General features: G+C 70.7%; 47 protein-coding genes and 4 pseudogenes (2 of these 51 only partly in view). 21 read left to right on the top strand and 30 right to left on the bottom strand.

Translation table 11 applies throughout. The features are described from left to right. The 3 genes from AB0C75_RS07245 to AB0C75_RS07235 form a co-directional block, all read left to right on the top strand. Nucleotides 1-1316, top strand: the 3' portion of a protein-coding gene (locus tag AB0C75_RS07245; RefSeq protein ID WP_362888112.1) for an acyl-CoA synthetase. The gene continues 181 nt to the left of window position 1, outside the view; the window shows 1316 of its 1497 coding nt (coding positions 182-1497); the start codon falls outside the window, past its left edge; its stop codon occupies nucleotides 1314-1316. A 16-nt stretch (nucleotides 1317-1332) separates the two neighbouring features. After that, entirely contained in the window at nucleotides 1333-2661 is a 1329-nt protein-coding gene (locus tag AB0C75_RS07240; protein WP_362887925.1) for a carboxyl transferase domain-containing protein, read from the top strand. Nucleotides 2662-2751: 90 nt separating this feature from the next. Continuing rightward, nucleotides 2752-3549: a VOC family protein gene (locus AB0C75_RS07235; RefSeq protein WP_362887923.1), complete on the top strand. Its 798-nt coding sequence runs from the start codon at nucleotides 2752-2754 to the stop codon at nucleotides 3547-3549. A 58-nt stretch (nucleotides 3550-3607) separates the two neighbouring features. Here the strand turns inward: AB0C75_RS07235 and AB0C75_RS07230 are convergent. Next, a pseudogene (locus tag AB0C75_RS07230) lies at nucleotides 3608-4102 on the bottom strand (MFS transporter); the annotation flags it as partial. A gap of 208 nt (nucleotides 4103-4310) precedes the next feature. Between AB0C75_RS07230 and AB0C75_RS07225 the strand changes: the two are divergent. Next, a complete protein-coding gene (locus tag AB0C75_RS07225; protein WP_362887921.1) occupies nucleotides 4311-6668 on the top strand; it encodes a GH92 family glycosyl hydrolase in 2358 nt (785 codons plus the stop codon). A 217-nt stretch (nucleotides 6669-6885) separates the two neighbouring features. Beyond that, nucleotides 6886-8415, top strand: a complete 1530-nt coding sequence (locus AB0C75_RS07220) for a PQQ-dependent sugar dehydrogenase (RefSeq protein WP_362887919.1) — start codon at nucleotides 6886-6888, stop codon at nucleotides 8413-8415. Nucleotides 8416-8705: 290 nt separating this feature from the next. Here the strand turns inward: AB0C75_RS07220 and AB0C75_RS07215 are convergent, their stop codons facing one another. Continuing rightward, complete coding sequence (locus tag AB0C75_RS07215) at nucleotides 8706-9482, bottom strand: IclR family transcriptional regulator (RefSeq protein WP_362887918.1); 777 nt, start codon at nucleotides 9480-9482, stop codon at nucleotides 8706-8708. A gap of 107 nt (nucleotides 9483-9589) precedes the next feature. Here AB0C75_RS07215 and AB0C75_RS07210 point away from each other — a divergent pair, with 107 nt between their 5' ends. Genes AB0C75_RS07210 through AB0C75_RS07195 form a run of 4 tightly spaced genes read left to right on the top strand, consistent with a single transcriptional unit; the run spans nucleotide 9590 to nucleotide 13506 of the window. Next, on the top strand, nucleotides 9590-10750 hold the full coding sequence (locus AB0C75_RS07210; RefSeq protein WP_362887916.1) for a cupin domain-containing protein: 1161 nt from the start codon (nucleotides 9590-9592) through the stop codon (nucleotides 10748-10750). A 2-nt stretch (nucleotides 10751-10752) separates the two neighbouring features. Next, entirely contained in the window at nucleotides 10753-11580 is an 828-nt protein-coding gene (locus AB0C75_RS07205; protein WP_362887914.1) for a fumarylacetoacetate hydrolase family protein, read from the top strand. After that, the gene (locus AB0C75_RS07200; RefSeq protein ID WP_362887912.1) at nucleotides 11577-12209 is read left to right on the top strand and encodes a maleylpyruvate isomerase N-terminal domain-containing protein; all 633 of its coding nucleotides are present in this window, start codon (nucleotides 11577-11579) and stop codon (nucleotides 12207-12209) included. The genes AB0C75_RS07205 and AB0C75_RS07200 overlap by 4 nt, the downstream gene beginning before the upstream one ends. A gap of 13 nt (nucleotides 12210-12222) precedes the next feature. Next, complete coding sequence (locus AB0C75_RS07195) at nucleotides 12223-13506, top strand: FAD-dependent oxidoreductase (RefSeq protein WP_362887910.1); 1284 nt, start codon at nucleotides 12223-12225, stop codon at nucleotides 13504-13506. Nucleotides 13507-13561: 55 nt separating this feature from the next. Here the strand turns inward: AB0C75_RS07195 and AB0C75_RS07190 are convergent, their stop codons facing one another. From AB0C75_RS07190 to AB0C75_RS07125, 14 genes are all read right to left on the bottom strand, one after another. Beyond that, nucleotides 13562-14464 (bottom strand): NADP-dependent oxidoreductase, encoded by a 903-nt coding sequence (locus AB0C75_RS07190; RefSeq protein ID WP_362887908.1) that lies wholly within the window; start codon nucleotides 14462-14464, stop codon nucleotides 13562-13564. After that, nucleotides 14461-15630 carry an acyltransferase gene (locus tag AB0C75_RS07185; protein WP_362887906.1) on the bottom strand — a complete coding sequence of 390 codons (1170 nt, stop codon included), beginning with the start codon at nucleotides 15628-15630 and terminating at the stop codon, nucleotides 14461-14463. The genes AB0C75_RS07190 and AB0C75_RS07185 overlap by 4 nt, the downstream gene beginning before the upstream one ends. A gap of 100 nt (nucleotides 15631-15730) precedes the next feature. Continuing rightward, nucleotides 15731-16513, bottom strand: coding sequence for an alpha/beta hydrolase (locus AB0C75_RS07180; RefSeq protein WP_362887904.1), 783 nt, complete (start codon nucleotides 16511-16513; stop codon nucleotides 15731-15733). Nucleotides 16514-16614: 101 nt separating this feature from the next. Continuing rightward, complete coding sequence (locus AB0C75_RS07175) at nucleotides 16615-17850, bottom strand: acyltransferase (protein WP_362887902.1); 1236 nt, start codon at nucleotides 17848-17850, stop codon at nucleotides 16615-16617. A gap of 16 nt (nucleotides 17851-17866) precedes the next feature. Then, on the bottom strand, nucleotides 17867-19072 hold the full coding sequence (locus AB0C75_RS07170) for an acyltransferase (RefSeq protein WP_362887900.1): 1206 nt from the start codon (nucleotides 19070-19072) through the stop codon (nucleotides 17867-17869). 32 nt (nucleotides 19073-19104) lie between these two features. After that, nucleotides 19105-20358: an MFS transporter gene (locus AB0C75_RS07165; RefSeq protein ID WP_362887898.1), complete on the bottom strand. Its 1254-nt coding sequence runs from the start codon at nucleotides 20356-20358 to the stop codon at nucleotides 19105-19107. A 229-nt stretch (nucleotides 20359-20587) separates the two neighbouring features. Beyond that, complete coding sequence (locus AB0C75_RS07160) at nucleotides 20588-21871, bottom strand: MFS transporter (protein WP_362887896.1); 1284 nt, start codon at nucleotides 21869-21871, stop codon at nucleotides 20588-20590. Next, nucleotides 21868-22941, bottom strand: a complete 1074-nt coding sequence (locus AB0C75_RS07155) for an alcohol dehydrogenase catalytic domain-containing protein (protein WP_362887894.1) — start codon at nucleotides 22939-22941, stop codon at nucleotides 21868-21870. The genes AB0C75_RS07160 and AB0C75_RS07155 overlap by 4 nt, the downstream gene beginning before the upstream one ends. Further along, the gene (locus AB0C75_RS07150) at nucleotides 22938-23753 is read right to left on the bottom strand and encodes a TIM barrel protein (protein ID WP_362887892.1); all 816 of its coding nucleotides are present in this window, start codon (nucleotides 23751-23753) and stop codon (nucleotides 22938-22940) included. The genes AB0C75_RS07155 and AB0C75_RS07150 overlap by 4 nt, the downstream gene beginning before the upstream one ends. Next, complete coding sequence (locus tag AB0C75_RS07145) at nucleotides 23750-24853, bottom strand: alcohol dehydrogenase catalytic domain-containing protein (RefSeq protein ID WP_362887891.1); 1104 nt, start codon at nucleotides 24851-24853, stop codon at nucleotides 23750-23752. Before AB0C75_RS07145 ends, AB0C75_RS07150 begins: the two co-directional genes overlap by 4 nt. Next, nucleotides 24850-25854 (bottom strand): ROK family protein, encoded by a 1005-nt coding sequence (locus AB0C75_RS07140; protein ID WP_362887889.1) that lies wholly within the window; start codon nucleotides 25852-25854, stop codon nucleotides 24850-24852. Before AB0C75_RS07140 ends, AB0C75_RS07145 begins: the two co-directional genes overlap by 4 nt. Beyond that, nucleotides 25851-26522 carry an HAD-IA family hydrolase gene (locus AB0C75_RS07135; protein ID WP_362888110.1) on the bottom strand — a complete coding sequence of 224 codons (672 nt, stop codon included), beginning with the start codon at nucleotides 26520-26522 and terminating at the stop codon, nucleotides 25851-25853. The genes AB0C75_RS07140 and AB0C75_RS07135 overlap by 4 nt, the downstream gene beginning before the upstream one ends. 127 nt (nucleotides 26523-26649) lie before the next feature. Beyond that, complete coding sequence (locus tag AB0C75_RS07130; RefSeq protein WP_362887887.1) at nucleotides 26650-27417, bottom strand: SDR family NAD(P)-dependent oxidoreductase; 768 nt, start codon at nucleotides 27415-27417, stop codon at nucleotides 26650-26652. Then, nucleotides 27414-28586 (bottom strand): sedoheptulose 7-phosphate cyclase, encoded by a 1173-nt coding sequence (locus AB0C75_RS07125; protein ID WP_362887885.1) that lies wholly within the window; start codon nucleotides 28584-28586, stop codon nucleotides 27414-27416. Before AB0C75_RS07125 ends, AB0C75_RS07130 begins: the two co-directional genes overlap by 4 nt. Nucleotides 28587-28893: 307 nt before the next feature. Here AB0C75_RS07125 and AB0C75_RS07120 point away from each other — a divergent pair, with 307 nt between their 5' ends. After that, nucleotides 28894-29388 (top strand): hypothetical protein, encoded by a 495-nt coding sequence (locus AB0C75_RS07120; RefSeq protein ID WP_362887883.1) that lies wholly within the window; start codon nucleotides 28894-28896, stop codon nucleotides 29386-29388. Between the two features lie 50 nt (nucleotides 29389-29438). Here the strand turns inward: AB0C75_RS07120 and AB0C75_RS07115 are convergent. Both AB0C75_RS07115 and AB0C75_RS07110 read right to left on the bottom strand, forming a co-directional pair. Then, nucleotides 29439-30569: pseudogene (locus AB0C75_RS07115) on the bottom strand (MAB_1171c family putative transporter); the annotation flags it as partial. After that, a complete protein-coding gene (locus AB0C75_RS07110) occupies nucleotides 30566-31051 on the bottom strand; it encodes a hypothetical protein (RefSeq protein ID WP_362887881.1) in 486 nt (161 codons plus the stop codon). The gene AB0C75_RS07110 and the pseudogene AB0C75_RS07115, both read right to left, overlap by 4 nt. 277 nt (nucleotides 31052-31328) lie before the next feature. On the opposite strand from AB0C75_RS07110, the pseudogene AB0C75_RS07105 reads away from it, so the two are divergent. Beyond that, nucleotides 31329-31467 (top strand): annotated as a pseudogene (locus tag AB0C75_RS07105) (LuxR C-terminal-related transcriptional regulator); the annotation flags it as partial. A gap of 103 nt (nucleotides 31468-31570) precedes the next feature. Here the strand turns inward: AB0C75_RS07105 and AB0C75_RS07100 are convergent. Further along, nucleotides 31571-32461, bottom strand: a complete 891-nt coding sequence (locus tag AB0C75_RS07100) for a LysR family transcriptional regulator (protein WP_362887879.1) — start codon at nucleotides 32459-32461, stop codon at nucleotides 31571-31573. Between the two features lie 232 nt (nucleotides 32462-32693). On the opposite strand from AB0C75_RS07100, the gene AB0C75_RS07095 reads away from it, so the two are divergent. Further along, complete coding sequence (locus AB0C75_RS07095) at nucleotides 32694-33245, top strand: hypothetical protein (RefSeq protein ID WP_362887877.1); 552 nt, start codon at nucleotides 32694-32696, stop codon at nucleotides 33243-33245. A 234-nt stretch (nucleotides 33246-33479) separates the two neighbouring features. Here AB0C75_RS07095 and AB0C75_RS07090 read toward each other — a convergent pair whose 3' ends face one another. The 4 genes from AB0C75_RS07090 to AB0C75_RS07075 form a co-directional block, all read right to left on the bottom strand. After that, nucleotides 33480-33965 (bottom strand): thioesterase family protein, encoded by a 486-nt coding sequence (locus tag AB0C75_RS07090; protein WP_362887875.1) that lies wholly within the window; start codon nucleotides 33963-33965, stop codon nucleotides 33480-33482. Next, complete coding sequence (locus AB0C75_RS07085) at nucleotides 33962-34957, bottom strand: 3-hydroxyacyl-CoA dehydrogenase NAD-binding domain-containing protein (RefSeq protein WP_362887873.1); 996 nt, start codon at nucleotides 34955-34957, stop codon at nucleotides 33962-33964. Before AB0C75_RS07085 ends, AB0C75_RS07090 begins: the two co-directional genes overlap by 4 nt. Before the next feature lie 45 nt (nucleotides 34958-35002). After that, a complete protein-coding gene (locus tag AB0C75_RS07080) occupies nucleotides 35003-35896 on the bottom strand; it encodes a 3-keto-5-aminohexanoate cleavage protein (protein ID WP_362887871.1) in 894 nt (297 codons plus the stop codon). A gap of 95 nt (nucleotides 35897-35991) precedes the next feature. Beyond that, nucleotides 35992-36840, bottom strand: coding sequence for a TetR/AcrR family transcriptional regulator (locus AB0C75_RS07075; protein ID WP_362887869.1), 849 nt, complete (start codon nucleotides 36838-36840; stop codon nucleotides 35992-35994). Between the two features lie 470 nt (nucleotides 36841-37310). On the opposite strand from AB0C75_RS07075, the gene AB0C75_RS07070 reads away from it, so the two are divergent. Together AB0C75_RS07070 and AB0C75_RS07065 are read left to right on the top strand one after the other, a co-directional pair. Next, nucleotides 37311-38333 (top strand): glycoside hydrolase family 16 protein, encoded by a 1023-nt coding sequence (locus AB0C75_RS07070; protein WP_362887867.1) that lies wholly within the window; start codon nucleotides 37311-37313, stop codon nucleotides 38331-38333. A gap of 525 nt (nucleotides 38334-38858) precedes the next feature. Then, nucleotides 38859-42140, top strand: coding sequence for a GH92 family glycosyl hydrolase (locus AB0C75_RS07065; protein WP_362887865.1), 3282 nt, complete (start codon nucleotides 38859-38861; stop codon nucleotides 42138-42140). A gap of 453 nt (nucleotides 42141-42593) precedes the next feature. On the opposite strand, the gene AB0C75_RS07060 is transcribed toward AB0C75_RS07065, so the two are convergent. Beyond that, nucleotides 42594-44984, bottom strand: a complete 2391-nt coding sequence (locus AB0C75_RS07060) for a DUF3395 domain-containing protein (protein ID WP_362887863.1) — start codon at nucleotides 44982-44984, stop codon at nucleotides 42594-42596. A gap of 405 nt (nucleotides 44985-45389) precedes the next feature. On the opposite strand from AB0C75_RS07060, the gene AB0C75_RS07055 reads away from it, so the two are divergent. Continuing rightward, entirely contained in the window at nucleotides 45390-48098 is a 2709-nt protein-coding gene (locus AB0C75_RS07055; protein WP_362887861.1) for a glycoside hydrolase family 97 catalytic domain-containing protein, read from the top strand. 504 nt (nucleotides 48099-48602) lie between these two features. Here AB0C75_RS07055 and AB0C75_RS07050 read toward each other — a convergent pair. The 3 genes and pseudogenes from AB0C75_RS07050 to AB0C75_RS07040 all read right to left on the bottom strand — a co-directional run. Beyond that, nucleotides 48603-48717: pseudogene (locus AB0C75_RS07050) on the bottom strand (IS5/IS1182 family transposase); the annotation flags it as partial. 141 nt (nucleotides 48718-48858) lie between these two features. Next, nucleotides 48859-49482, bottom strand: coding sequence for an NAD(P)-binding domain-containing protein (locus tag AB0C75_RS07045; protein WP_362887859.1), 624 nt, complete (start codon nucleotides 49480-49482; stop codon nucleotides 48859-48861). 33 nt (nucleotides 49483-49515) lie between these two features. Next, nucleotides 49516-50250 (bottom strand): SDR family oxidoreductase, encoded by a 735-nt coding sequence (locus tag AB0C75_RS07040; protein ID WP_362887857.1) that lies wholly within the window; start codon nucleotides 50248-50250, stop codon nucleotides 49516-49518. Between the two features lie 143 nt (nucleotides 50251-50393). On the opposite strand from AB0C75_RS07040, the gene AB0C75_RS07035 reads away from it, so the two are divergent. Further along, nucleotides 50394-51005 (top strand): TetR family transcriptional regulator, encoded by a 612-nt coding sequence (locus tag AB0C75_RS07035; RefSeq protein WP_362887855.1) that lies wholly within the window; start codon nucleotides 50394-50396, stop codon nucleotides 51003-51005. Nucleotides 51006-51103: 98 nt separating this feature from the next. Here the strand turns inward: AB0C75_RS07035 and AB0C75_RS07030 are convergent, their stop codons facing one another. Further along, on the bottom strand, nucleotides 51104-51958 hold the full coding sequence (locus tag AB0C75_RS07030; RefSeq protein ID WP_362887853.1) for an NAD(P)H-binding protein: 855 nt from the start codon (nucleotides 51956-51958) through the stop codon (nucleotides 51104-51106). A gap of 150 nt (nucleotides 51959-52108) precedes the next feature. On the opposite strand from AB0C75_RS07030, the gene AB0C75_RS07025 reads away from it, so the two are divergent. After that, complete coding sequence (locus AB0C75_RS07025; protein WP_362887851.1) at nucleotides 52109-52744, top strand: TetR/AcrR family transcriptional regulator; 636 nt, start codon at nucleotides 52109-52111, stop codon at nucleotides 52742-52744. 81 nt (nucleotides 52745-52825) lie between these two features. On the opposite strand, the gene AB0C75_RS07020 is transcribed toward AB0C75_RS07025, so the two are convergent. Beyond that, complete coding sequence (locus tag AB0C75_RS07020) at nucleotides 52826-53728, bottom strand: MBL fold metallo-hydrolase (protein ID WP_362887849.1); 903 nt, start codon at nucleotides 53726-53728, stop codon at nucleotides 52826-52828. 55 nt (nucleotides 53729-53783) lie between these two features. Beyond that, entirely contained in the window at nucleotides 53784-55019 is a 1236-nt protein-coding gene (locus AB0C75_RS07015) for an MFS transporter (RefSeq protein WP_362887847.1), read from the bottom strand. A gap of 130 nt (nucleotides 55020-55149) precedes the next feature. Here AB0C75_RS07015 and AB0C75_RS07010 point away from each other — a divergent pair, with 130 nt between their 5' ends. The 4 genes from AB0C75_RS07010 to AB0C75_RS06995 form a co-directional block, all read left to right on the top strand. Continuing rightward, entirely contained in the window at nucleotides 55150-55359 is a 210-nt protein-coding gene (locus AB0C75_RS07010) for a hypothetical protein (RefSeq protein WP_362888108.1), read from the top strand. Then, nucleotides 55346-56749, top strand: coding sequence for an amidase (locus AB0C75_RS07005; RefSeq protein ID WP_362887845.1), 1404 nt, complete (start codon nucleotides 55346-55348; stop codon nucleotides 56747-56749). Before AB0C75_RS07010 ends, AB0C75_RS07005 begins: the two co-directional genes overlap by 14 nt. A gap of 102 nt (nucleotides 56750-56851) precedes the next feature. Then, the gene (locus AB0C75_RS07000) at nucleotides 56852-57403 is read left to right on the top strand and encodes a TetR/AcrR family transcriptional regulator (RefSeq protein WP_362888106.1); all 552 of its coding nucleotides are present in this window, start codon (nucleotides 56852-56854) and stop codon (nucleotides 57401-57403) included. Nucleotides 57404-57581: 178 nt separating this feature from the next. Then, nucleotides 57582-57671, top strand: the 5' portion of a protein-coding gene (locus AB0C75_RS06995) for a DUF6571 family protein (protein ID WP_362887844.1). The gene runs 1140 nt beyond the window's last position; the window shows 90 of its 1230 coding nt (coding positions 1-90); it begins with the start codon at nucleotides 57582-57584; its stop codon lies beyond the right edge, outside the window.

Here is a 57671-nt window from a genome sequence, read left to right as displayed (position 1 = left end):
TGGTCGCCGTCGTGGCCGCCCTTCGGGCGGGAGTGCCCGCCGTGCCGCTCAACCCGAAGACCGGGGAGCGGGAGCTCGCGCACATCGTCGCCGACAGCACGCCCTCGATGGTGCTGGCCGGGGCCGGCGACGTGCTGCCGGCCGCGCTGGGCACCCTGGAGCGGCTGGACGTCGACGCTGCCGGCCCCGGCGTGCGTACGCCAGGGGCCGACTTCCCCGAGCCGTCCGCGGATTCCCCCGCCCTGGTCGTCTACACCTCGGGCACGACGGGCCCGCCCAAGGGCGCCGTGCTGCCCCGCCGGGCCATCGCCGCTTCGCTGGACGCGCTGGAGGACGCCTGGCAGTGGACCGGCGACGACGTCCTCGTCCACGCGCTTCCGCTGTTCCATGTGCACGGGCTGATCCTGGGCGTGCTCGGCCCGCTGCGCAGGGGCGGCTCCGTGCGTCACCTCGGCCGGTTCTCGGCCGACGGAGTGGCCCGGGAGCTGCTCTCCGGGGGAACGATGCTGTTCGGGGTGCCCACGATGTACCACCGGCTGGCAGGCGCGCTGGACGGCCCGGACGCGCCCGCCGGCCTCGCGAAGGCCCTGGCGGGTGCCCGGCTGCTGGTCTCGGGGTCGGCGGCTCTGCCGGTCCACGACCACGAGCGGATCACCGCGGCGACCGGCCGCGGGGTCATCGAGCGGTACGGGATGACGGAGACCCTGATGAACACGGGCGTACGGGCCGACGGCGCACCCCGCGCAGGGACGGTCGGCCCGCCGCTGCCCGGGGTCGAGCTCAGGCTCGTCGAGGAGGACGGCACCGTGCTCCATGACGCCACGCTCCAGGACGCCTCGCCGCAGGACGGCGCGTCCATCGGCGAGGTCCAGGTGCGCGGCCCGAACCTCTTCACCGGCTATCTGAACCGGCCCGACGCCACGGCTGCCGCCTTCACCGACGACGGCTTCTTCCGCACGGGCGACATGGCCACGGTCGACCCCGACGGCTATGTACGGATCGTCGGGCGCAAGGCCACGGACCTCATCAAGAGCGGCGGCTACAAGATCGGTGCGGGCGAGATCGAGAACGCCCTGCTCGACCATCCCGGCGTGCGGGAGGCCGCCGTCACCGGTGAGCCGGACGACGACCTCGGCGAGCGGATCGTCGCCTGGGTGGTCCCCGAGGACGCCGGATCACCCCCGGGAGAGCGGGAGCTGGCGGATCACGTGGCGGAGCAGCTCGCACCGCACAAGCGCCCCCGCGTCGTGCGCTACCTCGACGTGCTGCCCCGCAACGAGCTCGGCAAGATCATGAAGAGGTCGCTCGGTGTCTGACCCCAGGAGCAGCCGCATGTCGGCGCGGGCGGCGATCGACGCCGTCACCGGGAGCTTCACCGAACACCGGCCGCCCGCCGGCCCCACTCCCCCGGACGGCCCGCTCGGCTGGACCGGGTACGCGGAGTCCAGGGCGCGCGCATCGGCGCGGACCGGTGAGGAGGAGTCCGTCCTGTACGGGACCGCAGTCGTCGGCGGCCGGGACTGCGTCCTGGTCTCCTTCGAATTCGGCTTCCTCGGCGGCTCGTTGGGCGGCAGCACCGGGGACCGCCTGGAGGCCGCGTACGCGCTTGCGGGTGAGCGCCGGCTGCCGCTCGTCTCGCTCGTCGCCACCGGGGGCAGCCGGATGCAGGAGGGAATGATCGCGCTGATACAGCTGCAGCGGGTGGCCCGCGCCTCCGCACGGCTGAGGGCCCAGGGGCAGGCCCAGATCGCGGTGCTGCGGGATCCGACGACCGGGGGCGGCTGGGCCACCGTGGGGGCCGGCTCCGATGTGGTGCTGGCGCTGCCGGGGGCGCAGATCGGCTTCGGGGGGTCCAGGGTGCGGCCGGCCGACGCGGATCCGTACGCGTACACCGCCGAGGGGCAGTTGGCGGCGGGCCAGGTCGACGCGGTCGTCACCCCGGACGAGCTGCCCGGGACGCTGGGCCGCTGGCTGGCCGTGCTGACGGGCGACGGCCCGGCGCGGGCCGCCCCGGTGCCGGGGGCCCTGTCGGACACGAGGCTGCCCGCGACCGGCTGGGCGGCGGTGGAGCAGGCGAGGGCGGCGGCGCGGCCACGGGCCGAGGCCTATCTGGACGCCTACTTCGATGACCGGCTGCCCCTGAGCGGCGACCGGTGCGGAGGCCGGGACCCCGGGCTGCTCTGCGGAGTGGGCCTGCACGCCGGGCGGCCCGTGGCGTACGCCGCCCAGTGCGGCACCGCGACCCGCCCCGCGGGCTACCGCACCGCGGCCCGGGTGATCCGGCTCGCCGACCGGCTCGGACTCCCGGTGCTCACCCTGATCGACACTCCGGGCGCGGCCAACGACGCGGAGGCGGAACGGGCCGGTGCGGGCGCCGCCATCGCCGACGTCTTCGCGGCGGTCGCGGGCGCCGGGGTCCCCCTGACGACTCTGGTGATCGGCGAGGGCGGCTCCGGCGGCGCGCTGGCCCTGGCCGCGCCGGACAACACCCACGTCACGGCGGACAGCTACTTCTCGGTGATCGCGCCTGAACTGGCGGCGGCCATCCTGAAGCGCGGCCCCGACGAGGTACGGTCCACCGCCGACCAGCTCAGGCTGCGTCCCCAGGACCTGGTGGAGCTGGGGGTCGCCCGCTCGGTCGTCGGCCCCACGGGTCCGTAGGGCGCCGGGACGCGCGCCCGGCCGGGACTGCGCCTAGCGTGGCAAGGGAGACCACTCACCGCGTCCACCGCGACAAGAAAGGTCCGCGCCATGTCAGCGGAATCCAAGGGTGCCCCCTGCTGGGCCGACGGTACGTTCGGCGACCTGGAGGGTGCGAAGCGCTTCTACGGTGAACTCCTGGGCTGGACCTACGGCGACTCCCTGCCGGAGTACGGCAACTACACCCAGGCGTATGCGGACGGCAAGGCGGTGGCCGCGCTGTCGCCGCCACCGCCCGGCCAGGAGGCACCGTCCGCCTGGTGTCTGTACCTGGCGACACCGGACGCCGCCGCCACCGCCGCGCAGGTACGCGAGCACGGGGGCAAGGTGCTGGTGGAACCGATGCGGATCGGCGACTTCGGCACGATGGTGCTGGCCGCCGACCCCGGCGGGGTGGTGTTCGGGGTGTGGCAGGCGGACGCCCACAAGGGGTTCGAGGCGCAGGCGGTACCCGGCGCCTACACCTGGGCCGAGGTCTTCACCCGGGACCCGGCGAAGGCGGACGCCTTCTTCCCGGCGGTCTTCGGCTACGGCGTGAAGCACGTCGACGACGACGCGATCGACTTCTCGCTCTACGACCTGGGCGCTGACCCGCTGCTCGGCCGGATGAAGATGGGGGACGAGTTCCCGTCCGAGGTGCCCGCCCACCTCAATGTGTACTTCTGCGTCGAGGACTGCGACGCGGTCGTGGAGAAGGCCACGTCGCTCGGGGGGCAGCTGCGGTACGGCCCGATGACCATGCCGTTCGGCAGGTTCGCGTCCCTGACGGATCCGCAGGGCGCGGCGTTCTCGGTCATCGACCCCACGACGACCGGGGGCGAGATGCCGAAGGTCATCGACGTCAGTTGACCTCCCCGGGCGTCCTTCCCGTACCGGCGAGTGGGACAGAACGGGCAGGGACCGGCTGTTACGGCTGCGGGTCCCGCGCGTCGTAGCGGGCGAAGCCGCGCCAGCGCAGCCCCAGCAGGCAGACCACCAGCACGCATGCGATGCCGCCGCCGGTCACCGCCACGGCCGGTGAGGTCAGGTCGGCCACGGAGCCGGCCACGAGATCGCCTAGCCGTGGCCCGCCCGCCACGACGACGATGAACACGCCCTGCAACCGGCCGCGCATCTCGTCCGGCACCGCCGCCTGGAGCATGGTGTTGCGGAAGACCATCGAGATGGAGTCGGCGCATCCGGCGAGCGCGAGCAGGACAAGGCCGGGCCAGAGCTGCCGGGTGAGCCCGAACACGGCGATGGCTCCGCCCCAGCAGGCCACCGCGATCAGCACCGCGAGCCCGTGCCGGCGGATGCGGCCGAGCCACCCGGAGAAGACGCTGCCCAGGAGGGCCCCGAGCGCCGGTGCGGCGACCAGGAGTCCGGTGATCTTCGCGTCGCCGCCGAACCAGACCACGGCGACCACGCGGTCTGCGCTTCCTCGGCACCAGGCCCAATCTGCGGATGACCTTCTTCAGCGACCTGAGCGCCATGGTGCTCGCGCACCCGCGCGTCCCAGGGGATGGTAACGAGCCCTCCCGGAGGCCGGTAGAGCAGGTTGACGGAAGGACGCCGCAACGGCAAAGATCATCGGGCTCGGAATTGACAACGTTGTCTACGAGAGGATCGCGATGAGAGCGTTGCAGCGCGCATTCACCACCTTGCTGATCACCACCACCCTGGCCGCGGTGTCCGTCACCTCCGGGGTCGCCGGCGCCGCGGAACAGGGACCGAAGTTCGCCGCCGACCCCACCGCGCTCGTCGACACCTCGATCGGCAACAACGGTGACGGTACGACCTTCCCTGGCGCCGCAGCCCCGTTCGGCATGGTTCAGCTGAGCCCCGACACACAGCTGAACAAGTACGCGTCCTACGACTACGCGCAGGACACCATCCTCGGCTTCAGCCACACGCACCTCTCGGGCGTCGGCTGCCAGACGATGGGCAACGTCCGGTTCATGCCGACCACCGGTGCGGTCACGTCGTCCGACCCGGAGAAGTACGCCGCGAAGTTCAGCCACGACAACGAGACCCGTACGCCCGGCTCCTACGGCGTGACGTTCGACAACGGCATCCAGGCGGAACTCTCCGCGACCGAGCGCACCGGCCAGCACCGCTACACCTTCCCCGCCGGGTCGGACGCGCAGAACGTCCTCATCGAGACCGGTGAGAGCAACGGCAGCACCTACGCCGGTGACATCGAGGTGGTCGGCAAGGACACCGTCGAAGGCTGGCTCCAGGGCGGCAACTTCTGCGGTGAGACCGGCAAGGAGCGCTACCGCGTCTACTTCAGCGCGAAGTTCGACCGGACCTTCTCGACGTTCGGCACCTGGTCCGACGACACCCTCACCCCGGACGAGCGTGAGGCATCGCGCGGCACCCGACGCGCGGGCGCCTGGCTGTCGTTCGACCCGGCCGGGGGCGACCAGGTCGGTTCGTCGGTGGGCCTGTCCTACACCTCGGTCGACGGCGCGCGCCTCAATCGCGGGGCCGAGCAGCCCGCTTCGTTCGACAAGGCCCGCTCCGGCGCGCACGACGCCTGGCGGGACCAACTGAACCGTATGCGCGTGGCGGGCGGCAGCACCGCCGACCAGCGCACCTACTACAGCGCGCTCTACCACTCGCTGCTGCACCCGTCGATCGGCTCCGACGTCGACAACCGCTATCGCGGCTTCGACGACAAGGTGCACCGCTCGGACGCGACGTACTACCAGATGTTCTCGCTCTGGGACACCTACCGCTCGCAGAACCAGCTGGTGGCCCTGATCGATCCGGACAAGGCCACGGACATGGCCAAGTCCGTGCTGCGCATCTACCAGGACGGCGGCTGGCTGCCGCGCTGGGGCCTCGGCAACGGCGAGACCAACGTGATGAGCGGCGACCCCGTCACTCCGTGGGTCGTCGACCTGTACAACCGCGGCCTGCTCGACGACCGCACCTCGCGTCAGCTCTTCGACGCGCTCTGGAAGAACGTCAACGAGGTCCCCTCGGACCAGTCCGCCTTCCGTGGCCGTGACGGCAACCCGACGTACGTCGAGAACGGCTGGGTCGGCTACCAGGACCTGCCCGGTTACACCTACGGCGACAGCCGCCAGGCGGGCTCGGCCACCCTCGAGTACGCACTCGCCGACTGCGCGCTCTCCACGATGGCCGACGGCCTCGGCTACGAGGACAAGGCCGCGAAGCTCGCCCCGCGCTGCGACAACTTCGCCAAGCTCTGGGACACCGACGTCACTTCGGAGGGCTTCTCGGGGTTCCCGGTCACGAGGAACGCGGACGGCACCGTCGCCGGTGACCCCGACCCCACGCAGTCCGGCGCGTTCCACGAGGGCACCGCGTGGCAGTACCAGTGGCTCGCCCAGCAGGACCCGCAGGCGCTGTTCGGCCTCATGGGCGGCCGGGCGAAGGCCGAGCAGCGTCTTGACACCTTCTTCGACATGCCGACCGTGCTCACCGACCCGGCGAAGGCCGCATCGGATTCCTGGGTGACCGGCGCGTACGACTACCACAACAACTTCGCCTTCAACCCCAACAACGAGCCCGACTTCCACGCACCGTGGATGTACGCGTGGACCGGTGCGCCCTGGAAGACCTCGGCCGTGCTGCGCGCGATGCGGACGCTCTTCACCGACGACGCCTACGGCATGCCCGGCAACGACGACCTCGGCGCCACCTCGTCGCTGCTCGTCTTCGCCATGGCCGGCGTCTTCGAGGCCCAGCCGGGCTCCGCCGACTACATCGTCAGCGCGCCCATGTTCGACAAGGTCGAGATCCGGCCCGAGCACGGGCGCCGGATCCGCGTCGAGGCCCCGGGCGCAAGCGCGTCGAAGCTCCAGTACGTGTCCTCCGTGCGCACGGACCGGGGCAGGCTGCACCGTAGCTGGCTCTCCCACGAGGAGCTGCTCCACTCCGGCACGATCAGGATCAAGCTCTCCGGCAAGCCGACGAGCTGGGGCGTCGACGCCGCCCCGCCGGCGCTGGCGCCCTGAGGCACGGGGTGCGGCCCTCCGTGAGGGGGCCGCACCCCGCCTGCTCGGGATCATTTTGCGCCATGCGGCCTGAAGGTGGCTCAATCGCGCGTTGCCGTCCCGTTCCATGACCCTCAGCCTGGTGCGGGAGCGCTCCCACGGTGCTGGTGATGCGGTTCGGCCGTGCTTGCCGCTCTCCATGGAACCTTGATGCGCGTTCCCCCTCTGGAGCCGATATATGTCAAGACGCCGCTGGGCCTGGCCCCTTCTGCTCGCTCTCCTGTTGACCGCGCCCCTCTCGGCCCCCGCCACGGCGGATTCCGCGCCGGCCCGGAGCCGGGCCGCGGAGGCCGCCCCGTCCGTGCCGCTCACCTCGCTCAGCGCGACCACCACCCAGGTGGCCTCAGGGCTGAAGCGGCCCACCGCCGTCGCATCCCCCGACGACGGCACGGACCGGCTGTTCATCACCGAGAAGTCCGGCACCGTCCGCGTCTACGCCCCGGACACCGGGCTGGCGGGGACCCCCGTCATCGACATCACGTCCGCCGTCGACGAGTCGGGCAACGAGCGCGGCCTGCTCGGCATCGCCTTCCCGCCCGACTTCGCCGACAGCCAGACCCTGTATCTCGCGTACACGGCGCTGCCCGACGCAGCGGTCACTCTCGCCCGCTACCGGCTCGACGACTCCGGCCTGGAGGTCCTGCTCTCGCAGGAGCACACCGAGAACACCAACCACAACGGCGGCCAGCTCACGTTCGGTCCGGACGGCGATCTGTACTGGAGCATCGGCGACGGCGGCGGCTCCGCCGACCCCCTGCGCTCCGCGCAGCATCTGGACACCCTGCTGGGCAAGATCATGCGCATCGACGTGAGCCGGAGCTGCGACCCGCTCCCCTACTGCGTGCCCGACGACAACCCGTTCGTCGGCACCGCGGGCGCCCACGAGGAGATCTGGCTGTACGGGCTGCGCAACCCGTGGCGGTTCTCCTTCGACGACGCCGACGGCTCGATGTGGATCGGAGACGTCGGCCAGGGCCGCTGGGAGGAGGTCGACCACCTGGCCCCCGGGCAGGGCGGGCTGAACCTCGGCTGGTCCTGCTACGAGGGCCTGGAGAAGTTCGAGGGCGGCGACTGCGTGTCCGGCGAGACGTACACCGACCCGGTCTTCACGTACTCCCCGTACACCGGCGGCTGCGCGCTCATCGGCGGCCATGTCTACCGGGGCCAGGAGTACGCCGACCTGGCCGACGGCACGTACATCGCCACGGACTACTGCTCGTCCACGGTCTGGGCCCTGCGCCCCGACGGCGACGGCGGGTACGAGCAGGCCGAGATCGGGCAGACGCCGACCCAGGTGACGGCGATCGGGACGACATCCGACGGGGAGTTCTACATGGTCAACGACCTGCCCGGCGGCCTGCACCGGATGTCGTTCGCGCAGGAGGAGCCCACCTGCCGCGTCGACCGCACGGTGACGGAGTGGGGTACGGGCACGACGGTCGACCTCACCGTCACCAACACGGGCAGCGAGCCCGTGGACGGCTGGACACTCGAATTCCCGCTGCCGCTGGGACAGACCGTCGTCTCCGACTGGAGCACGGACCTGACCCAGTCGGGCGACATGATCGAGGCGGTCAACGCCTCGCAGAACGCCACGATCGCTCCGGGCGCGAGCATCACCCTCGGCTATCTCGCCGAGCACACCGGTGACGCGGCGCCGCCGCCGCGGTTCCAGCTCAACGGGGACGCCTGCGCCGTGGGCAGCTGAGAACCGCGGTCGGCAAGACCCTCGCCAAGCCGGACCGCAGGGGTTGCATCACCCGCACGCCGAGCCCCTCCGACAAGCGTGTCGCCCTGATCACGGTCACCCCGGAGGGGAAGGAGGCCATCGGCGGCCTCTTTCCCCGTCAGCTGAGAGTGGAGTCGACCCTGCTGTCCGCCCTCGGTGACGACCGGCCGGGGTCCTGGAAGCCCTGGCGCTGCTGGTGCGGTCGATGGAGTCGAAGCTCGACCTGGCCTCGGAGGAGTCGGCGGGGAGCTGAGCGGGCGTCACCGGCGTCACCGCTCCTCGGCCAGGTCCTTCTCCAGCGCGTGCGCCGCGGCGTTCAGGGTGGCGACCAGCGGCTGGAGGCGGTGCGGGTCGTAGCGCACGCTGGGCATGGACACCGAGAGGCCCGCCACTGCCTTGCCGTCCCGGTCGCGTACCGGGACGCCGACGGCGACGAGCCCACGCTCGGAGCGCCCCTGGTTGACGGCGAACCCGTTGCGGCGCAGCCGCCGCAACTCGGTCCGCAGCCTGGAGAGATCGGGGAGCTCGGCGGGGCGGTCCCGGTAGCGCTCGGGGGCGTAGAGCTCGTCCAGTTCGTCGTCGGACAGGCCGGCGAGCAGCAGCAGTCCCGCCGTCGTGCGGGAGGCCGCGAACACCATGCCCTCCCGGGATCCGACCCGCAGCGCCTGCTGGCACTCGACACTGGCGATGAACCTGGCCGTGTCCCCCGTGCGCACGATCAGATTCGTCGTCTCGTCCAGGAGACCGACGACCCGGTGCAGATGCGGCATGGCCACCGCGCGCAGCCGTGACACCAGGGACTGGGAGTGCGCGGCGAGCTCAAGTACGGGCCCCGCGCGGTAGACGCGGCTCTCGTCCTGCACGGCGAAGTCACGGTAGACCAGCATGGCCAGGATCCGGTGGGCAGTCGACCTGGCGACACCAAGCCGCTCGGCGATCCTGGCCACGGTCGCACCGCCCTCCATCTGCAGGATGGTCGCCGCCCGCAGCGCGTGGTCCACGCTGGCGATGGGGTAGGGCGGGGGCGTCTTGAGCGGTTTGTCCATGGCCCGTCCTCACTCGTCCATAGCGCCGGAGATCATCCGTAGCGCAGGAGATTCTGTTCTCCAGAATCTCCAGGTTCCCATGGGCGACGCGATGCACGCTGAGCGATGTGACTACTTCATCCGTCTCCCAGAACTCCACCACGGATTCCCCGGTCCACCTCGAGGCCGTCCAGGCCGAGGGGCAGCCCACGGTCACCCCGGCGCTCGAAGAGCTGTACCGGGGCTTCGAACAGGAGCTGCTCGTCCCGCTGTGGACCGAGATCGGCGACCTGATGCCCGCCCACCCGCGCTCACGCGCCGTACCGCACGTCTGGCGCTGGGAGCGGCTGCGGGAGCTGGCCGCCCAGGCGGGCGACCTGGTCCCGGTCGGCCGTGGCGGCGAGCGCCGCGCCATCGCGCTGGCCAACCCCTCCCTCGGCGGCCGGCCGTTCGCCACCCCCACCCTGTGGGCGGCCATCCAGTACCTGATGCCCGGCGAGGACGCCCCCGAGCACCGCCACACCCAGCACGCCTTCCGCTTCGTCGTCGAGGGCTCGGGCGTGTGGACGGTCGTCGGCGGCGACCCGGTGCCGATGAACCGCGGCGACTTCCTCCCGCAGGCCGGCTGGAACTGGCACGCCCACCACAACGCGACCTCCGAGCCGATGGCCTGGATCGACGGCCTGGACATCCCCTTCCAGTACGTCACCGAGGCGCAGTTCTTCGAGTTCGGCCGTGACGAGATCAGCGACGCCGAGCGGACCACCCCGGAGCGGTCGCGCTCCGAGCGTCTGTGGGCGCACCCCGGCCTGCGCCCGCTGTCGGCCGTCCCGACGGCTCCGGGCAGCCCGCTGCTGTCCTACAAGTGGGAGTACACCAACGCCGCCCTGGCCGACCAGCTCCTGCTGGAGAAGGAGGGCTACGGCGGCACCGTCGAGCCCGGTCACGCGGCGGTGCGCTACAGCGACCCGCACAACGGCTCCGACGTCCTGCCCACCCTCCGGGCCGAGTTCCACCGCGTCGCCCGTGGCGCCGAGACCGCGCCGGTGCGTGAGACCGGTTCGTCGGTCTACCAGGTCTTCGACGGCTCCGGCGTCGTCACGGTCGGCGACAGGTCGTGGACGGTCGCCCGCGGTGACCTGTTCGTCGTCCCGTCCTGGGAGCCGTTCTCCGCCAGGTCCGAGGCCGGCAGGACCGACTCCGACGAGGGCGCCCTCGATCTGTTCCGTTTCTCCGACGCGCCCGTCTTCGAGGCGCTCAAGCTCAACCGCACCCAGAAGGACGCCTGACCATGAAGCTCGCCACCATCCGCACCGCCGCCGGGACCCGCGCGGTCCGCCTCGACGGAGAGGTCCACGTCGACCTCGGGTACGCCGACCTGGGCGAGCTGTTCGCCGAGGCCGACTGGCAGGACAAGGCCACCACCACCTCTGGCCCCACCTACCCGGCCGAGGGCGCGGACTTCGCACCGGTCGTCCCCAGCCCCTCCAAGGTCGTCTGCGTCGGCCACAACTACACCAACCACATCAAGGAGATGGGCCGGGACCTGCCCAACTACCCGACCCTCTTCCCGAAGTTCGCCGAGACCCTGCTGGGCGCCAACGACGACATCGTCAGGCCCGCCGAGACCGAGGCGTTCGACTGGGAGGTCGAACTGGCCGTCGTCGTCGGCAGGAAGGTGCGCCGCGCCGACGAGCAGCAGGCCGCCGACGCCATCGCCGGCTTCACCGTGATGAACGACATCTCGGTGCGAGACTGGCAGTTCCGCACCATCGAGTGGACCCAGGGCAAGATCTGGGAGGCCTCCACCCCGGTCGGCCCCTACGTCGTCACCCCCGACGAGGTCGGCGGCGTCCGCCCCGCGCTTGAGGTCAGGACGCTCGTCGACGGGCAGGTCATGCAGCAGGACGACACCGGCACGCTGCTGTTCGACCCGGTCTTCCTGGTCCAGTACATCTCCACCGTCATCACCCTGAACCCGGGCGACATCATCGCCACCGGCACCCCGGCGGGTGTGGGCAACGCCCGCGACCCGAAGGTCTTCCTCGTCCCCGGGCAGAGCGTGACCACCGAGATCTCCGGCCTGGGCGCCTGTGACAACAAGGTGGTCGCGGCATGACGGACGGCACACGGACGCTCGCCGAGGCTCGCGCCTGGGCCGGTACGGGCACGCGGCTGTTCCTCGACGCCGTCGCTGACCTCGACGAGGCGGGCTTCTCGGCCGACAGCGTGCTGCCCGGATGGACCCGTAAGCACCTCGCCGCGCATGTCGCCGCCAACGCCGACGCCCTGTGCAATCTGGTGCACTGGGCGGCCACCGGCGAGGAGACACCCATGTACGCCTCGGTCGACGAGCGCGCCGAAGGCATCGCCAAGGGGCCGGGCATGAGCGCGGACGAGCTCCGCTCCTGGCTGGCAGGATCGGCGCGGAGGCTCGCCGAGGGGCTGGACGAGCTCACCGAAGGCCAGTGGCGGAGCAAGGTCGTCACCGCTCAGGGCCGTACCGTCCCCGCCACCGAGCTGCCCTGGATGAGGTCGCGCGAGGCCTGCGTCCACGCGGTCGACCTCGGCACCGGCGTTTCCTTCGCCGGCCTCCCGGCGGGCTTCCTGACCGCGCTGGCCGACGAGATCGGCGCCAAGCGCGGGCTGACCGAGCTGCCCGACGGCCCTCTCCCCGAGGTCACCGCCTGGCTGGCCGGCCGTCCGCACACCCTCACCGGCGCCCCCGCGCTCGGCCCGTGGCTCTGAGGAAGGAGAAGTCATGTCCCACCCTGATGTGATCATCGTCGGCGGCGGCATCGGTGGCCTCGGCGCGGCGTACTCGCTGACCCGCCAGGGCCTCGGCGTCCGGCTGCTGGAGAGCGCCCCCGCCTTCGGCGAGGTCGGCGCCGGCATCCAGCTCGCACCCAACTGCACCCGCATCCTCGACGACTACGGCCTGCTGGACGAGGCCAAGACCCTCGGCGTCGTACCTGACGCGATGGTGATGCGCGACGCGGTCGACGGCGACGAGCTGACCCGGCTCGACCTGCGCGACCTGGAGACCCGCTACGGCTACCCGTACATGGTGATCCACCGCAGCGACCTGCACGGACTGCTGCTGCGCGCCTGCGAGCGCGCGGGCGTCGAGCTGATCAACGACGCGCGGGTGGTGAGTTACGAGAACAGCGGCAGCGGGGCCCACGTCACGCTCGCCTCCGGCGAGGTGTACGAGGCCGGCCTGGTCATCGCGGCCGACGGCCTGCACTCCGCCGCCCGCGAGCTGCTCGTCGACGACGCCCCCGTCTCCTCGGCGTACGTCGCCTACCGCGGGACCGTGCCGGCCGAGCAGCCGCGGGTCCGGGGCACCGACCTCAGCGAGGTCGTGGTGTACGTCGGCCCGAAGTGCCACTTCGTCCACTACGGCCTGCGCGGCGGCGAACTCCTCAACCAGGTCGCCGTCTTCGAGTCCCCCAAGGCCGTCGCGGGCCAGGAGGACTGGGGAACCCCCGACGAACTCGACGAGGCCTTCACCAAGACCTGCGGCTTCGTGCAGGAGGGCCTGCCCTTCATGTGGCGGGACAAGTGGTGGCGGATGTTCGACCGCGACCCGCTCATGAACTGGGTCCACGGCCGGATCGCCCTGCTCGGCGACTCGGCGCATCCACCGCTGCAGTACATCGCGCAGGGCGCGATCATGGCGATCGAGGACGGCTGGGTCCTGGGCGAGCACGTCGCCCGCAACCGCGCGGCCGACGGCTCGGTCGACTGGGACGCCGCCCTCTTCGCCTACGAGGCGGTCCGCCCCGAACACTGCCGCCGGGTGCTCACCACCTCCCGCGCGTGGGGCGAGCTGTGGCACCTCGACGGCCTCGCCCGCGAGCAGCGCAATGTGCTGCTGCGCGCCCGGGAGACGTACGACTACTCCTTCGTGGACTGGCTGTACGGCCCGACCGCGCTGACCGTGGACGAGGAGCCGCCCATGTTCACGCCGATCCCGCTGTCCTCGGTCCCCGCCGAGGCCCCGGACCCCGCCCTTGCGACGGTGTCAGGCACCACGGCGTAGCGGCACACCGCTCCCCCGCGCACCGGAGGTCGTAGGGCGCGGGGGCGCGGGGTTCTCAACTCCCGGGGGACAGCAGGATCTTGCCCCTGGTGCCGCCCTCTTCGAGGAGAGCGTGCGCCTTCGGCGCCTCCTCGAACGGCAGGACACAGGCGACACGCAGCGTCAGCCGGCCCTCGTCCACCCGGCGTGCCAGGGCGTCGAGCTCGGTGCCGTCGGTCCGCACGCCGTAGACGTCCACGGCGATCGACCTCTCGGGCTCCGGCACGGAGAAGGGCGTCAGGGACAGATAGCGGCCCCCGTCGCGCACCGCCGCCAGCGCCCTCGGGCTTCCCGCGGCGTCGATGACGACGTCGAACGCGCCGGCGGGCAGCGCTTCGATCGCCGAGTACATCTCGGCTGCCCCCAGTTCGGCCACGGTCCGGGCGTCACCCGGGCGGGCGAGGCCGCTCGGACGCCACCCGCGGAGGGCGGCCGACTGGACGAGGAATCCGCCCACCGCGCCCGCGGCGCCGACCACGAGGAGCCGTCCGGAGAATCCCGGAGCCAGCTGCTCCAGTGCCTGTTCGGCGGTGAGGGCGGCCAACGGCAGGGCGGCGGCGTGTTCCAGGGGAACGCCTGTGGGCGCATGGGCCACGAGCGTCTCGTCCAGGGCCACGTACTCTGCGGTCACCCCCGTCCCGGTGCCCAGCGGGGAGTAAGCGGCGACGACACGGTCGCCCTCACGGAAGCGGTCAGCGCCGGGGCCCGCCGCGACGACGGTGCCCGAGACGTCCCAGCCGACGACGGCAGGCAGGACCGGTGAGGGGATCTCGCCCCTGCGCACCGCGAGGTCCACCGGGTTGACCGCTGCCGCGGCCACACGCACCAGTACCTCGCCGGGACCCGGTTGTGGCCTGTCCCGTTCGGTCACCTTGAGCACCGAGGGCGGCCCGTAGCGGTCGATCGTCACGGCCCTCATGCGTGCACCTTCCGGGACCGGCCCCAGCGGTTCATCGCCGGGCGCTCCACCGCCACGAACATCAGCCAGGCGACGGCGAGCGTCACGAGGGCCTCCAGCAGGAGCACGCCAAGGCCCGCGGCGGTCCCGAAGAACCGGTCACCGAGCAGATCCCGTACGACGTTGAGCAGAATCAGATGGACCATGTAGAAGGCGAAGGAGACCTCGCCGAGCCAGATCATGGACCGGCCGCGCAGCACGGAGGGCCGGCCCGAGACGTCGGTGATGGCGATCGCCGGGATCAGCAGGGCCATCGGGACGACGAAGACCGCGTCCAGGGCGTACAGCCACGGGACGTACAGGGACAGGGCGTACGCCACCACGCACGCGACGGCCGCGGGCAGCGGCTTCACACCGAACCGGACGCCGGTCAGGACGATACGGGCCATCAGCATGCCGAGCACGAAGTCCAGAGCGCGCACCGGCGGGAGCATGTACACGCTCCAGTACTGCCAGACGGATGCCGGGGACCCCTCGGGCATCGCGGGGTTGCCGGGGAGCAGCAGGTAGGCGAGCGCCGGTACGGCGATCACCGCGGCGGCGGTGCCGATGGCCCAGCGCCACAGGTGCTGCGGTGAGATTCGCTTGATCCAGCGCAGGAACAGCGGGAAGCAGAGGTAGAAGAGGAGCTCGCAGGCCAGGGACCAGCTCGGCGGGTTGACGCCGAGGAAGACCGAGAACTCCGGGATCCAGGCGTGCACGAGAAGCAGGTTCGGTACGGCCTGCCACCACTGGGTCGCGGCGCCGGTGAGCAGGACCAGCGCCAGGGCCCAGGTGACCAGGTGGTTCGGGTAGACCTTGAAGAAGCGGCGCCGCCAGAAGTTCAGGGGGCGGTCACCGGGCCGCGCCGACCAGGTCAGGACGAATCCGCTGAGGATGAAGAAGAAGGTCACACCGGCCCAGCCGGCGTTGCTGAACAGCCGTCGGTAGCCGTCGGCCACGTCCTGGGACGCGAACGGGTTGAGGGCGGGGAGGGCGAGCGAGGAGTGGTAGCCGAACACGAGCAGGGCGGCGATGAAACGCAGTCCGGTCAGGGACGGAAGCCGGCCGTGCACCGCTCGTGGTGTCCGGGGCGCCGGACCGTCGCTCGCCTTGGGTATCGCGGAGGGTTCCGCAGTGGTGGACATGGTGGGCCTCCGTGAGGATGCGGGAGGGCGGGAAGGGAGGGTGTCGGGGCGGCCGGCACGGGCGGGACGGTGCCGCCCGCGCCGGCCGCGGACGTGGAGGTCAGTCGCGGTCGAGGAACTCGGCGAGCATTTCGACCAGTTCGGCCGGCTTCTCGAAGAGGACCATGTGGCCGCTCTCCAGCTCGGCGTAGTCGCTGCCCTTGACGGCCTCGTGGATCTCCCGCGAGTGCTCCACGGGGATCAGCGCGTCCCGGCTGGAGCCGATGACCAGGGTGCGGGCGGTGATCGACTCCAGCCGGTCTCGGATGTCGACGTGGTGATCGAGCTCGATCTGGCGCAGGGTGCCGACCTCGGCCGTGATCCCGGCGACCGTGGCCTTGACGCCGTCGCTGCCGAATCCGGCGAGGAACGGCGGCGAGAAGATCAGCAGGGCGCTGTACGCGGCGAACGCGTCAGCGTCGATGGCCGGCAGCCGACGCCACAGGTCGACGGCCAGCTGCTGGCGCGGGTCGTCGTTGCGGGCCCAGCCGTTGATGAGGATCAGACGGCGGACGAGCCCGGGGTGCTTGGCCGCCGCCGCTGCGGCGACGACCGCGCCGAGCGAGAAGCCGACGATGTCGAACGGCTCGTCGGTCACCGCGCGGGCCGCGCCGGTCACCTGGTCGACCAGCTCGTCCAGGCTCAGCTCGTCGGCGTGCAGGGGGGTCTGACCGCTGCCCGAGAAGTCGGGGGTGATGACGGTGTACCGGTCGGTGAAGTGCTCGCGCAGATGACCGAAGTTGGTCTCGCCGTTCCCGGCGGTGCCGTGCACGAACAGCAGGCTCGGGCCGCTGCCCTGGGTGGTGTAGTGGACGGGGGTGTTGTTGACGTCGATCGTGGGCACGAGGGCCTCCAGGGTCGTAGGGAAGCGCGGGTGGCGCGGGTGGCGAGGTGGTGCGGTGGGGGTACCCGGGGAGACCGGGAAGCCGTGCCGGACACGCTCCGTCAGTTCGGGACGGGGGCGGGCCGGCGTTCTTCGTGGCCGTCTTCCGGGGCGGCGGCCTGGTCGGCAGCCGGGCCGGGGCCAGGGGCGGTGTTCGGGGCGGTGTTCGGTCTGGCCCATCGGCTCATCACGGGACGCTCGACGCACACCAGGAGCAGCCAGCCGGCGAGCAGGGTGACACCGAAGAAGCCGAGCAGGACCAGGGTGCCGACGACCGGGTCGAAGAGCCGCTCGTGCATCAGCGTCGTCCGGCCGAAGTACATCACCACGTACTGGGCGAGGTAGAAGCCGAAGGAGACCTTGCCGAGCCACTGCATCGTGCGCCCGCGCAGCACCGTCGGCCTGCCGTCCACATCGGCCCTGGCCACCGCGCAGATCAGCAGCGCGACGGGGACGACGGTGGCCAGATTGAGGCCGTACAGGAACGGCACCACCATGGCCAGCGCGTAACCGCCCACGCAGAGCAGCGCCGCCGGAAGGATCCGGATCCTGGAGAACGCACCCGCGAGGACCAACCGGGCCAGGATCATCCCGAGCACGAACTCGAACATCCGCACCGGCGGGAAGTTGTACCCGAACCAGAACTGCCACAGGGAGATCCCGAAGCCTTCAGGCGTCGGCGGGTTCTGTGGCACCAGGAAGTCGGTGACCAGCTGTACGGCCAGCATTCCGGCGACCATGGCTCCGGCCCACGCCCACAGCGCGCCCTCCTTGATCCGCAGGATCGGACGGATCAGGAAAGGGAAGAGCAGGTAGAAGAGCAGCTCGCTGCAGAGCGACCAGCTCGGCGGGTTCACACTGATGAAGGTCTCGTGCTGCGGGAACCACGAGTGGAGCATGAAGAGGTTCGGCAGCCAGGCGGACACCGGAGTCATCGCCCCGGCGAACAGGGCCATGGCGATGGCCCACATGGCGACGTGGTTGGGGAACACCTTCAGCAGCCGGCGGCGCCAGAACGCGGTGATCGTGTCCTGGGGCTTGGCCGACCACGTCAGGACGAACCCGCTGAGCACGAAGAAGAACGAGACACCCATCCAGCCCGCCTTGCTGAACAGCCAGCGGAAGCCTTCCTGCCAGTCGGCGTCGGCGTACGGGTTCATGGGAGGGTCGCTGAAGGTGGCGTGGAAGAAGAAGACCAGTGCGGCGGCTATGAAGCGCAGTCCGGTCAGGGACGGGAGCTTGGGTCTTGAGCGCTCGGGAGTGCGGAGCTCGCGGGCCGTCGACGGCGACAAGGACATGGGGAGGCGTTGCCTTTCACGGAGCGGCGGTGAGCTGCCGGTCGGAGGGGGTCGCTTCGGAAGGGGGCACGTCGGAGGAGGCCGTGTCGGGAACGGGGGCCGTGCCGGCGGGTCGGCGTGGACGGGCCCAACGGCGCATCACGGGGCGCTCGACACAGACCAGGAGCAGCCAGCCGACAACCAGGGCCCCGAGGAACTCGGCCACCACGACGGCGATCCCGACCGGGGTCGCGAAGGTGCGGTTGTCCATCAGCGTCGTCCGGACGAAGGAGAGCACGATCTGCTGGGCGAGGTAGAAGCCGAAGGAGACCGCACCGAGCCACTGCATCGTGCGTCCGCGCAGCACCGTCGGCCTGGCGTCGATGTCGGCCCTGGCCACCGCGCAGATCAGCAGCGCGACGGGGACGACGGTGGCCAGGTTGAGGCCGTACAGGAACGGCACCACCATGGCCAGCGCGTAACCGCCCACGCAGAGCAGCGCCGCCGGGAGAATCCGGATCCTGGAGAACGCACCCGCGAGGACCAGCCTGGCCAGGATCATCCCGAGCACGAACTCGAACATCCGCACCGGCGGGAAGTTGTACCCGAACCAGAACTGCCAGACCGTCACATCGGTGCCGGGTGCGGGGACGCTGCTCGGTGCGAGGAAGTCGGTGACCAGCTGCACGGCCAGCATTCCGGCGACCATGGCCCCGGCCCACGCCCACAGCGCGCCCTCCTTGATCCGCAGGACCGGACGGATCAGGAAAGGGAAGAGCAGATAGAAGAGCAGCTCGCTGCAGAGCGACCAGGCGGGGGCGTTCAGGCTCAGATGGACGTTCGGGTCGGGGAACCACGAGTGCAGCAGGAAGAGGTTGGGCAGCCACACCTTCAGCGGGACGGCCGTGCCGGCGAGAAGGAGCATCGCCAGCGCCCAGGTGGCGATGTGGTTGGGGAAGACCTTCAGGAGCCGGCGGCGCCAGAAGCCGGTGATCGTGTCCTGGGGCTTGGCCGACCACGTCAGGACGAACCCGCTGAGCACGAAGAAGAACGAGACGCCCATCCAGCCCGCCTTGCTGAACAGCCAGCGGAAGCCGTCGGCGACGTTCTCGTCGGCGAAGGGGTTCATGGAGATGAAGATCAGGGAGGCGTGGAAGAAGAAGACCAGTGCGGCGGCTATGAACCGCAGTCCCGTCAGTGAGGGGAGCTGGGGTCTGGTGGACAGCGCGGAGTCGGCAGGCATGAGCTGGGCCCTCTCGGTCGGGAACGCGTGGTTCAGGGGGTCGGGGAGACGGTGGTCCCGGCCTCCGCGCGGGGGACGTCACCGGCCGGCCGGCTGCCCGAAGTGCTGCCGCTGGTGCCGGGCGTACCGGTGCTGCCGGGCGTGCCCCGTCGGCCGACGTACACGGTCTGGGCGATCAGCAGGGCGCCGAGTGCGGTGAACGCCGCCGCGCCGAGCGTCACCGCGCGGGTCCCGAAGCCCTGGTCGATCAGCTGGCCGCCGGCCCAGGAGCCGAGCGCCGCACCGAGGCCGAAGGCCGACATGTTGGCGGTCAGGGAGAGCGTCGGCGCGTCCGCCGCCGCGGAGAGGACCTTGGTCTGCAACCCGGGGATCAGGGCGAAGGTCGCGATGGAGAACAGGACGAGGAAGACGGCCGCACCGACGGCCGACGGGGCGGCGGCCCAGTACAGGAGGCAGACCGCGGCGAGCGTCCAGGACAGGGCGAGCACGGCCGTGTCGACGGACCTGTTGGCGATCCTGCCGCCGATGGCGTTGCCCACGATCGAGCCGAGGCCGTAGGCCACGAGGACCGCCGGGACCCAGGCGGAGGGGAAACCGCCGACGTCCGTGAGCAGCGGCACCATGTACGTGATCAGTGTGAACATGCCGCCCGAGCACAGGACGGTGGCCAGGACCGTGCCGAGCACCTGCCACTTCTTGAAGACCCGCAGTTCGTGCGCGGCGGACGAGCCCGCCGTACCGCCGTCGTCCGGGATCACCAGCAGGATGAGGACGACGGCGACCGCGGCGAGCACCGCAACGCCGCCGAAGGTGGCCCGCCAGTTGAGCTGTTGGGCCACCAGCGTCCCGAGCGGAACACCGAGCACGGTCGCCAGATTGATCCCCAGCTGGGTGCCCGCCACGGCGGAACCCTCCTTGCCCTTCGCCGCCATGCTGCCCGCGGTGACGACACAGACGGCGAGGAAGGTGCCGTGGATGACGGCCGTCAGCATGCGGCCGGCGACCAGGACGCCGAAGGTGGGCGCGAAGCTGGAGAGGACGTTGCCTGCGACGGAGACCAGAAGCAGCGCCACCAGAAGGTACTTACGGCGGACCCGGGTCGAGGCGGCGGTGACGAGCGGCCCGCCGAACACGACCGTCAGCGCGTAGACGGTGACGAGGAGGCCCGCGGTGGGAACGGTCACCGACAGGTCCCTGGACAGGTCGGTGAGCATCCCGCTCGGCGCCAGTTCTGCTGTGCCGACGCAGAAGATGGCCAGGATCAGTACGGCCATACGGAACCGCATGGAGTGCCTCTCGTAGATGGCGGGCGACGGTGCTGGACGGCCGGGAGGGCTCGATGAGCGCCTCGGGCGCGGCAGATCGGGTCGCGGTGACAAGCAGAACGGTTCTGTCCGCCGCGGGGCGACCCTCAGTAGACGTAAGGATTACTATAGAAGTCTGCTGTCTCATATACAAGCACTTAGGCCACTGACTGATCGCACTGTGCCGGCGGACGGCCCGGAACGGAGAGATTCAGCTCCTGGCGCCGACGGCGGGCACCGGCCGCCGCACGAGGACCGCCACCAGCACCGCGACCGCGAGCAGGGTCGTCAGCAGAGGCAGCCAGACGGTCGATGAGCCCAGCAGGACGGCGCCGAGCGCCGATCCTCCGGCGATCCCGACCTGGAAACCCGTCACATAGACCGCCGACGCACGGTCGGCTCCCCCGGCCGCCAGACGCATGACACCCGTCTGGAAGACCGGCCCGGCGGCGGCGAACGCGCCGCCCCAGAGAGCGACCGCGACCGCTGCCGCGGCGTAGCGCACCGCCGGAGGAGCCGGGGCGAACGCCACGGCCAGGAGCCCGGCGCCTGCCACGAACACCGCCATGGTGACGGCGGCGGCCGGCTGTGGGGCGGTGTCGTTGTACCGGCCGACGAGGTAGGTCGCCCCGGCCCCGGCGAGGCCGAAGACCGTCAGCAGCACGACCGTCGCACGCGAGGTTCCCGTGATGTCGGCGACGATGACGGCGAAGTAGGTGTAGCTCAGGAAGTGCGCGGTGACGAGGGCCGTCGCGACGCCGCACAGCGTCAGGACAGCGGGCCAGTTCACGGCCCCGTGCCCGTCCTCCCGCACCCGCTCCGCACCGTCGGCCACCGGGCGGCCGGTCAGCGGCCGGCCGGCCACCGGGCCGTCCCGCTCGGGGGCGGCGCCTGCCACCCGCGGCGCGAGGGCCCTGACGAGCGCGAGGGTCACCGCCACGGTGGCGGCCGTCAGCACCAGCAGGGTGGCCCGCCAGCCGATGAGCTCACCGATCAGTGTCGTGCCCGGGCTGCCCACGATCGCGGCGAGGGAGGCCCCGCCGAAGACCGCGGCCGTCGCGGTCCCCACCCGCTCGGGCGGCACCAGCGTGGCGGCGGCCGGGGCGACCAGCGACCACAGCACCCCGTGGGTCAGGGCGGCGGCGACCCGGCTGACCACCATCATCGTGAATCCGGACGCCGCCGCGGCCAGCAGCTCTGCCACGATCAGGACCACGAGCGAGGCCACCAGGGCCGTGCGGCGCGGAACCCGTGAGGCCAGCGCCACGGTCGGGACGGTGACGAGGGCCGCGACCACGGCGTAACCGCTGACGAGCAAGCCGACCTGACCGGTCGTCACATCGAGGCTGTGGGCGATGTCCTGGATGAGCCCGACCGGGAAGACCTCGAAGGTGACGTAGACGAACGTGGCACCGGCGAGCACCGCCAGGCGTGCGGCGGTCGGCGCGTCGATCCTGGCCGGCGCAGCCGTCCGCGGCGCAGTGGTGTTCCTCATTCCGTCTCGGCCCCCGCGTACGGGTGGACGTCGGGCGCGGGCGCATCGGCGGCGGCCGGAGAGCCGATCTGGACCAGGACCTTGGGACGCGCGCGGTTGCCGGCCGCCAGGCGGGCGAAGGCGGCGTCCAGTTCGTCGAGGGGGTAGACCCGGTCGACGAGCGCGTCCAGGTTCACCGCTCCCGAGCGTACGAGTCCGATGAGCCGGTCCCAGTATCCGATGCCGGACAGCACGCCGTGGAGCGTCACGTCCCGGATGACCAGGGCCGCCGCGTCGAAGCCGTCGGTGGCGTGGTGCGGTGTCCCCAACTGGGCTATACGGCCGCCCGAAGCGACCAGGCGGACGGCGGAGCGGACCGCCGCCGTGCTGCCCGATGCCTCGATCACCGCGTCGAAGGACTCCTCGTCCGGCGCGGCGGGGGCCTCCGCCGCGCGGAGACCGAGCCGGCCGGCCAGCTCACGGGCGGCGGGCTGAGGGTCGAAGACGACGGTGTCGGCCCCGGCGGCCACGGCAACCTGCGCCGCAGCGAGCCCCAGCGTGCCGGCGCCGAGCACCGCGACCCGGTCGTCGCGGGTCACCGCCAGCCGGTCCACGGCGTGGACCGCCGCGGCGGTCGGCTCCAGCAGGGCGCCCGCGGCGTCGGACAGCCCGTCGGGGATCCGGGTCAGGGTGTCCACCGGCACGGCGAGCAGCTGGGACCCGGCGCCCGGGCGGGTGCCGAGTACGCCGATCTCGCTGCGGTCGGGGCAGTACCTGATACGTCCCCCGCGGCAGTGCGGACACAGGCCGCACGCACGGAAGTTGTGGCCCGACACCCGCTGCCCGAGCAGAGCCCGGTCGGCGCCGGGGCCGACGGCGGCCACGGTGCCGGTCCACTCGTGGCCCACCACGAACGGATAGCTCTTCAGGCCGTCACGCAGGTAGTTGCTGCTTCCGTCGAAGAAGCCGAGGTCGGTTCCGCACAGGCCGAGCAGGCCCACCCGTACGAGCACCTCGTCCGGTCCTGGTTCCGGCGCTTCGGCCTCGGCGATCGACACCACGCCGGGCGCGGTGAGCTGAATGGTCTTCATCGTTCGTCCTCGTGATGGCTGGGCCCTGCCGTCGTGCGGCAGAGCGTGATGTCCGTACGGAGGCGGTCGGGTGCGTCCCGGTAGTCGTTCTCCACGAGCACCGAGCGGGCCCGCGAGCGCCGCAGAAGCTCCGGCAGGCCGTCGAGGGCGAGCCCCGACGCCACCCCTTCGTCCGCGGCGCGCTCGGAGTCCTTGACGTGCAGGTCGGGGAGGAGGAGTCCGGCCGCCCCGACCGCGTCGGCGAAGTCCAGGGGGGCCTCCCCTGCGTCCATGAGGTTGCCGGTGTCCAGGACGAGCCGCAGGGCCGGCCGGCCCACCGCCCGTGCGACGGCGAGGGAGTCGCGGGGGCCGAGCGGCGACTCGTAGGCGAGGGTCGTCCCCGCCGCCGAGACCTGGGCGCACATGATGCGCAGCACCTCGGCGGTACCGGCCCGCAGCGCGTCGGTGGCGGGCAGGCTCCGCCGGAAGCCGGGGACATGGAGCACCTGCGCCCCCAGCCGCCGCGCGCACTCCAGCGCCTGTTCCAGGAGGGTGAGGGCGGCCGGGTTCGGTGCGCCCGATGGGTGCGCGAGGCCGATGTCGTTGAGGTGGTTGACCGCGAGCACGGGGACCGGGATGTCCTTGGTGATCGCCTCGGCCGCGCGCAGTTCGACGGGGTCGCTCAGCGGCGGGCCGCGGTGGGCGCCGCCGAAGTCCAGGTGGAGCGCGTCCGCCCCGGCGGCCAGGGCGACACGGGCGGCTTCGGAGCGGGAGGTACTGATCCGCCACTGCGGTGCGGCGACGGCGGGCGCGGTCACGGCCGGCGCTGTCACGGCTGTCCTCCGACCCGGATCGCGGCCTTGAGCACCCGGCGTCCGTCGACGGCCCGTCCGGGCGAGGTGAGCGCCGAGTTGACGAGGTCCGCCGCTTCGTCGAGGCCGGTCTCGTGCGTCAGCACCTCGGCGCCGAAGGGCGTCGCCGGCTCCTGCCGACGCGCCAGGAGAAGGCCGAACGCCCTGAGCAGGTGCTCCCGTGCCACCCCGCGGTGGCCGCTGAGCAGCAGAGGGCCGGCGGGGCGGTCGAAGGGGTACACCCGCGGCGGCCAGGGAGCGCCCCCGCAGTTGGCCGCACGCAGCGCCGCGACGTCGACGGTGCGGCCGGCCAGCGGCATGTCCCCCGACGGAAGACCCGCGTGTACGTCGACGAGCAGCGTGCCCCGCACGTGCCGGTCCACCGTGGTCAGCGCCTCCCCGGTGCCGGTACGCGGGGTGACGATCACGACGGCGACCGGTGAGGGCAGGCCGGCGAGCAGCTCGGGCAGGCCCCCGTCGTGCGGGTCGACCGCGTCCGCTCCGTGGCCCACCAACAGGGTGTGCAGCCCGGGGAGTTCGTACTGCCAGGCCTCGCGTGCCAGGCGTCCGACGATGCCGTCCCCCCATACGACAAGGGCGGCGGGGCGTGTGGTGTGAACGGCGATGTCCAGGCCGTACAGGGCCGAGGCGAGGGGCTCGGCCAGGGCGGCCACCCGTGGCTCGTCGGCGCCGTCCGGCACCGGGACGACCAGCCCGGCGCGTACCGCCGACGCGGGGATGCGGGCGCGTTCCGCCCACAGGCCCGGCAGGTTGTGGCCGAGCAGGAACGAGGGATCGTCGGGGTGTGTGGGGTTCACGGTGACCGTGGTGCCGACCGGCAGGCCGGTGTCACCGGGCTCGACGACCCGGGCCACCCCTTCGTGGCCGAGGACGGGGCTCGGGTCGTCGCGCAGCCCTCGCAGGATCTGCCAGTCCGTTCCGCAGACCCCGGCGATCACCGGGGCGAGCAGGGCGTCCCCCGGACCGAGCGACGGTGTCGGCACCTCGGCGACGTCGACGAGGGTGCGGCCCCTTGCGTCCGGTGACCTGCGCACCAGCGCACGGTGCGTGGCGGCGGTCACGGGACGATTCCCGGCAGCCAGCGGCCGATGCGTTCCGCCCCGCGCAGGGCGTCGACCCGGCCGGGTCCGCAGAACACGAGCCGCTCGTCCAGCCAGGCCTCGCCGCGTCCCCGGTCGGCGTAGGAGGTGGCGGTGGCGAGCCTGCGGCGCAACGCGTCGGCGTAGTGGTTGCCCAGGCCCTCCACGACGCCTCCTCCGATGCCGAGCAGATCGAGGTGGGGGTCGAGGCACCACAGGGTGCGGAGCATGTTCGCGACCGGCTCCACGCAGAGTTCGAGGAGTCGGCGGGCCTCGGGGTGGCGGGCGTCGAGTGCGCCGGGAAGCCACTGGGCGACCTCGGGGACCCCGGTGATGCCCAGCCTCTCGGCGACCCGTGCGATACCGGGGCCCGACGCGATCGAGGCGAGGTGGTCCGGTTCCCCGCACGCGCAGCTCAGTCCCGCCGCCCGGGGGTCGGTCGTCATGGCGGGGAGGTGGCCTATCTCGCCCTGCAGGCCCCACGCGTCGACCGGGATGCGTGTCCGCTCCAGGTCGGCGACGCGCATGGCGATGCCGCTGCTGATCGTCAGATAGCCGATGCGCCGGGTGCCGCTCCTGGCATGGGTGTCGGCGAAGTCGGCGAGGGCGGCGGTCACATCGTTGACGAGGAGCCAGGTGACGTCGGGCCGGCGGCGCCGCAGCGCCTCTCCCAGCTCGTAGGGGGCGGCCTCGGATCCCCACAGGGGCGCGGATCCGTAGACGGTTCCGGTGAGGTGGTCGATGGCCGCGCCGAAGGAGATCGCCGCACGGGCTCCCGGCGGCGCGACCTCGCACAGCAGCTCGACCATGCCCTCCCGCAGGTCCGCGACCGGCCTGCCGGGGTGGTTGAGCCGGCTGGGAGAGCGGAGCCGTTCCACGGGCGCGTCCGCTGCTCCGGTCCGCAGCCGTACCCACGTACCACCGATGTCCGCCGCGAGTGCGGCCGTTGCCGGGGCCCCGACCGCCTGGGCCTGACGCGTCACGGCCGGACCGCCGGAGCGGCGACGGGCTCGGGGACGTCCAGCAGCACACCGGGGCGGGCGAGGTCCGTCCCGGCGAAGCGGAAGCCGCGGAAGTCGGCGTACCGTTCGGCCGTCCCGTCCCATGTGGTGAGCCCGCCGATGACCACCGTGCGCCCGCCGACGGCCAGCCCCGCACGGACACCGGCGTCGGAGTCCTCGAAGACGAGGGTGGACTCCGGCTCGCTGCCCAGCGCGGCGGCGGCCCGCAGGTATCCCTCGGGATGCGGCTTGCCCCGCGTCACGTCGTCCGCGCTCAGCAGGACGTCGGGCACGGGCAGGCCCGCTGCGGTGAGCCGGACCTCGGCGAGCTTCCGGCCGGCCGAGGTGACGACGGCCCAGGATCCCGGGGGCAGGTCCCCGAGGAACGCGCCCGCGCCGGGGATCTCGGTGATGCCGGTGGTCTCCGACTCCTCGATCGCGACGAGCCTGCGGGTCTCCGTAACGGCGAGCTCCTGGTCCGGGACGAACCGGCCCACGGTGTGCGCGGTGGGGCGGCCGTGCGCGAAGGCCAGGACCTCGTCGAGGTCGAGTCCGTGCCGGTCGCAGAAGCCTGCCCAGGTGGACTCGACGAGTGCGGTCGAATCCACCAGTGTGCCGTCCATGTCGAACAGCAGCGCTGACGCGTGCATCTGTGGCAAGGGGTCCTCCTGATAGGTGATCGGGGCGTGAGCGACGCTCGTGGCCGGAACGGGGACGGCCCTCGTGGCCGGGGCGTGGGCGACGCCCGTGGCCGGGACGTGGGCGACGCCCGGATCCCTACCCGCGGGAGTCGGACAGGGAGCGCGACTGGGACCGCGGCAGCCCGTCCTCGACCGGGGACCAGGTGGTGTCCTCGTGCACGACCAGTTCCTCACCGGCGTACGGGACTCCACGGGTGGCCGCGAGTTCGGCGGCCAGCGGGGCGAAGGCGGCCGGGGCCATGTAACCGCTGTAGTCGAAGTCCGCGGAGCGCCTGGCCCTGATGCCCGGTGAGTCGACCATGCCTGCGGGCAGCGCCTGGACGAACGTCACATCGGCGGGATCGGTCTCCTGGGCGACGGACCGGATCAGGGAGCCGGCCGCGGCCTTGGTGGCGGCGTACCCCGCCCGGTTCGGGCCGGCGTTGTACACGACCTCGGACGAGATGTGCAGGAACATCCCGGGAGCGGCCTCGCGCAGGGTCGGCAGCGCCGCCTTCAGGGTCCAGGACAGGCCGTGCACGTTGATGGCGAACTGGTCGAGCCAGTCGCTCTCGGACGTCTCGGTGAAGGGCTGACGTCCGGCGGTGAAGTAGACCGCCGAGTAGCAGACCAGGTCGGTCCCGGACGGTATCCCCGCCCGTAGCGCGGCCTTGGCCCCGTCGGCGTCCCGGAAGTCCAGCGGGTGCCACACCAGCAGGTCGCCGCCAGGCCCGGCCGGCCTGCTGCGGCTGAACACATGTGTCTCGATCCCTGCGGCGGCCCATGCGTCGGCGATGCCCCGCCCGATGCCGGTCGATCCGCCGACCACGACCGCGGTGGCGGGGCCGCGCCCCGCGCCGCTCACGCGCCCACCCCCTCGGGGACGAGCGCCTGGGCCTGGGAGGCGAACGGCGACGCCTGGGCGTAGCCGCGCAACAGGCAGGCGGCCTCGCGTAGTTCCGCCGGTGTGACGTCGTTGACGAAGTGGTGGCGCCCGATGCCCAGGGGAAGCGGCAGCCGCTGCCGGCCGTCACGGTGCCGCACCGTCTCCAGCAGGGCGTTCTCCAGCAGGGCCGGGTCGTCCAGTACGTCGTTCCACAGCGGCAGACCGAGTGCCTGGATCACGGCGTACACACGGTCCGCCTCGGCAGCGGCGATGTCGCCGCGCAGGGTCGCCAGGGCCGTCGTGAGGGCCATGTCGATCACCACGGCCTCCCCGTGCAGCAGTTCGGGCAGCGCGTGCATCTCGATGGTCGGGCTGAAGGTGTGGCCGTAGTCCACGCAGCGCTCCAGCGACGACTCCCAGAGGTTGGGCTGGAGTTCCTCGAGCATGAGGTGGATGGACTCGGCGACGATCGTGTCCGCGGCCGAGGCGAGCTCACCGGTCGTCCCCTGGAACCGGTCCGCGCGCACGGCCGCTCCCCTCGACTCCAGCAGGGCGAACAGGTCCTCGGACCTGATGAGCGCCATCTTGAGGATCTCGGCGAGGCCGTTGCTGATGTGCCGCAGGTCCAGGCTGCGCAGGAAGGACCGGTCGAGGAACGTCGCCGCGGCCGGCGCGTACGTCCCCAGCCGGTTCTTGCCGAGCTCGTAGTTGACCCCGGTCTTGACGCCCACTCCGGCGTCGACGAGGCCGATCAGTGTCGTGGGGATACGGATGTACGGCGTCCCGCGCCGGTAGAGGCTCGTGGCGAAGCCGACGATGTCGGTCAGCACCCCGCCCCCGATGGCGAGTACGGGCTCACGGCGACGGTCTATGCCGAAGCGGTTCATCGCGTCGATGACATGCGACACGGCGTCCCACTGCTTCACCGTCTCGTCCGCTCGCAGCGCCACGATCTCCGCTTCGACTCCATGGGCGGCGAAGAACTCGCGCACCGATGCGCCGTACAGCGCGTCGACGTTCCGGTCGATGACCACCAGCCGCCGCTCCCCCGGCCGCAACGGCACGTCGGGGCAGCCGGTCAGCAGTGCCGTGTTGTCGGGAGCGAACAGGTTGTCGGAGCTGACCACGTGGTAACGCACCTGCCGCACGGCCTCGACCGTCCATACCGGCCCGTTCTCGACAGCTTGGCGAAGCCCCTGGGTGAAAGCAGTACCGCTACGCATTGTCCCCTCCAATGACGAGCGCCGAAACACTAGACGCAAGACCCTTTTATCAGCGTGCTGTCGATTATAGTAGCAGCAAGACTCCGTGGATGACGTTCGTGTTACAGTTCACACGCAGCAGCTTCATAAAGAACGACTGTGCGATGCGGAGTGTGCGCGTCAGTCGCGTTCCATGCCCCCGGCGTGGACCAACCGGAACCCCGAGTCGCTGGAGCCGAGGGAGATCGGACGTATGGCAACGCTGGCGGAACGCCTGAATTCCTGGTTCGCCGATGCCGCGACCGCGGACGCCGTCGGCCGCCTCAGGGAACCGTCGACGTCCGAGGTCGCCCAGGCGATCTCCGAGGACCCTGGCCACGACGTGACGATCTCCCGGAGCTATCTCACGGCGCTGCGCAACGGGTCACAGACCAATCCGACGGTCAACGTGCTCTCGGCGATCGTGACGTACTTCCAGTCCAGGGACATGACCCTGCCGGTGTCCGTGAGCGCCCTGGTCAACGAGGATGTGCCGACCCCGCCCGCCGAGGAGAAGGACGAGTGGGCGACGGCCCTGTCCGACCGGCAGGTCAGGTCGATCGCGATGCGGGCCGGTCAACTCACCCCCGGTCTGCGCGACCAGCTGCTGTCGATCATGGACGTGCTGGACGCGTCGCGGGAGTCCGCCGACCCCGATGGCTCGGACCGTCCCGACGACTCCGGCCGCTCCGGCACGAACGGCGGCTGAGGTCCGGATCCGCCGGGCGCGGCGTCGCCGCGCAGGGCGCGCAGCTCCCCGGAGAGCCGGATCAGAGCGGCGAGGTCGCTCTCGTAGTCGTGACCGTCGACGCGGTGCTGGTGCTCGGGGGCGATGACGAAGGACGACGCCGTCGGCAGGCCACCGTCCCGGTCCTCGTCGCCGACGATCCGACGCAGCGCGTGATCGACGATCCTCGCCTGGCCGCCCTCCCGGCCGCTTTCCTGGCCCGAGGCCGCCATCCGCTCGGCGGCGAGCTGCAGATGCGGGCCGAGGCGGGTCAGCCCGTCGCGGCACTCGATGTAACGGCGGTACACGTCCGAGGCGTTCGCGGAGAAGAGGCGCCGGCGCCGGCGCCGCGGGTCCAGGACGAGCTCGGGGTGGTGCTCCATCAGCCGCATCCAGAGCTCCTCCAGGGCGCGGTACTGCTCGCGGCCGTCCCGCCTCTCCCGCACGATCCGCGGCACGCTCACCACGAAAGGCAGCGTCAGCCCGGCGCACACCACGATGGCGGCGATCTGGCCGAACACGAAGTCGTAGGCGTACGTGATCGGCTGCCCGGGCTCCCGCAGCGTGGGCAGGTTCACCCAGAGGAAGCGGAAGACGCAGGTCAGGGCGAGGCCCCCCAGGCCGGCGGTGATGACGCCCAACGACAGCCTGCGCAGCCGGGGCCCCTGGCGCGCATGGCGGGCGGCGAGCGCGGCACAGGCCGTGTAGCCGAAGAGCAGGTAGAAGTTGCCGAGGTTGTAGAACGCGCGCACCCGTCCGTCCACGAGGTAGCCGGACGTCAGGGCGTGATTACGCAGCTGCCCCGGGAGCAGCAGGGTCAGCACGAACATCCCCGTCAGGCAGGCCAGGCAGGCGCCCACCTCCCAGGGCCACGGAAACCTCCAGCGGGTCAGCGGGCATTCGCGCAGGAAGCCGACCATGAGGCAGAGCCCGATCACGATCGCCACGTTGTAGGAGAACTTGGAGAACCCGACGACGGTCCAGCGGTCCACGAGCCGCAGCACGTGCGGCTGGCTCAGCACGTTGCCCGTGCCCATCAGGAACAGCGACAGGCACAGGTGCAGACGCATCGGATCACGGAAACGTCGCTGGACCAGCGCGGGAAGCGTCCACGCCGCACCACCGAGAAGGGTGACGATGGCTACCAGGTTGAGCGCGTTCACGTCGAGGCGTCGGTGAGGACGAGGCTGTTGTACACCGAATGCCGCCACGGTGTGTCCAGGCCGTAGAGCCGCGCGCGACGGCCCATGGAGATCGCGTGATGCATGATCGTCGAGGCGATGATCTCCGCGTCCCGTTCGTCCCTGTCGGAGTAGCACGTGCGCAGCTGCGTCTGCGCCGGGCGCTCACCGGCGAGGTCGTAGGCGACGATGTGCCCGACCTCATGAAGGATGATGTGCGCCTGATGCGCCTTCGTGGTCCTCGCCTGGTAGGCGATGACGTCCTCGTGCTCGCGCGAGATCAGCACACCGAAGGGGCCGTCGGCCGGGAGTTCCCACTCCAGCAGGCTGATCGGCGTACCCCGTAGCGCACCGAGCGAGTCACACAGAGCGGTGACGCTCAACGGCAGCGTGGGCGCGAGCCGGCGCATCAGCCGATGACTGTGCGCGCGAAGCCGGGCGTCGCGCAGTCTGTTTCCGCGCACACCGAACGCCCGTTTGGAAGCGTCCCCCGTCCGATCACCAAGCATGTGGCTCTCCCCCCTAGCCGAGACACCGCACCGACTCGTGACGCGCATGGGGGCGAGTCGTCGAGCCCGCGTCGGCAGGGTTCAACCTACGACACCCCGCTACCGGTCAGGTCAATATGAGATGAACATGACGATCTTGCCGACGAGAACGCGCCACTATGGCTCGGAGTGACCCGCCCACGGCCCCACCCACCGCCCATACGTACGCGCAGGCCCGGGGCCGCCCCTTGAGTCCGGTGCCGAACTCCCCACCCGCCTCCACCTGGCCGGGACGACCGTCAAGACCCCATGTCGCCCGCATCCTCGCCGAGCTCGGACTCCGCGGCCGCGTCCAGGCCGTCATCGTCGCCTACGAGACAGGTCGCGTCAGCGCCAACGCGGGCGCGGCTGCCGACCGGACGCAGCCCGAGGCCGAACCTGGGGTCAGCGTCCAGGTCGGCTTTGGACCGTGGGGTACCGGCGTCGGCGCCTCGGTCACCTTCCGCTCAGCGTGGCGTCCTGCGCCGCTTGCGCGAGCGCCCGGACAAGGTCCGTCTCCCCGGCCGTGGGCCAGATGAGGACCCAGGTTCCCAACGGGGCGTCGTACGGATGCAGGTACCGGAGGCCGGGCCACTGGTAGCAGTCGGCGGCGTCGCCGTGGACGAGGCAGACCGCCTCACCTGCCGCGACGACGGCGGCGACTTCCTGGATCGAGGAGACCTTCGGCCCGCGCCGGATCGGCCGGCCACCGGGGGTGTGGGTGGGCACGAGCGTCTGCTGCCAGTACTCGGGGATGGGTGCTGCGGAATGCGGCAGGGGCCAGTCCGCCACGTCCTCCATGCTGACCTTGTCGCGGAGGGTAAGAGGATGGTCGGCGGCCACCATGAGGACCAGGGGCTTGGCCGCGATCACCGGACCGACGGTCAGATCCGGTTCACGGACCGGCAGCCAGGAGGTCGCCACCTGGACCGAGCCGTCCCGGAGGGGGCCGAAAGGGTCCGAGAAGTTGATCTCCTGGACATGGATCCCGACCTCCGGGTGCCGGGCCCGGAAGAGGCCGATGACCTGCGGGTAGTAGTGCGCCTGGGGCCCGTGCAGACCGATGGCCAGCGTGCTCGTGGTGCCGCGGGCAGCAGCGGTGGCCGCGCGGGTGCCGTCGAGTATCTGCTGGTAGCCGGCGCCGAGGTCCTGCCTCAGCTGAGCTCCGATGGCAGTGAGCTCGACCTTGCGGCTGCTCCGGGCGAAGAGGCGCGCGCCGATCCGCCGCTCCTGCTTGGCGATCGCCTGACTCACTCGCGCCTGTGACACGTGCAGTCGGTCTGCGGTCCGGCCGAAGTGCAGCTCCTCGGCCAGCGTCAGGAAGATCTCGATGTCTCGTAGTTCCATCACGTGCCCCCCAGCCTCCACGGATAACTCCGGGGTTATCAGACCATGTACAGCCGGGGGTTGTTCGCCCGAATCCCGCGCCGCATCCTGGGTCCCGTCCTCTCCGGGGACGCCCATCGATACTCAGCGCGGGCGCGCAGGGAGACGACGTGCTCACACCGCTCGCGTACGGAGAAGGGGCTCGTGGACGGTTGCACGTCGACCGATTTCATGTCCTGGGGTCCGTCGGCCGATGAGTATCGAGACCTGGAGGCACTGTTCGGACCGATGTCCCACCGCCGCCCTCCACACCCTCACCATCCCGCCCACCACGCACCAGCCGCCGGTGAGCGCGATCGACGTAAGGATCACCGCAATGAAGAAGCGCATGACGCTTGCCGGCGCCGCCGGTGCGGCCGTTCTGGCCGTACTCCCCCTGGCCGGCACCGCCTCCGCGGCCGAGTACACCGTGACGTACACGTCCGGGCCGCACACCGGCGACAAGTGCACCTGGAAGACCAGCTGTGCCGGCTCGGCGTCGTTCGTCCATGACGGCGACCACCTGCTGGTCTGGGACAACGCCGGCGACGGGCACTCCGTGGTGGTGGAGTACGAGCGCTCCGATGTGGGCGGCAGCGACTACGTACGCGACTGGAACCACTACGGCAAGTACGCCAGGCTCGACGTCAACATGAACATCCCCGAGGACGGATGGATCAGCTACCGGGTCTGCCTGGGCGAGTACGGCAGTCGCAGCGTTCTGAGGGACACCTGCTCCTCCTTCTTCTGGGAATCCGCCGGTTGATCACCGCGCCATGACCGCCATGCCACGCGCGAAGGGGATCATCGCGATGAACGGCCGTCACCGGGTCCCCTTCGCGAAGAAAACCGTGGCCCGCTTGAGGACGTCGACATCCTCGCGCAGCCGACGGTTCTCCCGCCGCAACTCGGCCGCTTACGGGCGCAGCGCCCCGAGCGGACAGCCGGCCGCGAGCGCGGCGGCCACGGTGACGATGCCCGTCACGACCACCGCATCGGTTCAGCCGGGAACCGGGGCGATGGAACGTCCGGCCCATGGGGGTGCGGGTTCCGTCAGCGCCGAGAGTCGCTCCCGTACGGCCTCGGGGAACGGCACGGCCCGGCCGCTGCCCTGGTCGACGTGGACGCCCAGCAGTTCACTCGTGGCGACCGGCTCGGCCCCGGGCTCCGGGTCGGCCTCGGCCCTGTCGAGTACGTACATCTCGTGCGCGAACCGCGTCTTGCGCGCACCGGTGCCCAGGAGCCGGGTCCTGATGGCGAGGGGGGCGCCCACTGGAACGTCGCGCAGGTAGCGCACGTGCGATTCGACGGTGTAGAGCGAGCAGCCGGTGTCAGCGCGGTACTCCGGGCCCATACCGGTCTCGATCATCAGGGCGTCCGTCGCGTAACCGAAGACGAGGACGTAGAACGCCTCACTCAGGTGGCCGTTGTAGTCGATCCACTCGGGCCGGACGGTCTGCCGGAACAGCGGGAGTGCCTCGCTCACTTCGCCACCCCGCCCTCGGGGAACCGGGGCAGCCGTCCGGTGGCCCGCAGAATATCGATCACACCCTGGTCGCGCTGGGCCACGAGTTCGGCGATCGTCCGGCCCTCTGCCTCCTCGTCGCAGCCGGCCACCACCGCGTCGTACAGCTTCTTGTCCAGCTCAGGGGCTTCAAGCCGGGTCCACGGCGACTTCAGGGAAGGCCCGAAGTGGTCGAGCATATGGGCCATGCCGCCCTCACCGCCCGCGAGCGCGAAGGTCAGCATGGGGCCCATGGTGGCCCAGCGCAGACCGGGCCCCTCGGTGATCGAGTCGTCGATCTCCCGGACGGTGGCCTCGCCCTCCGCGACCATGTGCAGGGCCTCACGCCACAGGGCCTCCTGGAGGCGGTTGGCGATGAATCCGGGCACCTCGCGCCGCATGGTGATGACGGATTTCCCGGCCGCCTCGTAGAACCGGCCGGTCCACTCGACCACGTCCTCGCGAGTGGCGGTGCCACCGACGACCTCGACGAGCGGGATCAGGTAGGGCGGGTTGAAGGGATGCCCGACGACGAGCCGACCGGGGTCGGCGCAGTCCGTCTGCATATCGGTCATCGGGTAGCCGGACGTGGACGAGGAAATGACGACACCGGAGGGGGCGGCCTCGTCGATCCGGGCCAGCAGTTCCCGCTTGAGTTCCAGCCTTTCCGGGGCGCTCTCCTGAATGAACTGGGCCTGCGTGACGGCCTCTTCAAGGGTCTCGGTGACGGTGAGCCGGTCCTGTGAGGCGTCCGGCGCGACACCGAGCCGGGTGAGCGCCGGCCAGGCAGCCTCGACGAGCCTGCGCAACCGGGGCCCGGCGTCCGGTGCGGGATCCCAGGCGGTCACGTCGTAGCCGCGGGCGAGGTAGTGGGCGGCCCAGCCGCCGCCGATGACACCGGCGCCGATACAGGCGACGCGGCGTACGGCCTCCGGGGCGCAGGGCAGGGTGGGAGCGGGTTCGGGGTGGGACATGGGTGGCGGTCTCCTGGGACGGAGGGGCGGGGTTGTGGAAGCGGTTCAGCCGCGCGGCTTGAGACCGAGTTGTCGGCGCGCCTGGTCGGCAGTGGCGACCCGTGAGCCCAGCGCCTCGACGATGCCGACGGCGCGCTCCACGAGCTGAGCGTTGGTGGCCTTGACGCCCTTGCCGAGGTAGAGGTTGTCCTCCAGGCCAACGCGGACGTGCCCGCCGAGCAGGAGGGACTGCGCGACCCAGGGCATCTGCATCCGACCGAGCGCGAAGCTCGCCCAACGGGCACCCTCGGGCAGCATGTTGACCATCGACTGAAGCACCCCGGGATCTGCGGGAGCACCCCAGGGCACGCCCATGCAGAGCTGGAAGACGGTGGGATCGTCGAGCAGCCCCTCCGCGAGCAGCTGTTTGGCGAACCAGAGCTGGCCGGTGTCGAAGATCTCCAGCTCGGGCCGCACGCCGAGTTCCTGGATGCGCCCGGCGCCCGCGCGGAGCATGTCGGGAGTGGAGACGTAGAGGTTGCTGCCGTCACCGAAGTTGAGCGTGCCGCAGTCGAGGGTGCAGATGTCGGGCAGCAACTCCTCTACGTGCGGGAGCCGTTCGAGCCCGCCGACCAGGTCGGTACCGGGCAACCGGGTCAGCGGATCAGCGGGGTCGATGACGAGATCGCCGCCCATCCCGGCAGTGAGGTTGATCACGACATCGGTGCCGGTCTCCTTGATCCGCTCCACGACCTCCCGGTACAGCCGCGGGTCGCGGGAGGGTGCACCGGTCTCGGGATCGCGGACGTGGATGTGCACGACGGCCGCCCCGGCCCCGGCCGCCTCCACGGCGGAGCGGGCGATCTGCTCAGGACTGACCGGCACATGAGGGCTCTTGCGCACGGTGTCGCCGGCTCCTGTGAGAGCGCAGGTGATGATCACTTCTTGGTTCACGGACATGCGATATGCCTCCTTGAGCGCGGGTGCGGGTGCGAGAGTGCCTGTGCCTGTGCGAGACGCGGGGATGGAGATGCGCGGTTGGGGAGCGGACGGGATCAGGCCGTGCGGCCGGGCAGGGTGAGGGTTTCGTCCACGTAGGCGAGGAGCGCGTTGTGCATGTCCAGGGCACTGGTGCCGGGACCGCCCGGGGCGGTCGCGAGCACCTGGGAGGCGAGCCCGTCGATCAGCGCGGTCAGCCGCAGTGCGGCAGGCTCCGGTTCGACAGGGCGGAAGACGCCCTGAGTCATCCCTCTGCGCAGTACGTCGGCGACCGTCGTGCGCCACTGCCGGTAGTACTCGACGTGCAGCCCGCCCACGGCGGTGGAGCGGGCCGCCTCCGCCCACAGGTCGAGCCAGACGCTCCACTGGACACGCTGCCGCTCGGTGTACGGCGTCTGCATCTCGATGAGCTGGCGCAGTTCCTCCACCGCGTCGGCGGCCTCCGCGATCCGGGTGTCGCGGCGTGCGGTGTCCTCGTCCATGCACCAGCGCACGGCGGCTTCGAGGAGCTCGTCGCGGCCGGGGAAGTGGTAGTGGATGGCGGCGGTGCTCGTGTGGCAGGCCTCGGCGATGTCGGCGACCCGGACGGAGTGGAATCCGCGTCGAGCGATGAGCTCCACGGTTTCCCGCACGATCTGGGCCGGCCGGCCACCCGGAGCGGGATCGGTGGTGCCCTGGCCGCGCGGCCGGCGAGTCTCGCCCGAGGTACCGAGCAGCCAGCCCGCGTCCACCCCGGCGGTGGCCGCGATCCTGGACAACTCCGCGACGGTGAAACGCCGGGCGCCACTGAGCGACCGGGACAGCTTGGAGGGGTCCATGACGATCCGCCGCGCGAACTCGCGCTGGCTCACCTCGGCTGCCGCGATCACCTGACGCACCCGTACAGGCACCGTGTCCTCGTTCATGGTGCGTCACCGTACCCCACGTGTTGAGATGAACTCAATGCAACGTCTCACGAGATTTCGCTGACACATAGGGCATCTTGAGGAAGTGCATAGAGACTGACTGTCTCATCAGTCAGTCTCCACAGACTGGACCTCCCGGAACCTCGGCCTCACTCTCGAAGTGGTCAAACGCAGCGACGACACCTCCACCCCGTCGTGACGCGCGCCATGGTGCACGCGCTGCGGCTGCACGCGGGACGGTTCCCCGAGGACCCCGGCGCGACCACCGGCTGCCGCCGTCGGACGGGACTGGAACCACGCGCCACCGCTGAAACCCTTGCACCAACTGACCACCCCTTGAGGCCAATTGCCTTCAGGAAGTGAACGCTACAAGCACCTTGACGGGTTCAGTCACCGTGCCCGACAGTCGTCCGCAGGCGGTTGAGAGCGCTCTCACCCGCCTGTCCCCCCACCCCACGAAAGCAGACCCCATGAACAGGATCCCTTCCTTCGGCAGGTCTCAAGGCATCTCTCCAGGCTCCGGACGCCACACCCGACGGCGTCTGCCGGCCGCACTCACCGCACTCGCGCTCTGCCTGCCACTGGCCGGGCTCACGGGCCTGGCGGGTCCCGCCGGGCTCTCGGGCGGCACCGCCGCAGCCGCCGAACCGGCTGCGAAAGCCCGAACAGCCGCCGCCGACTGGACCACCATGTTCAGGGACGACTTCGACGGCGCGAGTGGAACAGGCCTCAACACGACCGACTGGCTCTACGACATCGGCACCAGTTACCCGGGCGGCGCCGCGAACTGGGGCACCGGCGAGATCGAAACATCCACGGACTCGACGGAGAACGTCTACCAGGACGGCTCAAGTCACCTGGTGATCAAGCCCATACGGGACGACTCGGGTCACTGGACGTCCGGCCGGGTGGAGACCCAGCGCACCGACTTCGCCGCACCGGAGGGCGGACAGATGCGGCTCAGCGCCTCCCTGAAACAGCCCGACCCCGAGAGCGGACTCGGCTACTGGCCGGCCTTCTGGGCGATGGGCGCCGACGCCCGCCCCGCCGGGGCGACCAACTGGCCCAGCATCGGCGAGCTGGACATCATGGAGGACGTCAACGCGCTCAGCCAGCACTCCACCACCTTCCACTGCGGCGAGTGGGCCGGCGAGTGCCACGACCCCGACGGGATCAGCAGCGACCTGCAGGCCTGCGACGGCTGCCAGTCCGGCTACCACACGTACTCGGTGATCGTCGACCGCCGGGACGCCAACGCCGAGCAGCTGCGCTTCTACCTGGACGATGTACAGACCTTCGCGGTGGACCAGAGCGAGGTGTCCGACGCGACCTGGAAGGCCGCCGTCGACCACGGATTCTTCGCGATCTTCGATGTGGCGATCGGCGGTTCGTATCCGGACAAGGTCTGCGGCTGCACCTCCCCCGGGGCCGACATCACCTCCGGGGCGGAGATGAGCGTCGACTGGTTCGCGGCCGAGGTGAGCCAGTCCTGACCCACGACCGCCGGTGACCGGGCCGGGGGTGGCGTCGCAACCGCCCCCGGATACGGGTCCGGACCCGGCGGTACCGGACCCGGCGGTACCGGACCCGGCGGTCCCGGCCCCGAGAGTCCGAGGATCCTCCCGGTCGGCGGCAGGCCGGCGGGCCGGGAGAGCGCCGCAGACCGCATACGCTCCAGGCGTTTCCCGGTCCGACGATTCGGCCGATCGCCACCGTCCGACGACGGCCGGAGCTGTCCTGCCGCCGTCCGACGACGGCCGCAGGACGGCTCCGGCCCCGCGCGTGCCCACGGCCCGGCGGAGTCCTCGTGGGGCCTTGACACCCCGGTGCGGCAGGAGGAGCATCCTCCCGTCGTTGACAACGTTGTCGGCACAGGATCGCCCCGGGCAGGCAACGGAGCTTCCGCCCCGGCCCGTTGACCGTCCGTCACACACGAAGGGGCAGGATCGGTGTCAGACACGCACAGCCGTCGGACGCACGCCGGGCTCAGAGCTGTCAGCTGCGTCGCGGTGACCGCCATGGCCGCACTGGGACTGGCCTCCACGGCCGCCCCCGCGTCGGCAACATCCTCGTACACCACCGTCAAGGACCCGGTGTCGTACGTCCACCCGCTGATCGGCACCGCGAACGCGGGCAACACCTACCCGGGCGCCGTCCAGCCGTTCGGCATGCTGGCCTGGAGCCCGCAGAACTCGCGGGGCAAGCAGGTCTCGACGCCCGCTCCCGGCGGCTACCAGTACGACGCGACGAAGATCCGCGGCTTCAGCCTGACGCACCTCAACGGCGTCGGTTGCTCCGGTGCGAACGGTGACATCCCGATCATGCCGTACGTGGGTGACATCGACACCTCGCCCACCTCGGACGCGACCGACGCGAAGTACGCGAGCGACTTCTCGCACGCGGACGAGACTGCCGCCCCCGGCTACTACAAGGTCGGCCTGGCCAGCGGCGCTTCGGCGGCACTCACCACGACCGCCCGGACCGGCACAGGGCAGTTCGGCTTCCCGGCCGACAAGCCCGCCAGCATGCTCTTCCGCACCTCGAACTCGGAGAGCGGCAGCACCGACGCCACCGTGAAGATCGACAAGGCGGCGCGGACCGTGACGGGCTCGGTCTCCGCCGGCAACTTCTGCGGTCCGCAGAGCGCGAACAACCGCAAGGACCTCTACACGCTCTACTTCACCGCCCACTTCGACAAGGACTTCGCGAAGGTCGGCACCTGGACGGACGACACCGTCGCCCCCGGCTCCACCTCGGCCTCCGGCGGTACGGGGTACAGCTCGTCCGGCAACCCCGAGGCGGGCAAGGGCTCCGGGGCGTACATCACCTTCGCCGACGGCACCACCGGCGCGCAGGCCAAGGTCGCCGTCTCCTACGTCAGCGCGCGGAACGCGGAGGACAACCTCCGCGCGGAGAACGGGCGTCACGAGACCTTCGACTCCGTCAGAAAGCAGGCCGCCAAGACCTGGGACAAGGCGCTGAGGACGATCGAGGTGGGCGGCGGCACCGACGCCCAGCGGTCCACCTTCTACACCGCGCTCTACCACTCCATGCTGGAACCCACTCTGACCAACGACGTGGACGGCCGCTACCTCGGCTCCGACCGCAAACCGCACCGGCTCGCCAAGGGGCAGAAGGCGCAGTACGGCACCTTCTCCGGCTGGGACCAGTACCGCGCACAGGTTCAGCTGATGACGCTGATCAACCCGCGGGCGGGCAGCGACTACGCGCAGTCTCTCTACAACTACGCACGCCAGAACGACGGCGAGTGGGACCGCTGGCTGCTGGAGAACGGCAAGACAAGCGTGATGTCGGGTGACCCGTCGGACGCGGCGCTCGCCGGGATCTACGCCTTCGGCGGCCACGACTTCGACGTCAAGGGGGCGCTGAAGTCGCTGGTGACCGCGGCCACCGTGCCGACGGCGAACGACTCCGACAGCTCGGGCTGCAACGTCGAGTGCGTAGGCCAGCGGCCCGCGCTCGACAAGTACCTGGAGCTCGGTTACGTACCGGCGGACGGCTGCCACTGCTGGGGCGGCGCCGCCGAGACGCTGGAGGACGCGGCGGCCGACTACGGTCTGTCCGAGCTGTCCCGCCAGACCGGGAGGACCGCCGACGCGAAGAAGTTCCTGGAGCGCTCGGGCAACTGGTCGAACGTCTTCGACGCCAACGCCACCACCGACGGCGGGTACATCCGCGACCGCAAGGCCGACGGCACCTGGGCCGGCACCTTCACGCCGGGCACCGGTACCGGTTTCGTCGAGGGATCCAGCGCGCGCTACACCTGGATGGTCTACTCGGACGTCGCCGGGCTCGCCGGCGCGATGGGCGGGAAGGACTCGGCGGTGAAGCGGCTGGACGCCTTCTTCCGCACCCCGGACGGGAAGTTCGACTTCACGGCGAAGGACGCCACCCGCTACGACCCGACCAACGAACCCGACATCAACGCTCCTTACCTGTACAGCTACTTCGGCGCCCCGTACAGGACGCAGGAGACGGTCCGCGCCGAGGTGGACCAGCTGTGGACCGACACCCCGGGTGGCATTCCCGGCAACGACGACGCCGGCACCATGTCGTCCTGGTACGTCTTCTCGGCGCTGGGCATGTACCCGCAGAACCCCAGCCGCGCCGATCTGGTCCTCACCGCTCCGCTGTTCCCGCACGCGGTGGTGCACACCGGTCACGGCAAGACCATCACGGTCGAGGCGCCGGCCGCCTCGTCGGCCAACAGCTACATCCACGGCCTGAAGGTCGACGGCCGCAAGTCCGACAAGCCGTGGGTCCCGGCCTCGTTCGTCACCCGTGGCGGCACGCTGGACTACACGCTCGGCGCGACGGCCGATACCTCCTGGGGCAGCGCGGCGAGCGACGCCCCGCCGTCCTTCCCCGGCGGCGGCGTGAAGTACTTCACCGGCGCCGCCCCCGAGCAGGTGAAGACCGAGCCCGGCTCGGGCAGCGCGGAGACCACCGTCAAGGTGCAGAGCCTCCAGGCCGAGTCCACCTCGGTGCACTGGACGGCGACGGCTCCGGCCGGTGTCACCGTCACGCCCGCCGAGGGCGATTTCACCGTCCCGGCCGGTGGCTCGGCGAGTGCGAAGCTCGCCGTGTCGGCCGCGGCGGACACCGCCGAGGGCCACTACACGGTCCCGGTGGCACTGAAGTCCTCCGACGGGACCGAGCTCCCGAAGACGTCGTTCGCGGTCACCGTCGGCGAGAAGAACGGCCTGCTGTGGAACCGCAACAGCACCGGCATCTCCACCGACGACACGGAACCGCAGGCCAACTTCGACGGTGAGGGCTGGAGTTACTCGGCCGCCGCGCTCGCCGCGGTGGGCGCGACGCCGGGCGGCACGGTCTCGTCCGACGGATTCGACTTCACCTGGCCCGAGCCGGGCGCCGGCAGCCCCGACAACATCGAGGTGACCGGCACCACCCCGCAGGTTCTGAACGTCCACCCCTCCGAGGGCGACACGAAGCTGAGCCTGCTGGGCAGCGCCGCCGAGGGCGCGGCCAGCGGCAAGCTGACGCTGACGTACACCGACGGCACCACGCAACAGGCCGACATCGGCTTCAGCGACTGGACGCTGGACGGTGGCTCCCAGCAGCCGTCGTACGGCAACACGGTGGCGGTCCACACCACGTACCGCGACGTCCAGGGCGGCGGCAAGGACCCGGTGGGCACCGAGGTCTTCTCCTCGGCGCCGGTCACCCTCCAGGCGGGCAAGCAACTGGCGAGCGTGACGCTTCCCTCCACCACGAGTGGCGGAATCATCCACGTCTTCGCGGTGGCCACCGCCTGATCAGCGGCTCCGTCCGACCCAGGTCGCCGCACCGCCACCTCACCGGAGCGGCGACCTGGGTGATACGCGGCTTCCGTAAGGTTCCGGGGGCCGAACACCCCGCCGCACACACCTCGGCGGTACACGTGTGGTCCCCGGCCACGAGGGGAGGTGCGGGGAGGCGGTCCGCACGTCGACGCCCGTGTGACCGGCGATCTCGCAAGCCGGCTTCAGGGGCTGGTCTGCTCCAGGTCCGGACATCGCCGCATCGCCGCAACGCGGGAGCGAGGGCGCGAGGGCGCAGTGGCCATGTACCCGGCCGAGAAGAGCGCCGCTCCGGTCGACGCGGCCGCCGCAGAGATTTGCGGCCTGCTCCTCCACGCCCTGCGCGACCGCTCCGGTGCAGGGCCCCGGCCCCGGCCCCTTCGTAGTCCGCAGCCGGTTCACCTACGCATCGTCACTCGGCGCCTGAACTCACAGGGCCGCCTGTAGCCCTTCGAAGCGCACCGTCCAGCGCCGGTCTGCTGGAAAGCCCGGCGCGTGCCGGTCGGGTGCGCCGTCCCAGCCGGCCGCCATGAACGCGATGGCGTACAGCAGCGCGGCGTTGCTCGGGAAGTACGGGAACGGCCCGCCGGTTGCCAGGCCCGCGTCGTCGAACTGGAAACCGGCGGCCGGGTGCAGCAGGAAGTCCACGGCGTCGTCGGGCCGCCCGAGCCGCGCGGCGCACATGGCGAGCATCGGGAAGTCCCATCCCCAGGTCCGGTCGAACTGCCAGCCGGTGAAGACCTTCTCGGCGGTGCGGGCCATCGTGGGGACGTCCACGCCGTCGCCCGGCAGCCAGCCGTATGTGCCGATCAGGGCCGGGTGCTCGAAGTTCCACCGTGTCCACATGTCCTGGACTCCTTCGTGCAGGACGTACGTGCCGTCCTGCACCGGCAGCGGCGCGAGCCCGTCGTGGACCCGCTGCCACCCCGGGTCGCGATGCAGGCCGAGCCGTTCGCGCCACTGCTGTGCGACCCGCAGGCCGAAGCGCCAGTAGGCGAGCTCGAACGTCGGGTTCTTCGTGGTCTTCGGGTCGGTGTTCTCCGAGACGATGTGCATGGGTGGGCCGAGAATGTAGCGGCGCGTTTCCTTGTCCCAGAAGGCCCAGGAGGAGAGGAAGTCGGCGGTGTCGAAGACGATGTCGCGCCACTTGTGCAACGTGCTCTCGTCGGGATGCGCCCGGTAGTCCATCTCGGCGAGGAAGATCGGGTGCGGCTGCTGCCACATCAGCAGGGCGTGGATGACGTGCGGTGACTCGCGCCCGTCGGCCGTCGTGCACTTCGGCCAGCGCGCTCCGCGGAAGCCCTGGGACTCCGCGCGTTCGCGCGCCGACCGGTGGAAGCGTTCATAGACGTCCAGGCTGCGGTCGAGCATCGGCCAGCGGTTCCACAGTGCCCAGTGCGCACCGTGCCACCAGTACATCTCCATGTGGAACTTGCCGTTCCAGCCGTTGTTGACGAGCCCGGATTCCTGCGGCGGCTGGGAGCCCGCCTCGTTCGCGCGCATCAGGTACTGGGAGAGCACGACACGCCGCTCCAGTTCCGTCCAGCGCGGGTCGGTGCTCCCGGAGAGGTCGATCGCCCCGCCGGAGAGCCAGTACTGCCGCCACGCCCGCGTGCTCGCGGCGAAGGTCGCGCTCGACGTCGGCGCCGACCCGGACGGCGTGGACTCGAACGTGCAGGTGAACCGCAGCCGATCGGCGTGGTGGTCGCCGGTGAGACGGTAGCGATGCCGGTCGGCCGCCGCTCCGATCGACAGACTCTGTTCGTCGAGGACAACGATGTCATGGTCTTGGCCCGCGTACGTGTAGCCGAGCACCAGGCGCTTGGCCAGGCCTGGCGCCGGGTCACCGAGGTTCAGGTCGTTGACGAGAAGAACGAGCGAATGGTCCGCGACCAGTTCTGCGAGCTTGCCGGTGACGTCGGCCCAGTGACCGTCGGCTCCGTACCGCGCGGTGCGGATGACGAGTTCTCCGGTGGTGGAGCCCAGGCCGGTGAACACCCCGTGGCCTTCCCAGGCGAGCGCGGCGTGGTACGCCGTGGAGTCCATGCGGTGGGTGATGTCGGCGCGGTTGCGCCCGCGCGTCGTCGCCGTCGTCTCGTGGGCGTCGGGGGCACCGTAGGTGCCGACATACGCGGCGAACTCCTGCGCGTCGGCGTAGGGGAAGTCGAGAAAGACCGCCAGCCGCTCGGCGGCGATCAGCGGCGAGTCGATCTGCACGGCGACCGTGTCCCGGTCGGGGTGACAGCAGGTGCGGACGTGCACCGGTTCACCGGCGACCTCGAACCGGCTGTCCACCACGCCGGTCCACAGGTCGAGTTCCTGGTGGATCCGCTTGATGTCGTCGGCGACGGCGGCGCGGCCGTCAGGCATGGCCAGCTCAAGGCCGATACGTCCGAGGTTGATACGAGCCGGGTTGGCGTAGAGCCACGACGACAGGTCGGGCTGGTCCGGATTCGGGATGGGGTAGTCGACGGGGCGGCCGTGCGTGTCCCAGGTCTGGCCGCGGAAGTCCGACGGCTCCTGGCCGGGCGGCAGCGGGAAACTGTGCCATCCCCAGTCGGACATGGTGTTGAAGGGGACGAACGTCTGCAGTCCGGTGACATCGACACCGAATGCGAACCCGCCGTTGCCGACCTGCAGCGGGCTCTCCGTGTCGAGCTTCCCACGCACGACCCGGTGACGGGCCACCACGGACTGCCGGTCGATCGGACGCACCGACGTGGCATCGGCCGGTGTCCGAGCCGCGGCAGCGGACTCCGGAGCGACGCCGACCACAGCCGCGGCCGCCGAGCCGGACAGGAACGTTCTACGAGTGACCATACGGTGCTTCCTGACTGAGAACTGAGAGATGGAACGGCCGCTCGCACCAGCCGTACGGGCGCGGTACCGGCGGCTGTCTCTGCACGAGCCACGGAGTTGACGGTGTCGTTGATTCGATTCAAATCGAGTGCAGGCTAAGCCCGTTGTCCCGATCCAGGCAATGCACAGGAAGCAAGTCATCTGCGCACCTCTCGACAGGCAACCTCACCCGGCCGTGTCTGACGCCATTGAACGTTTCAATCCACCCCTCCACTCCGACGGAACGGACGGCACGACAAGCCCCGGCGGCGACGAATCCGGTGCAGTCTGTTTACAGGCCCAGCCCCGACCGGTAAGCAGGCACCAGCACTGTGCGAAATTGCCCGGTGCTGTTGGTAGTTGGTCGATTCCGATACGGAGGACTGGATGAGACGGCGAAACCTGCATGCCACTCCCATGGCACTGACGGCCGCAGCGGTCATCACCGCACTCGCCCTGGGTTCGGCCCACCAGGCGAGTGCAGTGGCCGACAACGTTGTCGGTCCCCATTCCGGCCCCGCGGCCACGTCATGGACCGTGCAGCGTGGCGGGCCCACCGCAGTCGTCACCCTCGACCCGGCCGACGGCTCGCTCGACTTCTCCGTCCGGCGGAACGGAAGGACCGTCCTCGAACCCGCGCCCGTCGGTGTGGTCACCGGTCAGGCGGATCTGACCTCGCGGCTTCACCTGCTGCACCGTGCCGACCGGGTGGTCAACGAGAAGTACACGACGACCGTCGGCAAGCAGCTCCGGCGGTCCGTCCACATGAACGAGTCGCGGTTCGCCTTCGAGGGGGAGAACGGCGCACGCCTCGATCTGGTGGTCCGGGCCGCCGACGACGGCGTGGCATACCGCTATGTGCTGCCCGGCAAGGCCGGCGTGACCATCGAGCACGAGGCCTCCGCCTTCCAGCCTCCGGCCTCCTCGCCGGCCTGGCTCAGCGCCTACGCCGCCCCTCACGAGCAGCCCTACGACCGGACCACCGCGGCCTCCGCGGCCGACGGCGAGTACGGCTACCCGGCGCTCTTCCAGGTGGGCGACCAGAACGTCGTACTCGCCGAGTCGGACCTGGACGGCCGGTACTCCGGCAGCCGGCTGGTACACGAGCAGGGCACAGGACGCTACGAGTTGGCGCTGGCCGACAGGGAGGTCCACTCGGACGGACCGCTCACCACCCCGTGGCGCACCGCCGTCATCGGCGACCTCGCGTCCGTCACCGAGTCCACCCTCATCGACGACCTGGCGCCGCCGTCCCGGATCCGCGACACCTCTTGGATCAAGCCCGGGAAGGTCGCCTGGTCATGGCTGGCCGGGTTCAGCGAGGCTCAGCGCAGCCTGGAGACGCAGGAGAAGTTCGTGGACTACGCCGCGGCGCACGGGTGGCAGTACGCCCTCGTCGACGACGGCTGGAAGACCACGGACTGGATGCCGCAGCTCATGGACTACGCGAAACGGCGCGGAGTGAAGATCCTGCTGTGGATGCCCTGGACAGACCTGGACACCGCCGCCGAGCGTGACGCGCAGCTGGACAAGGTCAAGAAGTGGGGCGCCGCCGGCCTCAAGATCGACTTCATGGACTCCGACACCCGTGAGCGTTTTCAGTGGTACGACGAGATACTCAAGGCCACGGCCGAGCGCGAACTCGTCGTCAACTTCCACGGCTCCACGATCCCGAACGGCATCCAGCGCACCTGGCCGCACGTGATGTCGATGGAGGCGGTGCACGGCGCCGAGCAGGGCGATGTCCGGGCCGACAACATCGCGACGCTTCCGTTCACCCGTAACGTCGTCGGGTCGATGGACTTCACCCCGATGGGTTTCCAGTTCGGCCGGCACAGCACATCCGATGCCGCGGAACTGGCCCTGTCCGTCATATTCGAGTCGGGTCTGCAGAACTTCGCGGGCAGCATCGAGGAGTACCGGGCCCGCCCCGAACTGGTCCGCTTCCTGGAGCAGGTACCGACGGTCTGGGACGAGACGAAGCTGCTGAAGGGCAGCGCGCCCGGTCTCAGCGCCGGCTTCGCACGACGCAGTGGCGCCCGATGGTTCCTGGGTGAGATGGCCACAGGCGCGGCTCGTACCCACCGGGTGCCGCTGGACTTCCTGAGCGGCGGGAGGTGGCGCGTCGATGTGGTCCGCGACGGCTCGGACGGTCTGGTCCGGGAGAGCCGACTGCTCACTCGGCACGACAACCTGGAGGTGCCAGGTGCCGAGAACGGTGGATTCGCCGCGATCGTCTGCCGCGCCGTGCCCGGCCGGGCCAGTTGCGACGAGCCCGTACGCCATGTCCCCTCGGGCACGCTGACTGTGGACCCGCGGCAGACAACGGCGGATCCGGGCACGGAGGTGAAGCTCGGCGGCAGCTTCACGATCGACGAGTACGGTCCGGTCACCGAAGTCACGCTCAGCGCGAAGGCCCCGGAGGGCTGGAGCATCGAGGGACAGGGGGCGACCGCGGCCGAGCTGGCCACCGGTCAGCCGCTGACCGCGGACTGGCGGATCACTGTGCCGGAGCAGCCCGTCCCCGGCTGGAAGGACATTCCGGTCACCGTCACCTATCGGGACCCGGCAGCGGGCGCGACAGCCCCGAAACTGAGTCTGCGGAGGCAAGCCCGTGTCTTCGTGTCACCACCCGGCATCGACTACGTCAGCGACCTCCCCTTCTCGGCGGAGAGCAACGGCTGGGGCCCGGTCGAGCGGGACACGTCCAACGGCGAGTCGGCCAAGGGTGACGGGGGCCCGCTGCGTATCGGAGACCGGACCTACGACAAGGGGCTCGGCACGCACGCGCCCTCCGAGGTGACGGTCGACCTGGGCGACACCGACACCTATGACCGTTTCAGCGCCGACGTCGGCATCGACGAGGAGACGCCGGACGGGGGTTCCGTGGTCTTCGAAGTCATCGGCGACGGGAAGGTGCTGGGCACGAGCGAGGTCATGGGCCCGAATGACGCCGCCCACGCCTTCGACATCGACGTCACCGACGTGCGGCAGCTGACCCTGCGCGTGACGGACGGCGGCGACGGCAACGACTCGGACCACGCGGACTGGGCCGACGCGCGGCTGCACATCGCCGCCGAGACCGCCCGCCGGTAACCGGAGGGCCTTCACGTGTGGACCGTGAAGTGTGAGGTCTCACGTTCGCCGCACCCCCGGAGGTGTCCGCCATACGCGAACCGCCCCCGGAAAACGCGTTTCCCCAGGTCAGAACGATTCTTCCTGGGGAAGCTCGGTGGGACGGGTGGGACTCGAACCCATAGGAGTGACGCCTCTCACCTGCAACGATGCCGAAACAACGGACATGGTCGCCCGTTTCCATCCGGCTACATCCCCCTCGATCCCGTTCGAATGGGGATCGGTTAGGCGGTCGCCACACCACTTCGTCCCCGCCGCACGGACTCTCCGAACCCTCCCGTGGGGCTGAGGAACTCCCGCCACTCAGTATCTCCAAATTACTCCAGGGCTCGACGGGCAGCTCTGCCTTTTCCGCTCACCTCCTGCGGCCAGTCACACTCTGTACCGAAACACGGTGCGGCGAAGTCCCCAGCAGATGACAGGAGCAGCCAAACGCAGGGGCTGACCACGGCGCAGGCGCGGCCGGCGAGAATGCGGCAGGAGTTTGCACCGCCGGTCATCCTCACGGGTGACGATGAGCATCGTGACCCACTCGGGCCAGGGTGTGTGGGAGGTCGAGCGCGGCAGGATAGGGAACCAACAGGGCTCCTGTGCTACCGAGTTGAGGCTTCGAACACCTCCCTCAACGGCACGGGAGCCCTGTCCGTTGCGTACCCCACCCTCACGCCGGCTCCGCACCCCGATCGGTAGCCGCTCCGAAGAGGCTCCGTCAACCGTTTGCTCAGGCGGGAAGTTCGGTGATGCTGAGGGCGAAGTCCAAGTTGCCCACACCGTGGTTGGCGAGGCCGACCGTGATCACGCCAGCTCCTTCCAGCCAGTGCGCCATTGTCAGGCCGCCGACGTCCAGCGGGCGCAGCCCGAGGCTCTCGACGAACACTTCCACACGCGCCTTGGCCTGCGCGTTGTCGCCGGCGATGAAGACGTCGGGCCGGCCCTTCTCCAGGACATGGCGGAAGACGGTGTTGAACGCCTTCACCACGCCGGCGCCGGCCGGGGCCGCCTTGGCGACTTCCTGCGCGATGGAGGTCTGCTCGCGGTGGGCCAGCCCGTCGAACGTCGAGTTGAAGGGGTTGCTGATGTCGACGATGACCTTGCCCGCGAGAGCGTCACCGTACTGGGCGACGGCCGGTACGACGCCGTCGTGCAGCAGGGCGACGATGACGATGTCCCCGGCCGGGGCGGTGCCCCATTCTCCCGTCGTGGCGGCGCCACCAAGAGCTTTGGCCAGGTCGGCGGCCTTGGACTGATCGCGGCCCATGATCTCGACGGTGTTGCCGCCCGCTATTGCCCGCGCTCCGATGGTGCGGGCCATGTTCCCGGTGCCGATGATGCTGATGTTGCTCATGAGGCGTCCTGTCCTGGTGCGTGTTTGTTGGGTTCAGATGGCGGTGGTGCCGCCGTCGGCGACGAGTTCCATGCCGTTGACGTAGCTGGAGTCGTCGGAGGCGAGGAAGAGGGCGGCGGTGGCGATTTCGTCGGGGTGGCCCATCTGGCCGCGAGGGATGAGGGACTCGAACTGGCGCTTGGTGGCCTCGCCGAAGAGCTCTGCTTGCTTGGCGGTGGCGACCTGGCCGGGGGTCAGTACGTTGACGCGGATACGGCGGTCCTTGAGCTCGTTGAGCCAGATTCGGGCCCATGCCTGCTGGACGGCCTTGCTGCCGGCGTAGACGCTCCAGCCGGGGAAGGCGCCGAGGGAGGCGTTGGAGCCGGTCATGAGGATGGAGCCGCCGTCGTTGAAGAGCGGGAGGGCCTTCTGGACGGTGAACAGGGTGCCGCGGGCGTTGAGCCCGAACCAGGTGTCGAACTGGGCCTCGGTGATCTCGCCGAGCGGTGCGGGCGCGCCGCCGCCGGCGCTGGCCCACAGCACGTCGAGGCTTCCCTTCTCCCGCTTGACGGTGTCGTACAGGCGGTCCAGGTCGTCGAGGTCAGCGGCGTCGCCCTGGACGCCGGTGACGTTGCGGCCGATCTGCTTCACAGCCTCGTCCAGGGCGTCCTGGCGGCGGCCGGTGATGAAGACGTGTGCCCCCTCATCGACGAACAGCTTCGCGCCGGCCAGCGCCATGCCGGTGGTGCCGCCGGTGATGACCGCGACCTTGCCGTCGAGCTTTCCCATGGTCATTCCCTTGGGTCGGTGGTGCCGTGTGTGCCTGGAGCGACGGATTTAAGTACACCGTCCTGTGTGCTTAACGTACGGGCCGGGCAGTCGTGGTGCAACTATGTACACCGGCCGTTACCCGACTGCGGTACGCTGGACCCATGACGGAGTTGGAGAAGGGCCCCACGGGCCGCCGCCGCGGCCGGGGCGCTCGCGAACGCATCCTCGGCGCGTCCCGGCAGCTGTTCCGCGAGCAGGGCATCAACCGCACCGGCATGGACCAGCTCTGCGCGGCGGCCGAGGTGTCCAAGCGCACGGCCTACCAGCACTTCGGCGGCAAGGACGAACTCGTCGCCGAGTACCTGCGCGGGTTCGACCCCTCTGTCCTGTCAGGTGTGTTCGACCGCGCCGACCTCACGCCTCGCGAACGGCTCCTCGCCGCCTTCGACATCCCCCCCACCACCCCCCTGTGCCCTTACATCGCCGCCGCCGTGGAGCTCCACGACCCCCAGCACCCCGCGTCCCAGTACGCACGCGACTACAAGAAGGCCGTCGCCGTACGGTTCACCGACACCGCCCGCGAAGCCGGCGCCGCCGACCCTGAACAGCTCGGCGAGCAGCTCGCGCTGCTCATCGACGGCGCCGCGGCCCGCACCCGGGTCCTCGACGCCGACACCTTCCCCACCGCAGCCGCCATCGCAGCCGTCCTCATCGACAACGCCATCCCCGCCGCAGCCAGCGATGACCGGCGACCGGAGGCAGTGTCGAGTTGATGCGGCACTCTGCCGACCCACCGGGTGGACCTCGGTGATTAGTTGTCCTGCCTGACACCGGCCCGCCACCCGACACCCCGGTGTGAATGACGCGAGCTTCAGGTGGCGATCTGGGCCGCGAGCCGGTCGGCGGCGGTGCGGGGCTCGCGACCGAGGAGTTCGGCCAGGAGGGGGCCGGTTTCGGCGAAGTAGCCGGCGCGGGCGGCCTGGTACCAGGTGAGCATGAAGCGGGCCATCTGTTCCGGGACGCCGGTCGTGATCTGGTCGGCGACCCACTGTTCGTCGTCCAGGACGATGCGCTTGATGGTGCGGCCGGTGAGGTCGGAGGCGATCTTGGCGGCATCGTCGAAGGTGACGGCGGTCGGCGCGGTGAAGTCGACCGGGCCGTCGACGGTGCGGTCACCGGCGAGGAGGGCCGCAGTGGCCTCGGCCACGTCGGCACGGTCGGTGTACGGGACGGGGCCGTCTTCCGGCTGGGCGATCTCGCCGGTCCGCTGCCACGGGCCGAGAACCTGGTCGAGCGGGCCGTAGGCGCCGTTGCGCAGTGCGGTCCAGGCGACACCGGAGTCGGCGAGGATCGCCTCGGTCGCGATGTGGATGTCCGACGGCCGGTACGGGTTGCCGGGGACGGCGCCCTGCTGGCTCGTGTAGAGGATCCGCTGGGAGCCGGCTTCGACGGCGGCTTCGATGGCGGTGCGGTGCAGGCTGACGATGTCGGCGGTCGGGTCGTTTCCGGACACGAGCAAGACCTGCTCGGCACCGGCGAAGGAGTCGCGCAGTGCCGCCGGATCCTCGTAGGAGCCCTGCCGTACGCGCACGCCGCGGTCGGCGAAGTGCTGGGCCTTGGCGGTGTCGCGGACGCTGACGCCGATGCGGTCGGCGGGGATGCGCTCGAGGAGGTGCTCGACGGCGGCGCCGCCAAGACCACCGGTGGCGCCGGTGACAACGATCATGTTCTCGGCCTCTTCCTGCGCCCGCGCTGTCCGTCTCCGAGGTGTGCGGAATCGTAAGTTGACAAGGGTGGTCAGTTTCTCATCTGTCGACGAGCGTAGGTAAGCTGACCACTGGAGTCAATTTACGGCGCAGGTGCGCCGGCGGAGAGGGTGAGGGGTTTGGCCGGTGGTGCGGTACCTACGGAATCCCGGCTGCGCGCAGACGCCAGGCGCAATTCCGAGCAGATCCGTGCCGCCGCGATCGGCGCCTTCCAGGGGCGGGGCCTGACGGTCCCGCTGGAGGAGGTCGCCAAGGCGGCAGGGGTGAGCAAGGCCACGGTCTTCAACCGGTTCGGCGGTCGGATCGGCCTCATCGACGCCGTCATCGAAGAGGTCGTCGCGACGGAGTTGCTCGCCGTCATCGACTGCGCCCGGACCATCGAGGACATCGGCGAGCGGACCGTGTACTACTTCACCGCGCTCCGCGACCTCCAGTACCGCCAGCCCGCGGTGAACGACGTCCTGCTGCAGACGTATCCCAACTCGCAGCAGCTCATGGAGATCTGCCGGGCCGGGAGTGAGGCGAACGAAGAACTCATCGCACCGGCGCGGGCCTCTGGCGCGCTCAGGCCGGAGTTCACAGCGGGCGACCTCCATGCACTCGTCGTCGACAACGCCCTCGCTCTCAAGTACGGCGAGCGGCCTCCCCGGGACGACTACGACCGCCGCACCACGTACCTGCTTGACGGAATCCGCGGTCGCCCGTCCGCTTCCGGTGGACGGGCGCCTCGCGGATCCGCGGGCTGATCGACGGGCTCAGGAGGCGCCGGCGAGGACTTCCCGCAGTCGCTGCGCGAACTCGTCCGGCTGACCACCACCCGGGGCTCCTCAGCTGCCGGAGGGGACAAAGCGGTAGGCGTCGCCCTGTGTGACCACGTGGCCCGCTGTGGGGGCGGGGAAGTGGCTGCCCAGCACGAGGGTGTCGGTGTCGGCCAGATCGGTGAGCAGCGCGCGGCGGGTCGTGGCAGCCTGTTCCGGGTCGATGTCCACGCAGCTGCCGAGGCCGGCGTCGGCCAGCTGGACCGGGTGGTGGATGCAATCGCCGGTGATCAGCCCTCGGGCGCCCCGGCTGTCGAGGCGGACGGCCGCCTGGCCCGGGGTGTGGCCGGGGGTGGGGATCAGGGTCAGACCCGGTGCGACCGCGGCGGCCCCTGCCGCGGGAAGATCGACGACGTCCAGCAGTCCCGCGTCGCGGATCGGGTGGATGGAGTCCCGGAACATCTGGGTGCGGGGTTCGTCCAGCTCTGTGTTGCTCCAGAAGTCCCACTCCGTACGGGTGGTGAGGTAGCGGGCGTTGGGGAAGGTCGGCACCCAACTGCTGCCGGAAAGACGGGTGTTCCATCCGACGTGATCGGTGTGCAGGTGGGTGAGGACGACCAGGTCCACCGATTCCGGAGCGAAGCCGATGGCGTCGAGCCTGGCCAGGTAGTCGGTGTCCAGGTTGTCCCAGGCGGGGTTGGCGCGAGGCTTCGCGTTTCCGATGCCCGTGTCGATGAGGACCCGCATGCCGTCGATGGTCAGGGCGAAACTGTGACTCGCCAGTCGCAGGACGTTGGCTCCGTCGGCGAAGGAGGGCTTCAGCCAGGGGAGCCGGGACACGACCTCAGGAGTCGCCTCGGGGAGCAGCCAGGGGCCCGTCTGCGGCGGGAGGGCGATCTCGTCCACTCGCTGGACGGTGATGTCTCCTACGGTCCAGGTCGCGGCCGGGGTGGAGTTGGCTTGAGCACGCATGTGTGGTGCCTTTCTGTGAGTGAAGGGAATCCGGGTGGTGAAGGCCGATCCGCGGTTACGTGGATGAGGCCTCGGCCGTGAGAAGGACACGCCGTCGGGTCCAGAGCGCGCCTGCGGCCACGATGGCCAGCACGGCGACGGAGGACGCGTAGAGGCGCGCCGTGACCTGCAGATCGAGGGAATCGGTCAGGATGCCTGCGGCGATGGCCGGAAGGCTCATGGAGAGGTAGCTCAAGACGTAGTACGAGGCCAGTACGCCGCCTCGCAGGTGCGGAGCGGGCGAGTGGAGGAGAAGGCGCAGAACGCCCTGGGAAACGGCTCCGAACCCGAACCCGGCCAGGGCTGATCCGGCGAACAGTGCCGTGAGCGAGTGCGTGTGCAGGGCGAGCAGGGACAGGCCTGATGCCGGGACCAGGAGACAGCAGCCGAGGGCGGCTGCCGTTGTCGGGAGCACGGGGCGGCTCAGCCACGTGGCCGCGGCGGCGCTCGCGGTGAGGGCGAAGAACAGCAGGCCTCCGGTGGCCTGGGGTGCCTGTGGGGCGAGGGTGTGGGTGAGGGCGGGGCCGAGGGAGGAATAGAAGCCGCCCAGTGCCCAGACGGCGATGATGCCGGGGCCCGCCACCAGCAGGACCCGCCTTGCGGTAGTGGGCAGTGCCAGCCGCGGCAGCAGGGAGCGCAGGGCGCCTGCTCGACGCCGGGCTGTCTCTGGAGTGCGAGCCACTGCGGCCGCCTGGGCGAGGAAGACCGCTGCCAGCAGTACATAGACGGTGACCATGGGGTGCGGGGCGAAGCGGACCAGAGCGGTGGCTGTCAGTACCCCCACGGCCATACCGAGGACGGGTGAGACGCTGTTGGCCAGGGCGGCCCCGCGTCGGCCCGCGGGATCCAGGTCGAGGAGGGCGGCGCCGGCCGCACTGGTGGCCATGCCGGTGGCCAGGCCCTGGACGATGCGTGCGCTGACGAGCGCTCCGACGCCGTCCGCGCCGGCGAAGAGTGCCATCGCGATGGCCTCCAATGCCAGGGCGCCGACGAGGACGGGGCGGCGGCCCACGTGGTCGGAGAGTCGGCCTGTGACGAGCAGGGCCCCCAAGAGAGCCAGCGCGTAGGCGCTGAACACCAACGTCACGGTGAGAGCCGAGAGGTTCCACTGCTCCTGGTAGGCCGGGTAGAGGGGAGTTGGCGCGCTGGAGGCCGCGAGGAGCGCGACCAGGATGGAGGCGTCAAGGACGAAGACGCCCCGGCCGGAGACTGCCCGGCGGTGTCGCGACGCGCCTGCGGTGGCGGTCGTCATGTGCATCCTTCTCTCTGCTTAAAGCAATGCGTTTGCTTTAAGTGACGGTAGGCCCTGAGGTCACTTAAAGCAAACCGTTAGCGTTTGCGTGAGGGACTCCTCCCCTCGTACGGCACAAAGAAGGGCAATGGTGAAATCCGCCGATCTCACCCCGCATGAAGCCGCCCGATGGGCCAGCCGGGCAGGGCTCCCCCTGCCGGACGACCGCCACGCCGACGTCGCGGTCACCGCCGACTACATCCGGGCCGTTGTCGCGACCCTGCGTGAGCTGGACTTCCAGGACACACCGCCCGCCGCCGTCTACCGCGCAGTCAGTGAGGACCGCCATGGAACCGTTTGAGCTGACGCTCTCCGCCGCCGCAGAAGCCATCCGCTCCCGGGAGCTGTCACCGGTCGACCTCACCGAATCGGTCCTGGCACGCGTCGAGCAGGTCGACCCGCAGGTGCGGGCCTATGTCACGGTCGTGGCCGAGGGTGCCCGCCGGGCGGCCGAGGAGGCGGAGCGCGAGATCGCCGCCAAGGGTCCCAGGGGCCCGCTCCACGGCATCCCGATGGCCCTGAAGGACCTCATCGACGTCGAGGGCCTGCCCACGACAGCCAGTTCCAAGGTCAGGGACGGTCACCGGGCCTCCACCGACAGTCAGGTCGCTGTACGCCTCTCGCGGGCCGGCGCCGTACTCCTCGGCAAGACCCATACACACGAGTTCGCCTACGGCCTGACGACACCGCAGACGCGTAACGCGTGGGACCAAGGACGGGTGGCGGGTGGATCCAGTGGCGGATCGGCCGTCGCCGTCGCGACAGGGGCGGCGATGTTCGCCCTCGGTACCGACACCGGAGGATCCATCCGAGTCCCCTCCGCGCTCAACGGTGTGGTCGGACTCAAGCCCACCTACGGCCTCGTCCCTCGGAGCGGAGTCACCTCTCTGTCCTGGTCCCTGGACCATGTCGGACCCATCACCCGCAGTGTCCAGGACGCCGCGCTGGTGCTGGAGACTCTCGCGGGACCAGACCCCCGGGACCCCGTGAGCCTGCCCTCGGCCCCGGCCCGGTACGCGCCCGGCGCGGGAGGCGACGTGGCCGGCATGCGTATCGGCGTGCCACGCAACTACTACTTCGACCAGGTCGCGCCGGACGTCGAGGCGGTGATCCGCGACGCCGTCGCCGCCCTGCGTGACATGGGGGCCGAGATCGTCGACGTCGAGATCCCCATGACGCGCTACATCCAGGCGGTCCAGTGGGGGCTGATGGTGCCCGAGGCGAGCGCCTACCACGAGCAGACGCTGCGTTCGACGCCCGAACTCTACGCGGGCGATGTGCGCATCCTGCTGGAGGCCGGCGAACTGGCCCTGGCCGGAGACTACTTGCGGGCCCAGCGCGCGCGGACCCTCATGCGTGACCGTTGGCTGGACCTCTTCCGCCACGTCGATGTCGTCGTGGCGCCGTCCGTACCTGCAACCGCGGCATCCTCCGGGCAGGAGAGCATCCGGTGGACGGACGGGAGCCTGGAGGCTGTCTCCGACGCCTACGTCCGGCTGTCCGCGCCGGCCAACATCACCGGCGTCCCGGCGCTGACCGTTCCGGCGGGTCATGACCGGGAGGGCCTGCCGATCGGCATGCAGCTCATGGGCAGGCCGCTCGGCGAGGCCGCGGTGCTGCGCGTCGGAGCCGCCTTTGAGCGGGTCGCCTCGTTCGGGTGCGGGCGGATCGCTCCCCTCGCTGCCGCATGACAGAGGCCCGGGAGTCCGCCGCGAGCGGGCTCCCGGCCCCGAGATCGCACACCCCTAGATGCAGAATATTCGCGTTAAGGTGGTCCGGTGAGCCCGAAATCCATGGCGCGCCCCGGCGGGCGCAGTGCACGAGTGCAGCAGTCGGTCCACGACGCGGTTCGGGAACTCCTGGAGGAGGCCGGCCGGGACGGTCTGACCGTTCCTCTCATCGCCGCCCGTGCGGGCGTCACGCCCTCCACCATCTACCGCCGATGGGGAGACCTTCAGGAACTCCTGTCCGACGTCGCCGTCGAGCGCCTTCGTCCGGAAAGCGCGCCGGCTGACCTGGGCAGTCTGCGGCAGGACCTGGATGTCTATGCCGAGCAGTTCCTGGAGGAAATGGCCTCGGCCTCCGGGCGGGCCTACATCCGCGACGCCCTGCTGGGGGACGCCGAGGGAACCAACGCCGGCCAGTGTTCCGCCTACGCCGCCGACCAGATCGAAACGATCCTGCGCAGGGCCGCGGAGCGTGGTGAACATGTGCCGGAGATCGAGCACGTCATGGACCGGGTGGTGGCACCGATCATGTACCGGATCCTCTTCCGGCCGGACGGGCTGACGGCCGAGTACTCCCACACACTGGTCAGCGGCGCGTTGGAGAACACGACTGCGTGACGCGGCTCCGCGCGGCGAGGCCGCCCGGAGGCCGACCTCCGCGTACATCGGAGACCCCGGTGCGCCTGTACACACCAAGGGCCTGGCGGGGGCGGGACTCCTCGGCAACAGCCTGCCCACGCGCCACCCCGGCGCCATCGGGGGCGGCGCCGCGACCCTGAAGGACCTCACGGACCTGATGGCCGCCGACGTCGGCGACAAGGCGTACGACCCGAACGACAAGAACGCCTCCCCGTACGACAAGGACAAGGGCGACCCGGTCTACAGC

This window comes from Streptomyces sp. NPDC048565 (assembly GCF_040650935.1).
Classification (GTDB): domain Bacteria; phylum Actinomycetota; class Actinomycetes; order Streptomycetales; family Streptomycetaceae; genus Streptomyces.
Note: the sequence above shows the minus strand (reverse complement) of the source record. Positions and strands in the feature narration are given on the sequence as shown.

Coding starts and splice junctions, on each gene's coding strand:
- AB0C75_RS07240 (WP_362887925.1), top strand. CDS start 1,333: ATGTCGGCGCGGGCGGCGATCGACGCCGTCACCGGGAGCTTCACCGAA.
- AB0C75_RS07235 (WP_362887923.1), top strand. CDS start 2,752: ATGTCAGCGGAATCCAAGGGTGCCCCCTGCTGGGCCGACGGTACGTTC.
- AB0C75_RS07225 (WP_362887921.1), top strand. CDS start 4,311: ATGAGAGCGTTGCAGCGCGCATTCACCACCTTGCTGATCACCACCACC.
- AB0C75_RS07220 (WP_362887919.1), top strand. CDS start 6,886: ATGTCAAGACGCCGCTGGGCCTGGCCCCTTCTGCTCGCTCTCCTGTTG.
- AB0C75_RS07215 (WP_362887918.1), bottom strand. CDS start 9,482: ATGGACAAACCGCTCAAGACGCCCCCGCCCTACCCCATCGCCAGCGTG.
- AB0C75_RS07205 (WP_362887914.1), top strand. CDS start 10,753: ATGAAGCTCGCCACCATCCGCACCGCCGCCGGGACCCGCGCGGTCCGC.
- AB0C75_RS07200 (WP_362887912.1), top strand. CDS start 11,577: ATGACGGACGGCACACGGACGCTCGCCGAGGCTCGCGCCTGGGCCGGT.
- AB0C75_RS07195 (WP_362887910.1), top strand. CDS start 12,223: ATGTCCCACCCTGATGTGATCATCGTCGGCGGCGGCATCGGTGGCCTC.
- AB0C75_RS07190 (WP_362887908.1), bottom strand. CDS start 14,464: ATGAGGGCCGTGACGATCGACCGCTACGGGCCGCCCTCGGTGCTCAAG.
- AB0C75_RS07185 (WP_362887906.1), bottom strand. CDS start 15,630: ATGTCCACCACTGCGGAACCCTCCGCGATACCCAAGGCGAGCGACGGT.
- AB0C75_RS07175 (WP_362887902.1), bottom strand. CDS start 17,850: ATGTCCTTGTCGCCGTCGACGGCCCGCGAGCTCCGCACTCCCGAGCGC.
- AB0C75_RS07170 (WP_362887900.1), bottom strand. CDS start 19,072: ATGCCTGCCGACTCCGCGCTGTCCACCAGACCCCAGCTCCCCTCACTG.
- AB0C75_RS07165 (WP_362887898.1), bottom strand. CDS start 20,358: ATGCGGTTCCGTATGGCCGTACTGATCCTGGCCATCTTCTGCGTCGGC.
- AB0C75_RS07160 (WP_362887896.1), bottom strand. CDS start 21,871: ATGAGGAACACCACTGCGCCGCGGACGGCTGCGCCGGCCAGGATCGAC.
- AB0C75_RS07155 (WP_362887894.1), bottom strand. CDS start 22,941: ATGAAGACCATTCAGCTCACCGCGCCCGGCGTGGTGTCGATCGCCGAG.
- AB0C75_RS07135 (WP_362888110.1), bottom strand. CDS start 26,522: ATGCACGCGTCAGCGCTGCTGTTCGACATGGACGGCACACTGGTGGAT.
- AB0C75_RS07120 (WP_362887883.1), top strand. CDS start 28,894: ATGGCAACGCTGGCGGAACGCCTGAATTCCTGGTTCGCCGATGCCGCG.
- AB0C75_RS07100 (WP_362887879.1), bottom strand. CDS start 32,461: ATGGAACTACGAGACATCGAGATCTTCCTGACGCTGGCCGAGGAGCTG.
- AB0C75_RS07095 (WP_362887877.1), top strand. CDS start 32,694: ATGAGTATCGAGACCTGGAGGCACTGTTCGGACCGATGTCCCACCGCC.
- AB0C75_RS07085 (WP_362887873.1), bottom strand. CDS start 34,957: ATGTCCCACCCCGAACCCGCTCCCACCCTGCCCTGCGCCCCGGAGGCC.
- AB0C75_RS07080 (WP_362887871.1), bottom strand. CDS start 35,896: ATGTCCGTGAACCAAGAAGTGATCATCACCTGCGCTCTCACAGGAGCC.
- AB0C75_RS07075 (WP_362887869.1), bottom strand. CDS start 36,840: ATGAACGAGGACACGGTGCCTGTACGGGTGCGTCAGGTGATCGCGGCA.
- AB0C75_RS07070 (WP_362887867.1), top strand. CDS start 37,311: ATGAACAGGATCCCTTCCTTCGGCAGGTCTCAAGGCATCTCTCCAGGC.
- AB0C75_RS07065 (WP_362887865.1), top strand. CDS start 38,859: ATGGCCGCACTGGGACTGGCCTCCACGGCCGCCCCCGCGTCGGCAACA.
- AB0C75_RS07060 (WP_362887863.1), bottom strand. CDS start 44,984: ATGGTCACTCGTAGAACGTTCCTGTCCGGCTCGGCGGCCGCGGCTGTG.
- AB0C75_RS07055 (WP_362887861.1), top strand. CDS start 45,390: ATGAGACGGCGAAACCTGCATGCCACTCCCATGGCACTGACGGCCGCA.
- AB0C75_RS07045 (WP_362887859.1), bottom strand. CDS start 49,482: ATGAGCAACATCAGCATCATCGGCACCGGGAACATGGCCCGCACCATC.
- AB0C75_RS07040 (WP_362887857.1), bottom strand. CDS start 50,250: ATGGGAAAGCTCGACGGCAAGGTCGCGGTCATCACCGGCGGCACCACC.
- AB0C75_RS07035 (WP_362887855.1), top strand. CDS start 50,394: ATGACGGAGTTGGAGAAGGGCCCCACGGGCCGCCGCCGCGGCCGGGGC.
- AB0C75_RS07030 (WP_362887853.1), bottom strand. CDS start 51,958: ATGATCGTTGTCACCGGCGCCACCGGTGGTCTTGGCGGCGCCGCCGTC.
- AB0C75_RS07020 (WP_362887849.1), bottom strand. CDS start 53,728: ATGCGTGCTCAAGCCAACTCCACCCCGGCCGCGACCTGGACCGTAGGA.
- AB0C75_RS07015 (WP_362887847.1), bottom strand. CDS start 55,019: ATGACGACCGCCACCGCAGGCGCGTCGCGACACCGCCGGGCAGTCTCC.
- AB0C75_RS07005 (WP_362887845.1), top strand. CDS start 55,346: ATGGAACCGTTTGAGCTGACGCTCTCCGCCGCCGCAGAAGCCATCCGC.
- AB0C75_RS07000 (WP_362888106.1), top strand. CDS start 56,852: ATGGCGCGCCCCGGCGGGCGCAGTGCACGAGTGCAGCAGTCGGTCCAC.